Origin of the sequence: Bacteroides rodentium JCM 16496 (assembly GCF_000614125.1) — a bacterium.
Taxonomy (GTDB): Bacteria; Bacteroidota; Bacteroidia; order Bacteroidales; family Bacteroidaceae; genus Bacteroides; species Bacteroides rodentium.
On the sequence record NZ_BAKJ01000002.1, the window covers coordinates 57,672 to 115,342 of the forward strand.

29 protein-coding genes and 11 pseudogenes (2 of these 40 cut by a window edge) are annotated in these 57,671 nt (G+C 51.9%); 11 read left to right on the plus strand and 29 right to left on the minus strand.

Annotated elements, in window-relative coordinates; all coding sequences use genetic code 11:
- Positions 1-676, minus strand: partial view of a hydrogen peroxide-inducible genes activator gene (locus JCM16496_RS01035; protein WP_025831703.1) — the 5' portion only. It extends 251 nt beyond the left edge of the window; only the first 676 of its 927 coding nucleotides appear in the window; its start codon is at positions 674-676; its stop codon lies off the left edge, out of view.
- 140 nt (positions 677-816) lie between these two features.
- Here JCM16496_RS01035 and JCM16496_RS01040 point away from each other — a divergent pair, with 140 nt between their 5' ends.
- A complete protein-coding gene (locus JCM16496_RS01040; RefSeq protein ID WP_025831705.1) occupies positions 817-1,305 on the plus strand; it encodes a Dps family protein in 489 nt (162 codons plus the stop codon).
- 232 nt (positions 1,306-1,537) lie between these two features.
- Here JCM16496_RS01040 and JCM16496_RS01045 read toward each other — a convergent pair whose 3' ends face one another.
- The 3 genes from JCM16496_RS01045 to JCM16496_RS01050 form a co-directional block, all read right to left on the minus strand.
- The gene (locus JCM16496_RS01045; RefSeq protein WP_500778589.1) at positions 1,538-4,156 is read right to left on the minus strand and encodes a glycoside hydrolase family 2 TIM barrel-domain containing protein; all 2,619 of its coding nucleotides are present in this window, start codon (positions 4,154-4,156) and stop codon (positions 1,538-1,540) included.
- Between the two features lie 71 nt (positions 4,157-4,227).
- Entirely contained in the window at positions 4,228-5,124 is an 897-nt protein-coding gene (locus JCM16496_RS25365; RefSeq protein ID WP_500778586.1) for an RICIN domain-containing protein, read from the minus strand.
- A 119-nt stretch (positions 5,125-5,243) separates the two neighbouring features.
- Positions 5,244-6,698: an alpha-L-fucosidase gene (locus JCM16496_RS01050; RefSeq protein WP_025831707.1), complete on the minus strand. Its 1,455-nt coding sequence runs from the start codon at positions 6,696-6,698 to the stop codon at positions 5,244-5,246.
- Positions 6,699-7,356: 658 nt separating this feature from the next.
- On the opposite strand from JCM16496_RS01050, the pseudogene JCM16496_RS01055 reads away from it, so the two are divergent.
- The 4 genes and pseudogenes from JCM16496_RS01055 (at position 7,357) to JCM16496_RS01070 (ending at position 15,030) form a co-directional block, all read left to right on the plus strand.
- Positions 7,357-10,478, plus strand: a pseudogene (locus JCM16496_RS01055) (SusC/RagA family TonB-linked outer membrane protein).
- Positions 10,479-10,503: 25 nt separating this feature from the next.
- Positions 10,504-12,249 (plus strand): RagB/SusD family nutrient uptake outer membrane protein, encoded by a 1,746-nt coding sequence (locus JCM16496_RS01060; RefSeq protein WP_244440177.1) that lies wholly within the window; start codon positions 10,504-10,506, stop codon positions 12,247-12,249.
- A 31-nt stretch (positions 12,250-12,280) separates the two neighbouring features.
- Positions 12,281-13,252 carry a BT_3987 domain-containing protein gene (locus JCM16496_RS01065; RefSeq protein WP_025831710.1) on the plus strand — a complete coding sequence of 324 codons (972 nt, stop codon included), beginning with the start codon at positions 12,281-12,283 and terminating at the stop codon, positions 13,250-13,252.
- Between the two features lie 89 nt (positions 13,253-13,341).
- Entirely contained in the window at positions 13,342-15,030 is a 1,689-nt protein-coding gene (locus JCM16496_RS01070; protein WP_025831711.1) for a GxGYxYP domain-containing protein, read from the plus strand.
- A gap of 60 nt (positions 15,031-15,090) precedes the next feature.
- Here JCM16496_RS01070 and JCM16496_RS21230 read toward each other — a convergent pair whose 3' ends face one another.
- The 6 genes and pseudogenes from JCM16496_RS21230 to JCM16496_RS01100 all read right to left on the minus strand — a co-directional run bounded on the left by JCM16496_RS21230 (position 15,091) and on the right by JCM16496_RS01100 (position 22,674).
- The gene (locus tag JCM16496_RS21230) at positions 15,091-16,131 is read right to left on the minus strand and encodes a hypothetical protein (RefSeq protein ID WP_128809378.1); all 1,041 of its coding nucleotides are present in this window, start codon (positions 16,129-16,131) and stop codon (positions 15,091-15,093) included.
- Between the two features lie 81 nt (positions 16,132-16,212).
- Positions 16,213-17,742 carry a Kelch repeat-containing protein gene (locus JCM16496_RS21235; protein ID WP_128809379.1) on the minus strand — a complete coding sequence of 510 codons (1,530 nt, stop codon included), beginning with the start codon at positions 17,740-17,742 and terminating at the stop codon, positions 16,213-16,215.
- 285 nt (positions 17,743-18,027) lie between these two features.
- Positions 18,028-19,972 (minus strand): annotated as a pseudogene (locus JCM16496_RS01085) (DEAD/DEAH box helicase).
- A 20-nt stretch (positions 19,973-19,992) separates the two neighbouring features.
- Positions 19,993-21,057 carry a tyrosine-protein phosphatase gene (locus JCM16496_RS01090; protein ID WP_025831714.1) on the minus strand — a complete coding sequence of 355 codons (1,065 nt, stop codon included), beginning with the start codon at positions 21,055-21,057 and terminating at the stop codon, positions 19,993-19,995.
- Positions 21,058-21,160: 103 nt separating this feature from the next.
- The gene (locus JCM16496_RS01095; protein WP_025831716.1) at positions 21,161-22,081 is read right to left on the minus strand and encodes a carbohydrate kinase family protein; all 921 of its coding nucleotides are present in this window, start codon (positions 22,079-22,081) and stop codon (positions 21,161-21,163) included.
- Positions 22,069-22,674 (minus strand): SIS domain-containing protein, encoded by a 606-nt coding sequence (locus tag JCM16496_RS01100; protein ID WP_025831718.1) that lies wholly within the window; start codon positions 22,672-22,674, stop codon positions 22,069-22,071. Before JCM16496_RS01100 ends, JCM16496_RS01095 begins: the two co-directional genes overlap by 13 nt.
- A 123-nt stretch (positions 22,675-22,797) precedes the next feature.
- Here JCM16496_RS01100 and JCM16496_RS01105 point away from each other — a divergent pair, with 123 nt between their 5' ends.
- The gene (locus tag JCM16496_RS01105; protein ID WP_025831719.1) at positions 22,798-24,045 is read left to right on the plus strand and encodes a M16 family metallopeptidase; all 1,248 of its coding nucleotides are present in this window, start codon (positions 22,798-22,800) and stop codon (positions 24,043-24,045) included.
- Positions 24,046-24,054: 9 nt separating this feature from the next.
- Here the strand turns inward: JCM16496_RS01105 and JCM16496_RS01110 are convergent.
- The 3 genes and pseudogenes from JCM16496_RS01110 to JCM16496_RS01120 form a co-directional block, all read right to left on the minus strand.
- Positions 24,055-24,959: pseudogene (locus JCM16496_RS01110) on the minus strand (alkaline phosphatase family protein).
- 14 nt (positions 24,960-24,973) lie between these two features.
- Positions 24,974-25,555 (minus strand): epoxyqueuosine reductase QueH, encoded by a 582-nt coding sequence (locus tag JCM16496_RS01115; protein WP_025831721.1) that lies wholly within the window; start codon positions 25,553-25,555, stop codon positions 24,974-24,976.
- A pseudogene (locus JCM16496_RS01120) lies at positions 25,555-26,737 on the minus strand (DUF5009 domain-containing protein). Before JCM16496_RS01120 ends, JCM16496_RS01115 begins: the two are co-directional and overlap by 1 nt.
- A gap of 106 nt (positions 26,738-26,843) precedes the next feature.
- Here JCM16496_RS01120 and susR point away from each other — a divergent pair.
- From susR to JCM16496_RS01140, 4 genes are all read left to right on the plus strand, one after another.
- Positions 26,844-28,436: a SusR family glycan utilization regulator gene (gene susR / locus JCM16496_RS01125; protein ID WP_025831723.1), complete on the plus strand. Its 1,593-nt coding sequence runs from the start codon at positions 26,844-26,846 to the stop codon at positions 28,434-28,436.
- 430 nt (positions 28,437-28,866) lie between these two features.
- Positions 28,867-30,117 carry a glycoside hydrolase family 5 protein gene (locus JCM16496_RS01130; protein ID WP_025831725.1) on the plus strand — a complete coding sequence of 417 codons (1,251 nt, stop codon included), beginning with the start codon at positions 28,867-28,869 and terminating at the stop codon, positions 30,115-30,117.
- A gap of 490 nt (positions 30,118-30,607) precedes the next feature.
- Positions 30,608-32,833, plus strand: coding sequence for a glycoside hydrolase family 3 C-terminal domain-containing protein (locus JCM16496_RS01135; RefSeq protein ID WP_025831727.1), 2,226 nt, complete (start codon positions 30,608-30,610; stop codon positions 32,831-32,833).
- A gap of 266 nt (positions 32,834-33,099) precedes the next feature.
- A complete protein-coding gene (locus JCM16496_RS01140; RefSeq protein WP_025831729.1) occupies positions 33,100-33,786 on the plus strand; it encodes an MIP family channel protein in 687 nt (228 codons plus the stop codon).
- Between the two features lie 241 nt (positions 33,787-34,027).
- On the opposite strand, the gene uxuA is transcribed toward JCM16496_RS01140, so the two are convergent.
- The 16 genes and pseudogenes from uxuA to JCM16496_RS25185 all read right to left on the minus strand — a co-directional run bounded on the left by uxuA (position 34,028) and on the right by JCM16496_RS25185 (position 55,382).
- Positions 34,028-35,200 (minus strand): mannonate dehydratase, encoded by a 1,173-nt coding sequence (uxuA, locus tag JCM16496_RS01145; RefSeq protein ID WP_025831731.1) that lies wholly within the window; start codon positions 35,198-35,200, stop codon positions 34,028-34,030.
- 151 nt (positions 35,201-35,351) lie between these two features.
- A pseudogene (locus tag JCM16496_RS01150) lies at positions 35,352-36,162 on the minus strand (SDR family oxidoreductase).
- 75 nt (positions 36,163-36,237) lie between these two features.
- Positions 36,238-38,683 (minus strand): annotated as a pseudogene (locus JCM16496_RS01155) (glycoside hydrolase family 2 protein).
- A gap of 52 nt (positions 38,684-38,735) precedes the next feature.
- Positions 38,736-41,112: pseudogene (locus tag JCM16496_RS01160) on the minus strand (alginate lyase family protein).
- 14 nt (positions 41,113-41,126) lie between these two features.
- Positions 41,127-43,779 (minus strand): annotated as a pseudogene (locus JCM16496_RS01165) (glycoside hydrolase family 2 TIM barrel-domain containing protein).
- A gap of 165 nt (positions 43,780-43,944) precedes the next feature.
- The gene (locus JCM16496_RS23245; RefSeq protein ID WP_244440178.1) at positions 43,945-45,705 is read right to left on the minus strand and encodes an SMP-30/gluconolactonase/LRE family protein; all 1,761 of its coding nucleotides are present in this window, start codon (positions 45,703-45,705) and stop codon (positions 43,945-43,947) included.
- Positions 45,587-46,930 (minus strand): right-handed parallel beta-helix repeat-containing protein, encoded by a 1,344-nt coding sequence (locus JCM16496_RS23250; protein WP_244440179.1) that lies wholly within the window; start codon positions 46,928-46,930, stop codon positions 45,587-45,589. The genes JCM16496_RS23245 and JCM16496_RS23250 overlap by 119 nt, the downstream gene beginning before the upstream one ends.
- A gap of 116 nt (positions 46,931-47,046) precedes the next feature.
- Positions 47,047-48,096, minus strand: a complete 1,050-nt coding sequence (locus tag JCM16496_RS01175; RefSeq protein WP_025831733.1) for a DUF4466 family protein — start codon at positions 48,094-48,096, stop codon at positions 47,047-47,049.
- 38 nt (positions 48,097-48,134) lie between these two features.
- The gene (locus JCM16496_RS01180; RefSeq protein ID WP_025831735.1) at positions 48,135-48,524 is read right to left on the minus strand and encodes an SGBP N-terminal domain-containing protein; all 390 of its coding nucleotides are present in this window, start codon (positions 48,522-48,524) and stop codon (positions 48,135-48,137) included.
- Positions 48,525-48,558: 34 nt separating this feature from the next.
- Complete coding sequence (locus tag JCM16496_RS25370; RefSeq protein WP_500778590.1) at positions 48,559-48,828, minus strand: RagB/SusD family nutrient uptake outer membrane protein; 270 nt, start codon at positions 48,826-48,828, stop codon at positions 48,559-48,561.
- Positions 48,783-49,391 (minus strand): annotated as a pseudogene (locus JCM16496_RS23255) (RagB/SusD family nutrient uptake outer membrane protein); the annotation flags it as partial. The gene JCM16496_RS25370 and the pseudogene JCM16496_RS23255, both read right to left, overlap by 46 nt.
- Positions 49,274-50,323 (minus strand): RagB/SusD family nutrient uptake outer membrane protein, encoded by a 1,050-nt coding sequence (locus tag JCM16496_RS23260; protein ID WP_244440181.1) that lies wholly within the window; start codon positions 50,321-50,323, stop codon positions 49,274-49,276. The pseudogene JCM16496_RS23255 and the gene JCM16496_RS23260, both read right to left, overlap by 118 nt.
- Positions 50,324-50,350: 27 nt before the next feature.
- Entirely contained in the window at positions 50,351-50,908 is a 558-nt protein-coding gene (locus JCM16496_RS23265) for a hypothetical protein (protein WP_244440182.1), read from the minus strand.
- Positions 50,905-52,062 (minus strand): TonB-dependent receptor domain-containing protein, encoded by a 1,158-nt coding sequence (locus JCM16496_RS23270; RefSeq protein WP_369346647.1) that lies wholly within the window; start codon positions 52,060-52,062, stop codon positions 50,905-50,907. Before JCM16496_RS23270 ends, JCM16496_RS23265 begins: the two co-directional genes overlap by 4 nt.
- Positions 52,017-53,387, minus strand: a pseudogene (locus JCM16496_RS23275) (SusC/RagA family TonB-linked outer membrane protein); the annotation flags it as partial. The pseudogene JCM16496_RS23275 and the gene JCM16496_RS23270, both read right to left, overlap by 46 nt.
- A 181-nt stretch (positions 53,388-53,568) precedes the next feature.
- A pseudogene (locus JCM16496_RS25185) lies at positions 53,569-55,382 on the minus strand (glycoside hydrolase family 2 protein).
- Between the two features lie 303 nt (positions 55,383-55,685).
- Between JCM16496_RS25185 and JCM16496_RS01200 the strand changes: the two are divergent.
- Positions 55,686-57,671, plus strand: partial view of a ligand-binding sensor domain-containing protein gene (locus JCM16496_RS01200; protein ID WP_025831737.1) — the 5' portion only. The gene runs 888 nt beyond the window's last position; the window shows 1,986 of its 2,874 coding nt (coding positions 1-1,986); the start codon lies at positions 55,686-55,688; its stop codon lies beyond the right edge, outside the window.

Consider the following 57,671-nt stretch of genomic DNA (forward strand, 5'->3'; position numbering starts at 1 on the left):
CCATGCTACCCAAGTGATAGGCAAGCTGGCTGGCACGTGCCGACTTCATCTGGCAGAAGCGCACCAGCTGGTCGCGGAAGCAATGGCCCTCGTCGAGCAGCCAAAGCTGTTCGCCGTTCAGGTCGGAGGTACGGATTACCTCATTGTTGAAGAGGGCGTCTTCGCGCGACACGTAGGCAAAGAACTGTTCATAGAACAACGGTGTCTGCTGCAACTCTTCCATACCTGCCAGACTCGCTACGATACCTGCATCTATTTCTCCCGTTTGCAGGGCTTTCTTGATGTCGTTTGTTTTCATTTCGACTACCCGGATGTCGAGGTCGGGGTATTTCTTCATCAGCTGCGGAAAGAAGCGGGGCAGGAGGTAAGGAGCCACGGTGGGAAGTATGCCTAGCTTGAAGGTGCCGGTCAGTGAATGTTTTTCTTCTTCTATAATATTCTTTATACGGTTGGCTTGAACCAATATATTCTGTGCTTGTTCTATGATGTGGATGCCGACGGGAGTGGGGCATACCGGCTGCTGGCTGCGGTCAAAAATCCGGGTGTCCAGTTCCTCTTCCAGTTTCTGAATCATGGCACTGAGGGTGGGCTGTGTCACCCGGCAATATTCGGCTGCTCTGGCAAAGTGGCGGAACTGGTTGACGGCAAGGATGTATTCCAATTGTTGTAAAGTCATGATGGACAAGGCGTTTGAAGGTTATGTATAGAGTTCGTCTATGCAAAGATAGAAATTATCTGTTTGACAAGCCTTGATTTACCCCTTATCTTTGCAATACCCAAAAGAAAAACAGTATAAACATTTAAAACAATAGAATTATGAAAACTTTAGATTACTTGCATTTGAATGAAAAGAAAGTGGCTGGCGTAGCATCAGCATTGCACCAATTATTGGCCGACTTCCAGGTACATTACACCAATCTGCGCGGTATGCACTGGAACATCAAGGGACACGGCTTCTTTGTGCTGCACGAGAAGTTCGAGAGTATGTATGACGATACCGCCGAGAAGATTGACGAAATTGCAGAGCGAATCCTGATGCTGGGTGGCGTGCCCGAGAATAAGTTCAGTGAATACCTGAAGGTTGCCAACGTGAAGGAAGTGTCCGACATCTCTTGCGGCAGTGAGGCTGTGGACCATATCCTTGAGACTTACGGCTACCTGATTGGTGAGGAGAGAAAGATAATTGAACTGGCAAATGAAGCCGGCGATGACGTGACGGCAGATTTGATGACCGGCTACCTGAAAGAGCAGGAGAAAATGGTTTGGATGCTCGTTGCATTCAGTACGAAAAGCTGTACGAAATAAAAGGAATTATTGTTGTCTGATAATGTATTTACTTTTTTATGTAAGCATGTGATATCCTGACTATTGATGATGCCTTAAAAATGGAACTTATGTATTAGCTTTATATTGCCAATCAGAAGTTATAGATATTTACCGGACTTAATAAAACGGAATACTGAAAAGATAATATTGTAAAAAGAAGAGGGTGTGCCATCAACCGTTTTGACACATTCCTCTTCTTAATATAATATACTTACTTAGTCGGCTCTATGCGGAAAGAATATTGATAGATGCTGTCTTTCTTTATTTCGTATTGAGGGCGGGGACCCGGTCCGCAACTCGCATTACCCAATCCGCGTTGTACGCAGTCCAGATTTAGGATTATTTCGCTACGGCGGATATTATCGAGATCGTGGTTGTACTTCACGCGCCATAGGTCGTGGTCGGTGTAGTGCAATGCTGAGAAGTCGATGACGCCTTTGGCGGTAATTTTGATGCCTTGGTTGTTTTTGTCTGTCAGTGTCATCCAGCGGGTGTCGCATCGTCCACCCATGGTTTGTGTACGGGTGTAGTGCTCGCGCATCTCATCCACGTTGGCAGAGTAGAGACCCACTTGGGCAGCATTTTTGCGGTCTTGGTAATTCTCTATCGGTCCGCGACCAAACCAAGTAACTTTGTCTAGTGTAGGATTCAGAGAGGCTTGCAAAGCTAAGCGGGGCAGATCGAACTCCTGGTCGGTTTGGAAGCTTGCCTCCACATCCATGGCACCGTTGCCGTGAATGGTGTAGATAATGGTGTGTGGGATGCTTGTCTTACTCACCGTTGTGTTGATACGGGTGGTTACTTGTACCGATTTCATGTCATCCGCCAGTGTCCAGTCAAACTCTTGTAGTCTGACAGTTTCTGCCGGACGGTTGAACGGATTGTTGTTGATGGAACGGTACCAGTTCAGCTGGAATCCCTGCTGGCAGTGTAATGCTTCCTGTTCGCCGTAGCGCAGGCTTATCAGTTGTCCGTTCAACTTGTCGAAGGCAGCCTTGAACAGTTTGTTTTCGATGCGTAGGTAGCGACGTTCCTCCTCGTACGCTTTCAGCGGCAGATTACTTTCGGGGTCGGTGGTGATTTCGGCAGGCTGGTTCAGTGTAGCGGCGTTGATGGCTCTGTCGTTCAAGGCAAATTGTTCGGAGGCTACCACGTGTCCTGCTTTTGCCCATACACAATCTTTTTTCAGTTTCACCTCATAATTCACGAAGTATTCGGCATCGGGATTGGTCAAGTGGCATTCGAGCGGCGTATGTATGGTGCGACGTTCGCCGGGCTTGCAGTCGGGTAGGCCAAACTCCTCTTCCTTGATTACCTTTCCGTTTTCTTCCAGTGTATAGTGCAGGTTGAAGTGCGTCAGGTTGTGCACATTGTAGCGGTTGTGCAGTTCCACGCTGTTCAGGTCGTTCATCTTGAAGGAGATGTACTGATATACCTTCTTCACTTCGAGCAGTTTGGGAGTGACACGGCGGTCGGCTGTGACGATGCCATTGCAGCAGAAGTCGTTGTCGTTGGGGGTGTCGCCGAAGCTGCCTCCGAAGTAGTGGCGGTCGGCGGATTCGCCCGGCTTGTTGAGGGCTTGGTCCACCCAGTCCCAGATGCAGCCGCCTATCATGCGGTGTGAGTGGTATTCGATGTAATCCCAGTACTCCTCCAGGTTTCCGATGGCGTTGCCCATGGCGTGGGCATATTCGCAGAGGAAGTAGGGCTTGTTGCGGGGCTGGCGGTCTTGCTCTATCATGCTCTCAATGGAGGGGTACATGCGCGAGTCGATGTCGGCCTGGTCGTTCATTCCCTCATAGTGAATGGGACGGGTGGGGTCGATGGCTTTCACGGCGTCGTACTCGGCGATGATGTTGCATCCGCCGCCCGACTCGTTGCCCAGTGACCAGAAGATGACAGACGGATGGTTCTTGTCACGTTGTGCCATGCGCACGCCGCGGTCCACGAAGGCAGCTTCCCATGAGGGGTTGTTGGTCAGCGAGTGGTTGCCGTGGCACTCTTGGTCTGCCTCGTCCATCACATAGAGTCCGTAGTAGTCAAACAACCCATACATCTTGGGGTCGTTGGGATAGTGGCTGGTGCGGATGGTGTTCAGGTTGTGGCGCTTGAAGAGCAAGATGTCCTCCACCATGCTTTCCACGGGAATTGCCTTGCCGTATTGGGGATGCGTGTCGTGGCGGTTGGCTCCTTTGAAGAGGGTCAGCATGCCATTGATATAGACCTTGTTGTCACGAATCTCGATGTTGCGGAAGCCGTATTGCTGGGTAGTTGCCTCCAGTACGTTGCCCTGTTCGTCCAACAACTCCACGTTGACGGTGTAGAGGTAGGGAGTTTCGGCACTCCACAGTTTGGGGTCGCGGATGCTTGTCTTGCTCTCTACGGCAATCTCCTTGCCGGCCGCCAGTGTGCCGGTCGGGGTAGAGAACTGTTTCAGTTGCTTGCCTTCGGCATCGAGCAGGGAGAAGCGCAGGGAGGCGTTCTTCGCAGCCTTTCCGTGGTTCTTGATGCAGCCCTTCACGTTCAGCTCAGCCTTGTCGTAACGGGGGCTGAGGACGGAAGTAAGGTGCAGGTCGCGCAGTTGCACTTTGGGCGTTGCCACCAGATAAACGTCTCGGTGTATGCCGCTCAGGCGGAACATGTCCTGGTCCTCCAGGTAGCTGCCGTCACTCCAGCGATAGACCTCCACGGCGAGGACGTTCTTGCCGGGGCGCACGTAGCGGGTGATGTCGAAACGGGCATCGTTGTTGGCACCTTGGCTGTAGCCCACTTTCCGACCGTTAATCCACAGGTAGAAGGCGCTATACACGCCGTCGAAGTGGATGAACACTTCCTTGTCCTTCCAGCCGTCGGGCAGGGAGAACTCGCGGCGGTAGGAGCCTACGGCATTCGGTTCTTTCTCTACCGTGTAGCCGCGTTGTCCTTGTATGAAGGGGGATTGTTGCGGATGGGGTAGGTGATATTGGTGTAGATGGGTGTGCCGTAGCCGTGCATTTCCCAGTTGGAGGGTACGGGAATCTCGTCCCAAGCGGAAACGTCATAATTGGCCTTGTAGAAATCTTTTGGTCGCTCTTCGGGCTGCTTCACCCAATGGAACTTCCAGTTGCCGTTTAGCAGGATGTAGCGGCTGGAACGGGTGCGTTCCCACGGGCGGCGGTAGGCGGGGTCGACCTTCATCTCTTCCATACTGGCAAAGGGGATGAAGGTGGCGTGTCCCTCTTCTTTGTTGATGCCTATGATGTGTTGGTTTTCCCAGTCGTTGTCGCTGTGGGTTTTCAGGGCTTCTACTTTAATCTTTACGTCCGATTTTACCAGTTTCCACCGGCGGTTGGCTTGTTTGCTGTCGGGAGCGAGTTGATAGACGGGTTCGCCCACGGCACCTGTCGAAAGCATTCCCATCATATAACCGCTAGCCTGGCTGGTGAAGGTGTAGCTGCCGTCTGCCTGCCGTTCGGCTTTCCAGTGCTGGTTGCCGTTTCCGGGGTCGTGGCTCCACTGGATGATGTGGCGTTCCTTGGCGCCGCCTCCACCGTTGTCTATGGCTTGTCCGGTGAGGGGGCTGACGATGTTGTAAACGCCCTCTGCCACTTTATGGAATTGCCACACTTGTGCTTCCTTGCCGGGCACGCGCTTGGCGGCAAACAACTTGGAGTCGCCTGCCACGCTGCCTTGGTTGTCTATCACAAGGCCGTCCGGTGTCTGGATTTCATACACTTGCTTGGTGTCTATCTCCTGTGCCGTGCCGCTCAGGGCGAAGAGGCAGAAGAGAGAGAGAATGTTTCTTCTTAGGTTTTCCATGATGTCTGATAATTGTTGAAAGTGAGTTGTTTTTTAGACACGGATTACACGGATATTCACGGAGTTTCCTTTATCCTTTCCGTGTAAATCCGTGTAATCCGTGCCTAAATTCAATAGTTCTATTTCAGTATTTCTGATTGTTTATACACTCCGAAGGTGTGGATAGCAGGACAGGAGCGACCCTCTTCGATGCGCAGGCGCACATATTTCGCCGTCACCGGGGAGAACCGTACAATCCATTTGTAGCCGATGCATTGCAGGCCCGAGGTCTCGGGTATCACGGTCCAATCCTTGCCATTGTTGGAGTACTCCACGCTCCAGCGCGATGTGCGGTGTCCCAGTTCTATGACCTCTTCCGCCATCAGGCAGTCGAAGGTAGTGGAGCGGGGCAGGGTGAAGGTGATGTCACTCTTTGCGTTTCCGTCCTTGCCGGCGTAGTAGGTCTGCTTGTCGCCGTCTATCAGGTATCTGGCATCAAATTTTCCGCCACGGTTGTTGGTGGCGCTCACCTTGCTTCCTGCCAGGAGGTTCTTGCCGAAGGTCTCGCGGATGCCTTGGTTCAGTTGTGCCACGTGCAGGGAGTCTTTGGAGTGGAGCAATCCGCGGCGGTCGGGCGGTAGGTTGAGGAGCAACACGCTGTTGTGTCCCACGGAGGTGCAGTAGATGTCCCACAGTTCGCTGACGGTCTTCACACGGATGTCCTCTTCGGGATGGTAGAACCAGCTTGGGCGGATGGAGACGTCCGTCTCGGCGGGCACATAGGCATTGCCTTCGTAGATACCCTCGTTCAGTGCCTTGTAATAGGCTGCTTCGTCGCGGATGGCTACGGAGTCGGTGGTTGCCCAGCAGGGGCTTCCGGCATCTCCGGCTTCATTGCCCATCCAGCGCACGTCGGCAAAGGGGTAGGAGTTCTTTGTGCCGAAGATGACACAGTCGGGCTGCTTCTCGCGTACTATCTTATACCAGTGGGTGTAGAGTGGGGTGGTCAGTTCGTCGGCACCGGCACCGTCCCACCAGGTTTCCCATATCTTGCCGTAGTTGCTCATCAGCTCGTCCAGCTGGGCGGCATAATAATGTTTGTACTTTTCGGTGCTGTAGTCCGGGCGCAGGTGCTCGTGGCGGTCGTGCGGACCGAGGTAGATACCGGCTTTGATGCCGTGCTCCTCGCAGGCATCCACGAATTCGCGCACCACGTCACCCTTTCCGCCTTTCCAGGTGGCGTTCTTCACGCAGTAGTCGGTGTATTGGCTGGGCCAGAGGCAGAAACCATCGGCGTGCTTGGCGGTGAGGATGGCAGCCGGGATGCCTGCCGACTTCAAGGTTTCCATCCATTGCCCGCAGTCCAGTGCGGTGGGGCTGAAGATGGCGGTAGGTGCCTTCCCGTCTCCTTCGTTCACAAAGTCTTCGAAGGTGTTGATGCCGAAGTGGAAGAAGGCAATCATTTCGCGGTTGTACCACTCTATCTGGCGTGCACTGGGGGTAAGGCCGCAAGGTTGGGGAGCCTTCTGTGCGATGGTCGGTGAGGCGGCTGTTGCAGTGAATCCGGTTATGAGAATGATTCTTTTTAGTTTCATGGTTGATTTGGTGAATTGAATTTTAATAAATATATGTGTGTTTTAGAACTGTCTGCAAATTTAAGGAATTAAGGATTAGAAAACGGATTAAAAACGGATTAGAAATAGAAAATAATGGGCGGATAAGTCTTTAATCTGCATTATTCATCCCGGGGAAGCTGTCCTGAAACTTATTCTTAGCTAGCCTTATGCGATGATTCTAGGTGCGGATGACACGGAAAATCACGGATAAGACAATAAAAACTGTGAAAATCCGTGTAATCCGTGCTTGAAAGAAAGCAGTCGCAGAGTTTTTGGACAGTCTTTTTCTGTGAATAATGTCGGCTCCAGGGGTGGGTTAACGAGAAAAAATCCGGGTTAAAAAGAAAGGTAACCTTTTTTTAATCAGTATGTTAATAATGCTGGGGTAATTTTGCTGATGTTTTAGAGCTGGTGTAGGCTATGTCTGCAGATGTGGCTGATTGAAACAGAGAAACCTAATATTAACCTATTAAACATTGGATGCCTATGTAAAACAAAATCGAAATTTACGCTTGATGGGACTATGTGTTTCCCTCATTATTTTCTACGTGGTGGAAAACCTTAATTAGAGTACTAATAAGAATCACTTAACAGAATTATGAACAGAATCATTTCACGGTTTGCCTTGCTTTCGTTGATGGGGCTTCTGCCTTGTCAGGTGCGTGCAAACCATTCAGCCTTGCCGGATGAGGTGCAAGTGCAAAACAGTTTTTCAATAGGTAAAAATATAACTGTCAAAGGTACTGTTGTAGACAAAAACAACGAACCGATTATCGGTGCCAATATTATAGTCAGAGGAAATGCGGGCAACGGCGCCATTACTGATTTAAACGGAAACTTCACACTGACCGTTCCTTCGGATGCAGTGCTGACCGTTTCTTTTATAGGCTATGGAAGCAAGGAAGTTCCGGTGGCCGGAAAGAAAACCCTTCATGTAGTGCTGGAAGAGGATTCCGAACTGCTGGATGAAGTGGTGGTGGTGGCATACGGCACGCAGAAGAAAATATCCTCGACTGCTGCCGTTTCGAGCATGAAGACAAAGGATGTGGCACAGAAACCGGTAATCAATATCTCCAACAGCTTGGCCGGGCGTATGGCCGGTGTCATTGCCAAGCAAGGTTCGGGTGAACCGGGAGCCGATGGTGCCGACCTCAGAATTCGTGGTGTTGCCACATTGGGCAATCAGTCACCGCTGGTGATTGTGGACGGTGTGCCCCGTGATTTCTCGCGTATCGACCCCAATATGATAGAAGACATCACTATCTTGAAAGATGCCGCTGCCGTAGCCCCTTACGGTATGGCAGGCGCCAATGGTGTAGTATTGGTGACTACCAAAAAGGGAAAGAACGGTGCACCGGTATTGTCGTACAACGGATATGTCGGCTTCCAGAATCCTACCCGCATCACCGACCAGGTGAACTCGTATGAGTATGCCTTGATGAAGAATGAGGCCGCCATGAATGCCGGTTATCCCAACTATTATGCTTATTCACAACACGATTTGGAAATGTATCGCAAGACCTGCGAAGGTGCAGCCGATGCCGACCGCGACCTTTATCCGAACAGCAACGGCCTACGCGACTTGATACAGGGCAACTCTGTCATCACAAACCATAACCTGCAATTGTCCGGTGGCAGCGAGAAGTTCCAGTATTACGTATCCTTGGGTTATTCCTATCAGGAGGGTATGTGGAGCACTACGGACTACCAGCGTTTTAACCTGCTGACAAACCTCAGTGTGGATGCCACCAAATACACTAAAGTAAGCTTGGGCTTGAGTGGCTGGCATGAGAAGAAGAACTATCCCGGAGCCGAATCGGGCGACATCATGTATCAGGCTTACCGTACACCTCCCGTTTCGGCTATCCAATATTCCAATGGTCTGTGGGGGCAGTATGTGGGCAAGTCACTTTTCGGATTGGCTTATCACAGCGGATACCGCGAAGAGCCTGCCGACCAGCTGAACACGACCCTTTCCATCGAGCAGAAACTGCCTTTCATTGAAGGATTGAGCTTGAAAGGGGTTATCAACTATGACCCTTACCGCAAGAAGAACAAGAAATATTTCACTCCTATACCGGTATATACGCTGGACGCCTCCCAAGATCCCTATCAGTATATGGAAGGATTCCAAGGACCGGAAAAACCCAACCTGGAGCAGTCGTTTGAAGAGAGTGTAAACATGACCTACCAAGGCATCATCAATTATGCGCGTACGTTCGGAAAGCATACGGTGACCGGACTGGGCGTGGTTGAGGCACGCGAGAGGAATGTATGGAATATGAGCGCCAAACGCTTGAACTACGGAATCAACGTCGATGAAATCAATGCAGGAAGCAGTAATCCTGCCGATATGGGTAACGGAGGGACGTCCTGGAAAGAGCGCCAGGTAGCTACGCCTTCCGTTTAGGCTACAACTATGATAACCGTTATATGGCTGAGGTATCCGGACGCTACGATGGACATTACTACTTTGCACCGGGTAAGCGCTTCGGTTTCTTCCCGGCTGTTTCTTTGGGCTGGAACCTTGGCGAGGAGGCATTCATGAAGAATGTAGAGTGGATGGACAAGCTGAAACTTCGTCTTTCTTACGGTGAATCCGGTAACTTGGCAGGTGGTTCCTATCAATACATGAGCGATTATGGATTCGGTACGGCAGGCAACATTGGAGGTGTCCCGGTAATGGGTATGTGGGAGAACCTGCAAGGCAATCCTAACATTACGTGGGAGAAAGCAAAGAAGTTTGATGTCGGTGTGGAATTCTCCATACTGAACGGTATGTTTTCGCTGGAGGCAGACTACTTCTACGAGAAACGTTCCAATATGCTGATGGCACCGAATGCGCTGGTTCCCGCCGAGTATGGTATCACCTTGTCGCAAGTCAATGCAGGCAGCATGCACAATCAGGGTATCGACTTGTCCTTGAACTTCAACAAGAAGATTAATAAGGACTGGTTGGTAGGTGTGAAAGGAACCTTCACCTTTGCACGCAATATTCTGGACGAAGTATTTGAAACGGATGCTACCTACAACAACCCCAACCGTCGCCGTACAGGTCGTCCCGATGGAACAATGTTCGGCTATCATGCCTTAGGATATTTCACTTACGATGATTTCAATCCCGACGGCTCGTTGAAAGCAGGCATCGCCACCCAGCCCTGGGGACAAGTATATCCGGGCGACTTGCGCTATGAAGATCTGAGTGGTCCCGATGGTGTGCCCGACGGCAAGATTGACGAACACGATCAGACCGTTATCGGATTCTCCAACTGGGCACCCGAAATAGTGTTCGGTCTGGCTCCGACCCTGCAATGGAAGAACTTTGACCTGAATGCACTTTTCCAAGGTGCTACACGTACCAGCATCTCGTTGGGTGAAACACTGGTAATGCCTTTCTTTGATTCGGGTTCGGCTACCAAGCTCCAGTTTAAGGACCATTGGACACCTGAAAACCAAGATGCACGCTATCCGCGTCTGACGAGCGAGGTGACTGTGAACAATCACCGGCAAGGTTCTTCGTGGTGGGTGCGTGATGCCACATACATCCGTCTGAAGAGTCTTGAGATAGGATATACACTACCTCGCAAGGCGCTCGACTTCATCGGTCTCAGTTCACTGCGTGTCTATGCTTCCGGCCAGAACCTTTGGACCTGGACTCCTTTCATAAAAGAACTGGTGGACCCCGAAGCCAAGTCGGCTAACGGTAAATACTATATGCAGCAGGCCGTATATGCCTTTGGTTTGAATATTACTTTTTAATTGGTTAACCATATAAAGAAATAGAATGATGAAAATACATGCTATAATAAAGACCGCTTGCCTGGCCACTTCCCTGGTGTTGTTTCCGGCATGCGAAGACTGGCTTGAGATAGAACCGAAAGACCGTTTCAGCGATACCACCGTCTGGGGGTCGGAGGATAACGCCGACATGTTTCTGAACGATATATACAACCAGTTCCCTCATCTGAATAACGAGACGCAGAATCTGGACCAATATTCGGACAACTCGTACGTAGGTGCAGAGTGGATGAACGCCCGTACTACCATTTATACCGCTGCTCTTTCGCCCACCAGCTGGATACCGGGACCTTGGGACATGTGGAAATGGGGCCGTGAGGGCAACAGTGATGCTAAAGGACAATATGAACGCATCCGTTCCTGCAACCTTTTCATCAACAAGGTGACCGAGTCCGGCTTTTCCGACAGTTACAAGAAGGAACGCTTGGCCGAGGCACGTTTCCTGCGTGCCTGGTTTTACCATTACTTGTGGATGGCATACGGCGGTGTACCCATCATCACAGAGGTGCTGGACAACAATGTGGATGATGATATCTTCTATCCGCGTGAAACGGCACAGAAGACATTCGAGTTCATTACGCGCGAGCTGGGCGAGATAAAGGACGACCTGCCGCTGCGTCGCAGTTCTTCGGAACTGGGACGTGCCACGAAGGGAGCTGCACTGACACTGAAAGGCTGGGTGGAACTGTTTCACGCCAGCGAGTTGCGCAACCCGGACAAGGATAAATCGCGTTGGGCAATGGCCGCCGCCACACTGAAGGAAGTGATAGACTTGGGCATCTACCGTCTGCAGCCCACCATACTCGACCTTTGGACGGAAGCCACGAACAACAATGATGAGGTGATTTATGATTTCCAGATGTCCAAGCAGAACGGCGGTCGTCGCGAAGGACTTTTCGGACCGGTGTTCGTGAAAGGCGTACAAGCCAGTTGGGGAAATATGCAGCCCACACAGGAATTGGTGGATGACTACTGCATGGCGAACGGACTTCCGATTACCGACCCCGCTTCGGGCTACAATCCCGACAGGCCATACGAGAACCGTGAGAAGCGTTTCTATCAGAGCATCCTTTATGACGGCTCTATATGGCAGGGCGAAGAAATCATTACGCGTGTCGGCGTAGGCAGTCCCAACGAGATTGACACTTCTTCATCGAGCGACGTTACCAATACCGGTTACTACACGCGCAAGACACTGGACGAGTCGGTGAATGGAGCCGACAACCTCCAGATGAGCAATGGTATGGCTAACTATATATTTTTTCGCTATGCGGATGTGCTGCTGATGTATGCCGAAGCCGTTCTGGAGGCAGGCGACAAGAATACCGCCATTGATTACCTGAATATGGTGAGAACCCGCGGAGACAATATGCCTTCCATTGAAGATACTTATCCGGCAGGCATCACGGAGAACCAGTTGCGCGATGTCATCCGTCGCGATCGTCGCATCGAGCTGGCTTTCGAGGACAAGCGGTTCTGGGATATCATCCGTTGGAAGATATGTGACGGTCCGGATGGAGTGATGAACCGTCCGGTGGGAGGTATGAAGATTGAAGATACCGACGGCGACGGCGTGTGGGAGTACAATTACCATGAAGTGTGCCAGCGCACTTTCCTGCCCCGTATGTACTACCAGCCCATTCCGCAATATGTGTTGGATAAGAATGCCGTTATCCGCAGCCAGAATGGTGGAGAGGACGGATGGGTGAACGGACAGAATCCCGGATATTAAGAGCATGGTGTAACCTTAAAAGAACATTGAAATGAAACTGAATAAATTAATGATGACTATAATGGCACTTGCCGGTTCCTTGTTCCTGCTGAGCGGATGTAGCGATGATGAATCGTGCAAAGTGTATATTCCCGAGGCAAAGAGTTTGCAGATAAGGAATTTCGACTTGGGTGAAGAATTGAAGGAGGTATTCCACGTGAGTGTGACGGGAAGTGACTATGCCACCATATCGGGCAAGGAAGTATCGGCTGACGTGAAAGTGCACCTGCAGGTGGACGGAGCGAAGGTGCAGGAGTACAATGCCGCATGCGGTACGAGTTACTCTCTGTTGCCAGAAGACTGCTACACGATTGAGACGGATGCTGTCATACCTGCCGGAGCCGCCACTTCAGAGGACCTGGTGCTGACGGTGAACGCCCGGGGAAAAATACAGCCTTTCGACTCTTACCTGCTGCCGGTTACCATTACTGCGGTGGAAGGGGCCGATGCCGATGCCATGCAGCAGACCCTTTACTATTTGCTGAGCGGTGCGGAGGATGTGTGGAACATGCCTTTGGCTGACCGTAGCCAGTGGACCGTAGTAGAGGTATCTTCCGAAGAAACCAGTGGCGAAGGTTCGGACAACGGACATGCCATTCATGCTTTCGACGGGAAAAACGGCACCTTCTGGCATACGCAATGGAAAGGGGGAGAACCGCAGCCGCCGCATCACATTGTAGTGGATATGGGGCAAGAGGTTAAAATGCTAGGATTCCAGTATGTATCCAGAGACCATGGGGAGGGCTGGCCGCAGGAGATGACGATGGAGACAAGCCTTGATGGGGAGTCTTGGGAGTCGGCTGGCGTGTATAGCGACCTTCCTGCCGGGGCTAAAGAAGAGTTCCGCTCTTACTTCCCAGGTTTTAAACAGGCACGCTATTTCCGTCTCACCATTACTGCCGTATACAATGGGAAGTGGTCCACGCACGTGGCGGAAATCAATGCGATTTCTCTTGTGAAGTAACAAACGTATGTGCTTGGGGCTGTGTCGGGGGAATAAGCAACGGCATTCCGGGCACAGTCCCGATATTAAGAACATAATCAATTGAAATCATGAAAAAAATAAATACCTGTATTTATCTGCTGTTGACGGCGGTGTTGTTGATGGCTTGCATTAAAGACCCTACCGCCGGAGTGAAAGTGCCGGAATATAATCCTGCTCCGGAACAGCCTTCCAACCCGGGAGATGAAATGGACGAGGATGATTTGATTGGCTCGTCGGAACCTTTGGAGAGAGGACTTGTACATTTGAAAGGACGTAGACTAACCTCCTTGAACGTGATTATGCTGAATGGCCTGAACGACCATGAGAAAGTGCTGCTCTCCACCCTGTCCGGACTGGCCGCACGGGTGACCGGGGAACAGATTTATATGAACGAGGGCGGTCCTTCGTCAGTATGGCTGAAACAGCTGCAGAACAAATACGGCATTCCCGTCCGCAACTATGCCACGCTTTCATCTCTGGTGAAACACTATGTGGAACTGGGAGTCGTGAAGGGATATATCCTATATCGTCCTTACTCTGACGGCAGGTCTCACTCTGTCAATGTAGCTACTTCCCTTTGCGGGCTGTTGCAAGGCGTGGCGGTATCGGAAACGATAGTTGAGCAGGTGAAAGCTATGGGGGTGGATACGGAATTGATGGACGTGACGCAGCGCGACGAGAAATGGCTGTATGAGAACTACAAGGAGCAGCTGGACAAGAGCCTTGCTGCCGATTTGAAGCCGGAGATTTATCATCATCTGCGCGATTATGTGGTTATGACCCATGCATTTGCATTCTATGACTATAATGCCAAGAATGACTGGTCGTGGCGCACTTCCGTCTTGCAGGATTTGGATAAAGGTGCCTACTGTCTTGGCTATTACGATATGGACGAATGGGGGATGGTGAACAATGCTTCCAGACTGGGCGTGTCCATGCTGCCCACAGACCTGGCGGCCAATATGGCCGTATTGAGCAGCATCTACGATACGGAAGGCCTGAAACAGCGCCCTGCAGCAAAAGAGGCGGTCACGGAGGAAGGCGTCCACTATGTCACTTTCCTGGTGAGCGATGGAGACAATATTGCTTTCAACCTGTGGGGATTGCAGGGATATTTCGACCACGACATGCACGGGCAGTTCCCGTTGGGATATACCATTTCGCCTTCTCTCTATGATTTGGCTCCGGCTGCGCTGCGTTGGTACTACGACAACAGCAAGGAAGGAGACTACTTTGTGGCAGGACCCAGTGGCAGCAGCTATGTGTTCCCCAGCAAGATGTCCGATGCGGATTTGGACAGTTATCTGGCGCGGCTGAACGAGTATGTGGACAAATCTGGGCTGAATATCTGCAACATCCTGGACCAGGGAATCATGGACAATCCGCGTGTCTATAACAAGTATCTGGCGCAGCCTAACATTGATGCCGTTTTCTATACAGGCTATGGCGAAAAAGGGGATGGCCGGATTAAGTTTTCGGACAACGGTAAGCCTGTAATCGAACAGCGGAGCGTGCTTTGGGAAGGTATTGACGGCGGTTCGGACAGAGGGGAGGAAAGCACTGTCATAGCTCAAATTAATGGCCGTCCCGCCAGTCCGCACAGTGTCGATGGATACACTTTCGTGTTCGTGCATTGCTGGACCAAAGACCAGTCCTGCATCAAGAGGGTCATTGAGGGGCTGAATGCCAATGTGCGTGTGGTGCCCGTAGACGAGTTTGTACAGTTGGTGAAGCAGAATCTTGCACCGTCAAGATAATTGAAAAATGGGGGGGTATGTCGTGGTGAGTGTTTCTCATTCCGGCATGCCCTCATTTTTTTATACTCTTATATTGTTGACATTCACCTTCTCGAATACGATGGGGTAGTCCTCTTCCATTACTTTGCGGTACTCTTTGCAGAAAGTCATGTAGAACTGTAAAGCCTTGTCCGATTTGTTCTGCCTACGATATGTACATACGGTGTAGGTCATGGCTGTGTCCGAGAGTGAATCGATGGAGAACAGCATCTTGCAGACATAGATGGTAGATTTGTCTTTTCCGCTTTTGTAGAGGTTGACCGTCTGTTCGGACAGGAGTTGGATGATGAATGTCTCGGTTGTCTGTTTCGGATAGTCGAATAAACCGGATTCGATGGTATTCAGGAACTTTCCTCTGGAGAGGATTTTGTACAGTCCGGCCATTCCGTCCTTGGTGGCGGGGGCTTGTCTCATGCCTCCGGTCAGCAGGAAGAACCGCCGGTAGTCGCAATGGCATTCCTCCGTCAGTTCTATCTTGAAATATCCTTTCTGGTAAGCCAGCTCAATGCCGTCCATCTCTTGCAAGGCTTTGCGGAGGTGGCTCATGGTGACGTTCTTCAGGTTCTTTATCTTGTCGTCCGGCTTGTCGGCCCAGAAAAGGCTGTTTAGGTCGGAGGAGAGCACGCCGTCCTTGGTGATGCTGTTTATCAGCAGATAGAGGAAGAGGTGCCTGATTTTGGGGCTGAACATGTAGGTGATGTCGCGCCCGTTGCGGTCGGTGGCGGTGAAGGTGCCGAAGAGCAGCAGGCTGTTTTTTCTTTTGCTTGTCAGCATGTCGGGTAAGGCAAATTCCTCCTCTTCTTCTTGGGTTGCATTTGGCTTTTCCGGCTCTTCTTGGTTCTTCTCTTCTTCGGGTTCTCCGGCATCTTCGTTCGCGGTGGCCGGATGCGCGGATAGGGATGGTTCCGGTGCGGCAGGGACAATCCGCTTCCGGCGTTTCAGCATGATGTACAGACTTCCGGCTGCTACCGTCACCACGATGAGGCGATGCCGGTGACGCGGAATCCCGGATTGCCCTCCTGCGTGTCTGGCAGAGAGCCGTAGCACTGGGTGGCGGTCCACGACACCGGAGGGTTGGCTATCGAGTAGATGCGGGTGGTCGATTCTCCATACTTCTCAAACTCCTGGATGGCACAATAGAATTCATCGTTCGGGGTTGAAGTAGAGGTTGGCGTTAGTGGCTATTTCTTCGGAGGTCATCGGGATGCTGTCGCCCAATGCCTCGTAGCTGCCATTGGCAACGGACATACGATAGAGTTGCAGGTGGGTCTGCGGCTTGTATTCGGGGTAGGCGAGGAGGTAGAGGTGCTTTCCGTCCCTGGAGAGCACCATGTTGCGGGCGGGCACACGGTGGGCTTGCGGGGCTTCATGCTCCCACAACTTTTCGATGCTCAGCGTTTCAAAATCCAGGCGATAGCAGTCGTAGTAGTATTGGATGCCGATGTCCTGCTTCCCGACCGCGTTGCCTTTTCCGCCGTAGATGTAAGCATATCGTCCGTCGGGTGCCGGTGCTATGGAGGCGAAGAAGCGGGGGGCGATGGGATCGCCTTGGAAGTGCAGGGTGTCCCAGCGGTTCTCGGCAAGGTCGTAGGAGAGGAAATCGTTGTAGTAGCGGCGGTTTCCATAGCCCCCGAAGAAGACGAAGCGTTGCTTTCCGGGCAGGAAAATGGCACAGTGGTGATGCAGTTGCACCAGCAGGTCGCTCTCTTCCACCTTTTTCCAACTGGCGGTTTCAGGGTCCATGGTTGCTATGTAGGTTTCTCCCGGCATCAGTTCGTAGGCATAGAGGCGGTCTTGGCTTTCGTCTGTCAGGTTCATGCCGAGGCGCGTATGCAGTGTGCTGCCTTTCGGGACATAGGCTTGCTTGTTGGCGGTTTGCCGGTCGAGGTCGTAGGTGGTGATGGAGTCGCGGTTGTAGATGTGGAATTGCTGTCTCCGGTTGTCGAAAGCCAGTCCGGTAGGGGTGACGGAGTAATACCGGAACACGGGATTCCAGTAATATGACTGGTTGATGAGCCAGTTGGGGGTTGTTATCCGTCCCACGGATTTTCCCTTATGGTCGTGCACCTCTTCTCCTTTGTTTTCGTTCAGCGGGAAGACCCGGCTCTCCTTGCCGTTTCCTACGGTGAGGTTGCGGATGGAGAATGAGGCTGTCTCCAGGATGTGGTCGCACATGCCGAAGAAAGGCTGTGGGGTGAACTCCGTTCCTTTGGCGATGCCGATGTCTTGGAGGGTGGCGTGGGCGTTGCCGATGTGTACTTCAGCGCGGTTGTCGGCAAAGTCCATGTCTATCTTGACGGCAATCCATTTTCCTTGCGGCTGGATGGCGTTCCGGGAAATTTGATAGTAAATCTGTTTCTTGTCTTGTGCGAAGATGAAGGTACCTTCTTCATCCTCTTCGTTGTAGGTGTATGTCAGGTTATATGCCTCCTCTCCCTTGGCGTTTTTCAGGTAGAGGATATATCCGGGGCTTTCTATGTTGTTGATGGTGCATTCAAAGGAGATGCAGAACTTGCCGGTGGGAGCCGGTATACACTCATCGGCGAATACGCGGAAAGAGGAGCGTTCGGCAATCCGCTTCTCGTTGCCATAGAATTGTAGTCCTTGTGAATATCCTTTGCTGCAGATGCTTAGCTGCAAGAGTAACAGTATATATAAAAGGTGTTTCTTCATAACTACTACAGAAAGATGTATTTGGTATGGCTACAAAAATACTAAAAAAACAGGAAGAAAGCACTTTTATATCCTATAAACTCGCCGAATCTGTCTTCGGCATCGCTGTTCTTAACCTTCTTGGGAGGCGTTTTTATTTCGTCCGACTCGGGTTGTCTTTGCGTCCGACCCGGGTTGGACGAAATAAAAACGGATATAATCAAAGGAAAAGCCGCTGATGGTCAATCCCGTCAGCGGCTTTTTTATGGATAGTCTGCTGTTTTGTAGTTGGCAAACTAAATGAAATCACTTCTTCTTCGGCATCCTCCTTGCCCATCCCTCCTCACTGAAGTCCGGTTCGGGGTCTTTGAAGTCGTTGTTGTGCTGGAAGAACTGTTTCCAGTCGTCCTTCTTGCCGCGGGGCTTGGTGTAGCCACGCTCTTCACGGCTGGGCTTGGCTTTCTTCTCCTTCTTTTCCTTTTTCTCCTTGGCCGGGGTTTCAGGTTTTGCTTTGGAAGCTTTTCCGTCAACTTCTTTGCGTTTGCCTTTCGGGGCATTCTTACCTTCGTCTCCGGCAACCTCTACGGATACTTTACGACCGTTCCAACTGGCGCGGTTCAGGGCCTTCACTACATTGGTGGCTTCCTTTTCCTCCACTTCGAAGAAGGAGAACTTCTGCATCAGGTCGATGCGTCCCAGCTCAATACGTCCGCGAGTATTCTTGTTCAGCAAGCTGATTAATTCGTTGGGGAAGAAGTTGTCCATTTTACCCAGGTTGATGAACAAGCGGGTAAAGCCGGGTTCCGCTTTGCGGCTGCTTCTACGGTCGCTGCGGTCGCCCCTCTCGCCGCTTCTTGCACTGCGCTCACTACCGGTTGCTGTCTCTATCTCGTCACGGTCGCGATAGTAATCCAGGAAACGGTTGAATTCATGCGAAACCATGCGTTTAATCAGGTCCTCCTTGCTCAGCCAGTCAAGCTTGCGGTAGATGTCGGTCATAAAGTCGGCGATTTCCTCCTCGTTCACTTTCACCTTTTCAAGGTCGTCTATCACTTTGAGCAGTTGCTTTTCGCATATCTGTTTGCCGGTGGGCATTTCGCCTGCAATGAATTTCTTGCCGATGATGCGCTCAATCTCGCGCATTTTGCCTTTCTCTCGCAGGTTGATGATGGCGATGGAAGTCCCGGTTTTGCCGGCACGTCCCGTACGGCCGCTGCGGTGGGTATAACTCTCGGTGTCATCGGGCAATCCGTAGTTGATGACGTGGGTCAGGTCGTCCACATCGAGGCCGCGTGCGGCAACGTCCGTGGCAACCAGCAGTTGCAGGTTGCGGATGCGGAACTTCTGCATCACGCGTCACGTTGTGCCTGGCTCAGTTCGCCGTGCAGCGAGTCGGCATTATAGCTTCCTGCATCAGCTTGTCAGCTATTTCCTGCGTTTCTTTGCGGGTACGGCAGAAGATGATGCCGTATATCTGCGGATAGTAGTCCACAATACGCTTCAGGGCGGCATACTTGTCTTTGGCATGTACACAGAAGGCTACGTGTTTCACGTTGCTGGTGCTTTCATTTTTACGTCCGATGGTGATTTCCTTGGCATCGCGCAGGTACTTCTTGGAGATGCGTGCGATTTCCGGGCTCATGGTAGCGGAGAACAGCAAGGTGTTGCGCTCCTGCGGCACGTCGGCGAGAATGGCGTTGATGCTGTCCGTGAATCCCATGTTCAGCATTTCGTCCGCTTCGTCCATAACCACGTTCTGTATGGTGGCGAGGGACACGGTTTTGCGTTCCATCAGGTCCAGCAGTCGTCCCGGTGTGGCTACGATGATGTGTACACCCCGTTTCAGGCGCGTATCTGGCTTTCGATGGACGAGCCTCCATATACGGGCAACACTCGCAAGCCATCGGTATATTTGGAATAATCGTTCAGGTCGCCTGCTATCTGCAAACAAAGTTCGCGGGTGGGGCAGAGAATAAGTGATTGGGGAATTCGGTTGTTGACGTTAATCTTCTGTATGAGCGGCAGACCGAACGCTGCGGTCTTTCCTGTTCCTGTTTGTGCCAGTGCTACTACATCATTGTTTTCTCCTAAAAGGTATGGAATTACTTCCTCTTGTACCGGCATGGGCTGCTCGTAACCCATTTCTTCGATGGCGCGGCGTATCTCCGGCGACACACCGAGCTCTTCAAATGTCTTCATTAAATCTTCTGTATATCTTTATATTTCGGGCGCAAAGATAGTGCTTTTCAATGGATAATCGATAAACTATTGTCAATTATCCACTAAAAGAATGTCTTGCAGTTCCCTTATTTCTTCTTTCGTCAGTCCGATGCCTCTTTGCAGGTAGGTGTCGGTATCTCCATACCTTCGTTCCATTTCTTCGATGGCGGCATTCAGGAAATCTTCGCGTGCCGAGAACACAGTGGTAATGGCCTCTTGCGAGCGTGCCGGAAGCTGGTAGGCGTATCGGGAGGCAGCCGGGATATTGAAGTAGTCGTTGCTGAGGCGGTAGTCTTCCATGATGATGTCTTCATCCACTCCAAGGGAGGCAAGCACAAGCGCCGATACGATGCCTGTGCGTCCTTTGCCCGAAGAGCAATGGATTACGACGGGATAATTGTTCTTATCCAGCAGGATATCGAAAATCCGGCGATATTCTTTGGTGTAGTTGCTGATGAGTTCGCGATTCATCCGTTCCACCATCCGGTAGACGGTGTCGCATTTGATTTTCTGTTCCTGGATACCTTTTAGGATATGTTCCATGTCACCGGTGATGATAGGGATATGTATCACTTTGAACTCTCCTTGAAGGGCGGTTTGTCTGCCGGCTTCTGTGGGGGAACGCAGGTCAATGATGGTCTTTATCCCGATGTTCTTGAGTTCTCTGCGCGAGCCGCTTGACAGGCTGTCTATCTCTGCCGAACGGTAGAGCATCCCCCAACGTGTTTTCTTTTTTGTAGAATAGGAAGTATAGCCTCCCAGGTCGCGGAAGTTCTGTATGCCGGGGATGTTGATGTTGCGGGTGGCAATCTTTACCCGGTATTTGTCACCGAATACAAGCATGTAGTAGTATCGCTGTGTAGGGTCGGTAGTGATGACGGTCATCTTCAGGTCGGAGATGTTGGCAATGGCAACGGGAACGTTTTCGGGAATGTGTTCCGGGTTGGGCGAGGCATATACTTTGACATTCCCTGTGATAAGAGGGGCCATTTCCCATTTTACAATGCAGTTGCCCACATTGTTTTCTTCGCATACAACGGAAATGTGAGGGGAAGTGCCGCTGCAGGAAGGGAGCAGCACTGCCAAAACAAGCAAGTTCAATAAATTCCTATACATAATTCGTAACCTCTCTGATGTCGTTAATCACAAATATATGTAATTTATCCACAGAGGGTAACGGCAATGCCAGGCTTTTATATTTCTTTTTTGAACTTTAAAACTATCTGTGCTTCTCTGCAAATTCCTTTGAAACAGAGTTGTTGAAACTCTTACAGACCTCGGCGGCAAACTCAATGCCGCATTGGATGACTTGGTCCCAAGTAGCCTCGTCCATGGTATCGAGGTCCTCGTAGCGTACATTATGTTTCAGCAGTCCGAAGATGATGCCTGCATTGAAGTTGTCGCCCGCACCGATGGTGCTGACCGCTTCCAGCGGAGGAATGGAATATTCCTTGGAAATCGTGCCGGTGCGCAATGACACCTGCTCTGCACCGGCGGTACAGAGGAAGTTGCGGCAGTAGAATTTCACCTTGTCTTTGTATATCTTGTCAGCCTCCTGCAGTCCCCACATATAGAAGAAATCCTCTTGCGAGCCGCGTACAATGTTGGCGTATTCCAGATTCTCGATGATGGTGGGAGCCAGCTTGATGGCCTCCTCTTTATGGGACGAACGGAAATTGGGGTCGTAGTAGATGATGGCATGCATGTCGTGTGCGCGTTCCAGCAGTTCCGATACCTTGTCGCGCAATACGGGGTTCAGGGCATAATAAGACCCTATTATAACGATGTCGTCCTCTTGAATTTGCGGATACTCTACATCCAAGCGTTGTTTGGGATAATCTTTATAGAAGATGTATTCCGCATCGCTCCGGTCGTTGAGGAACGCGAGTGATACGGGTGATTTCCCGTCAGGGAAGACATTGACATGGTCTGTGGGGATATTGTTCTCGCGCATGAAGTCGAGGATAATATTGCCTACGTGGTCATTGCCCGTTTCACTGATAAAGCAGATGGGAACGCCGATACGTCCCAGTGAAACGATGCCGTTGAATACTGAACCGCCTGGAACGGCTGCTGTGGGCTGTTCGCCACGGAATATGATGTCCAGTATGGTTTCTCCGATACCTATTACTTTACGCATAGTGATCTTGATTTTTCTCCGAGGTAACCGCCGTGGTGGCGCTTGGAGTAGTCTTCAATAGTGAATCCGGTCTGTTTCATGGTCTGTACCACCAGGATGTCGCCGATGACGGTCATGGCAGTGGTCGAAGTCGTAGGCGTCATGCCCAATACGCATACTTCTTGGGGTTTCCCGGTGCTGAGGCATACATTGGATTCGTGTGCCAGGGGGCTATCGGGGTTTCCGGTGATGACGATAAACTTCAGTTCAGGATTTAGGTTATGTGCCAGCTGTGTCAGCTCCACGATTTCACGAGTTTTGCCCGAATTGGAGATGAGCAGCAGCAAGTCGTTCTCCTGAAGGATGCCGAGGTCACCATGCTGTGCTTCGCTGGGGTGCAGGAAGACGGACGGAATACCGGTAGAGCAGAAGGTGGTAGCGATGTTCATGGCTATCTGTCCGGCCTTGCCCATACCCGAAGTCACCAGTTTCCCTTTTTTGCGGTGCACTTGTTCTACGATGAGTTCTACAGCTCTTTCATAAGCGTCCGTCACCGGGATGTTCAGTACGGCTTGTGCCTCTTTCTGCAAAAGCTCTTGAATGGATGCAATCATACTTAATGTGCTAATTTGATTAATGTGCTTAAAATTATAGCAATTGCAAATATCTGCAATTTTCTATAAACGGCAATAAGTTTTATTGTATTTTTGTCGCCTCAAATAGTTTGAAACGTCAGAATGAAGAACTTAAAAGAAAATTTACTGCCAACTTTCAATCAATATACCCTGCCTAATGGCATGCGCATCATTCACGAACCCTCAGCCTCCAAAGTGGCTTATTGTGGTTTTGCCGTAGATGCGGGTACGCGCGACGAGCTTGAAAACGAGCAGGGTATGGCGCATTTTGTGGAGCACCTTATATTTAAAGGTACCGCCAAGCGCAAGGCATGGCACATTCTGAACCGCATGGAGAATGTGGGCGGCGACCTCAACGCTTACACCAACAAGGAAGAGACGGTGATTTACTCTGCTTTCCTGACCGAGCATTTCGGTCGTGCCTTCGAACTTCTGGTGGATATTGTATTCCACTCCACTTTTCCGCAACGCGAGATAGAGAAGGAGACGGAGGTGATTATCGATGAGATACAATCCTACGAAGACAACCCTTCCGAGCTAATCTTTGATGATTTTGAGGACTTGATATTCAGGGGGCATCCCCTGGGACGCAACATTCTGGGCAATCCCGAGCAGTTGAAGCAGTTTCGCAGTGAGGATGCTGCCGCATTCACAGCCCGTTTCTACCATCCTGGCAATATGATCTTTTTTGTTCTGGGCAATCTGGACTTCAGGCAGGTGGTGCGCTGGGCGGGAAAGCTTCTCGCGGATATACCTGCCGTGGCAGTGGACAACCGCCGTACTCCACCGCCCCTCTATGTGCCCAAGCATCTTGTAGTGCATAAGGATACTCACCAGGCACACGTCATGATTGGCAGCCGGGGATATAATGCGTACGATGACAAGCGCACCGCACTTTACCTGCTGAACAATGTCTTGGGTGGCCCGGGCATGAACAGCCGTCTGAACGTCTCTCTCCGTGAACGTCGTGGGCTGGTCTATAACGTAGAATCCAACTTGACTTCCTATACCGATACGGGAACTTTCTGCATCTACTTCGGTTGCGACCCTGCAGATTTGGACTACTGCACCCGCCTGGTATATAAGGAATTGAAACGCTTGCGTGATGTCCGGATGACTTCCTCGCAGCTTGCGGCTGCCAAGAAGCAGCTTATCGGGCAAATCGGCGTGGCTTCGGATAATAATGAGAACAATGCGCTGGGTATGGGAAAGACTTTCCTGCATTATAATAAATGCGAAACTTCCGAAGCCGTGTTCCATCGCATTGAACAGCTCACTTCGGAAGCTCTGTTGGAGGTGGCGAACGAGATGTTTGCCGAGGACTATCTTTCGACGCTCATTTATCGCTGACCGCTTTTTTTATTTGAAAACCTGCAACATAGGACGTCCTATCCATACTTGTGGCTGTTTCAGCCCGAAGATGTGGGCAATGGTCGAGGCAACGTCATACTGCATCATGCTTTCGTGGAATTCGCCTCCTTTCTTTATGTTCTTTCCGGAGATGATGAAGGGAGTCTGCATTTCCTGCATGGTCTTGCCGCCATGTCCTTTTTCAATGCCGCCGTGGTCGGCAGTAACGATGAAGATGGTTTCTTTCAGCATGCCTGCCTCTGTAACGGCCTGGATGATGCGGCCCACATAACCGTCGAGTTCTTTCAGTTTGGCATAATATTCAGGAGTATCGTGTCCGGCTTGATGGCTACGTGGTCGGGGTTGTCAAAGCAAATGGCAAGAAGGGTCGGTCGTTTCTCCTTGATATACTTTTCTGCCATACCGCATAAGGCTTCGGGATGTTTGTTGTAGTCGGGCGCTTGCGCATAGTGGCTTAAGGCAAGAGTGTCTACAAGGTATTTGATGCCGTCCCACTCATACAGACAGCCTATTTCCGCTTCCGGCCGGGCGTCGCGCAGCAGTTGGAAGATGGTGGGAAATATGCCGTGTCGGTTCAATACGCGTGACGGAAGTTCGGGAGTCTTGGAGCCCCATTGCGTATATCCGTGCAATTCGGGACCGGCCCCCATAAACATGCTTGCCCAATTGACGGCGCTGGAGGAGGGGAGTACAGTCCGTTTTTCTAATGTATAAGAACCGTCTGCCATCAGTTGCTTGATGTGGGGAATCTCTGCTTTGGGGAGGCTATAGGCACCCCAGCCGTCAAGACCGATGAAAACTACGTGTTTGGCTTTTCCCTTGGCATTGCAGGGAACTGAAAAGAGGCATACCGCTGCCACGGCGATGAGTAATGTAAAAGTCAGTTTCTTCATGTTTTCTTTAGTTTTTATCTGTTCTTTTCCAGTCGTTGCATGCTGAATTCACAGCCACAATACTGTTGGTTGTAGAAATCATACTCTTTCAGCAGTTGGTTGCGCCGGTCCTGGAGCCCGCCCTTCCGCCAATTCTGTTCCCAGAAGAGGGTACCCGGATAGAGCGCGGCGGCACGGCGTCCTGCTTCATTGATTTGTTCCAGGCTTTTCCAGCGCGAAGAGGCAAGGGTGGTGGTGAATACGGAGAAACCGTGCTCGGAGGCGTAGCGGGCTGTCTCTGTCAGGCGCAGAGTGAAGCACTTCAGGCAGCGGCTGCCGCGTTCCGGTTCATGCTCCAGGCCCTGCATGGTATGTAACCAGTGTGCATAATCATAGTCTGCATCGATGAAATCGATGTTTTTGGAGGTTACGAAACGGATAGCCTCGTTTTTCCTTATCTCATATTCTGCCTGCGGATAGATGTTGGGATTGCAGTAGAATACGGTCGGGCGTATGCCGTTGGCCAGCATGCACTCGATGATGGCGGAAGAACAAGGTGCGCAGCACGAATGCAGCAGCACCTTGTTGTCACCGTTGGGTGTCTCAACTTTCAACATTATACTTTTAGTTTAATCTTTCCTTTCACCAGCAGACCGGTCAGCCATACAATGACAAGCGAGAACACGAGGGACTTGAGCAGCCCCGGTACACCGCTTCCCAATGTCTCGGGATAGTGCAGATGCAGCAGTTGCTGGACAGCATACCAGATGTAAGGAATAATATAGCAGGTCAGCGTTGCCGTACCTGCAGGTTTGATGATATCGAACCAGTTGGTCTTGCCTTTCACGTCCGTCAGCCAGTAGAAGAAACCGAACAGCGGGAAGAACATGGCGAGGCAGTAGAACAACCATGTCGGCGTGGCTTGTATTTTGGATATAATCCAGAACGGGTGTGAGACGAGGGCAAGGACAAGCATTCCTACGCCGAGGGCACAAAGCATGCCGATGAATCGTCCCGGCTGTTCCCGGTCGGCATAACGCTGCATGAGCAGGGAGGTCAGTACGCCGGACATACCGAATGCATGCAGTGTCCAGTCACTCGGGATAAAGGGAAGCAGGATAATCCGGCTGCCGTACTCTCCCGGTATCAGGTCTGAATGGCTGACTACGGCAAGCAATACGACCACGAACCAGGCAATGGCATTCTTCCGCAGGTTCTCCCGGGTGAACAGATAGATGCCTGCACATACCGCATACGTCCAGCCGATAAGTCCGAGGATGCCCCACCAGCTTATCTGGAACGGTTTCCCGTTCATGTCCTTGTAGATGACGAGGAAAGCAAGCAGAAGCACGCCTGCTGTTTTCATTGCGGTGAAAAGGACCATTTTCGTTCCTTCCGCTTTGGGATATACCCCCCAGGTGAGGAAGAAGCCGATGACCATCAGGATGGAAAACCATTGATGTGAGAGGCCGCCTTCGATGCCTCCGCTGTTCAGTGAAAACAGTCCCATGCAATCAGTGCCACTGTCCGCCAGAAGATATGGGCCACGACTTGCAGGGTGTTGTCTCCCTTTTTATACCGGTTTTGTATGGCAAAGGATACGGACATGCCCATGCAGAAAAGGAAAGCAGGGAAGATGGTGTCGGAGAATCCCATCATGTCTTCGTCTATCCTGCATGCATCAGCCAGTGGGGGACGTTTTTCAGTCCGGGAATGTCGTTGACAAAGAGCATGAGGAACATGGTGAGTGCGCGGAATACGTCTACCGCGGCAATCCGTTGGGGTGTTAAGCTTTTCATAATAGGTAATTTGTTTGGGGGTTCAGGACGCAAATATAGGAAACTATTCTTTCCGATGCTACTGCTTTGCAGGATTTCTTGCTATATTTGCATTATCTTTATTGTCATGGAAAGGAGATTATTCACTGTTTGTTTTCTCGCCATCGTGGCATGGCAAGGTATGGCCTTTGCTGCCGGCACATCGTCTTTTGCCGCACTGACGGCTTCTTTGGATGAGGCCATCGAGGCGCACCAGCATTATGTTGTCGTGCGCGAAGGACGCATTGCCCGGCTGAAACGCCAATTGCTGGATGCCGATACCGCCAATATCTCTTTTTTCCGATGGAATGGGGAAATTTATAAGGAGTACAAGGCATACGTCTGCGACTCGGCCATCCATTATCTCCATGTCAATCTGGATTGGGCAGAGCACCGTGGCCAACGGAATGCAGCACTCGAAACAAGGCTGGAGCTTGCCCACCTGATGGCTTCGGCAGGCATGTACGAGGAAGCCACCGAACTCTTGAGGCAGACGGACAAATCTTCCCTTCCCGCCCATCTGCTGCCGGATTATTACAATTGCTATCATAAACTTTACACGGAACTGGGCTTCTATACGCTGGACACCCCTTTCAAGGTGCGCTACCAAGCATTGGCTACCAGCTATGACGACTCTCTGATGCAGGTACTTCCCCCTTCGTCCCCCCTCTACCTGGAACGTATGGAAACGCGGGAGGCTGCTGCCGGCCACCTGGACGAAGCCTTGAGCATCAATGACACGCGTCTGGCACATGCCGGACCCAATACTCCCGAGTACGCACTGGTGACCTATCAGCGCTCATTGCTCTACCGCCAGCTTGGGAACCGGGAGGAAGAGAAGCGCTACCTCGCTTTGTCCGCACTTACTGATATCCGCTTGAGCATCACGGATCATGCCTCACTCTGGAATCTGGCGGAACTTCTCTATGAAGAAGGAGATATGGAGCATGCCTATCGCTACATCCGTTTCTCGTGGGACGAGACCAACCGGTACAATGCTCGTAGCCGCAGCCTCCAGACTGCGGGTATCCTTTCGCTGATAGACCTTACCTACCAAGCCATGCGCGAGCAGCAGAACGACCGGCTCCGATTGTATCTCTGGCTCATCAGTGCTCTGATTGTGCTGCTGGTCGTGGCAGTGGTCTTTATCTACCGGCAGATGCGTCGCCTCTCTGCCGCGCGGAATAATTTGGAGCAGGCCAACGAGCAGCTGCAACTGTCAAACAATATCAAGGAGGAGTATGTGGGCCGTTTCATGAACCTCTGCTCCATCTACATCAACCGTCTGGATACTTACCGGCGGATGGTCAACAAGAAAATCTCTGCCGGGCAGATGGATGAGTTGCTGAAAATGGTACGTTCCCGTGAAGTGCTGGACACCGGATTGAAGGAGCTCTATGAAAACTTTGATACCGCCTTCCTGCATCTTTTTCCCGATTTTGTCGATAAATTCAATGACCTGCTGCAACCGGAAGAACGCATCGTGCTCCGTAAAGGTGAATTGCTCAATACGGAACTTCGTATTTTTGCCTTGATTCGTCTGGGTATCGACGACAGTTCGCAGATTGCAGAATTCCTCCGTTATTCCGTAAACACCATCTATAATTACCGCGCCAAAGTGAAGAACAAGGCACGTATTTCGCGCGAAGACTTCGAAATGAGGTTGATGCAGATACGTTGACAATACGTCAAACAGACTTTCTGAATCCACTTTTTAGCTTTCTCTGCTTGTTCTTATATTGTTGGTTTTTAGCTTTTTATATTCTTGTTTTTCTTTCTATTCTCCACCTATTCCCAATTCGCCGGTGCGGGGTATTCTTATCTTTCCTAACTTTGGGGAAGTAAAAACGAATATCGCAACTAATAAGTAAATGATGAAATTTAGTTTATATCCATAGTAGTATCTGAATTCTCCTCCTCCGGGGAGGAGGAGTACCCGTAGGGGGAGGTGGTAGCGATACACACAAGAAAGATTGCCATATATTTATAGCCTTATGCTCTCTACCACCCCGCCCTACGGGCACCCCTCCTCCCCGGAGGAGGGGAATTTGAGATACTACTATGATATAAACTAAATTTCAACATCTACTTACTATAATCCAATAATTACCATGAAACATTTATTAGCGACAAGCATTTCCATTGCCTTGCTGTCTTTGGGCTTTACGGGATGCAGTGAGAAACAAGCGGCAGAAGAAGTAACTTCGGATGCCTTCGTAACCATTCAGGGCCAGGACTTGATAAAGCCCGACGGAACCAAACTCTTTATTATGGGTACCAATCTGGGTAATTGGCTGAATCCGGAAGGATACATGTTCAAGTTTAACAAGACCAATTCCGGCCGTTTCATCAATGAGATGTTCTGCCAGCTGGTGGGACCGGACTTTACGGCCGACTTCTGGAAGGCATTCAAGGACAATTATGTAACGCGCGAGGACATCCGGTTCATCAAGAGCACCGGTGCCAACACCATCCGTCTGCCCTTCCATTACAAATTGTTTACAGACGAGGACTATATGGGGCTGACTGCTGCCCAGGACGGCTTTGCCCGCGTGGATAGCCTTGTGGACTGGTGCCGCGAGTCGGACTTGTATCTCATCCTCGACATGCACGACGCTCCCGGCGGACAGACTGGCGACAACATCGACGACAGTTACGGCTATCCCTGGCTGTTCGACAGTGAAGCCAGCCAGCAACTCTACTGTGACATCTGGCGCCGGATAGCCGACCGCTACAAGAACGAACCGGTCATTCTCGGTTACGAACTCTTCAATGAACCCATTGCCCCTTATTTCGAGAACATGGAGGAACTCAATGGAAAGCTGGAAGATGTATATAAGAAAGGTGTAGCCGCCATCCGTGAGGTGGACAACAACCACATCATCCTGCTGGGCGGCTCGCAATGGAACGGTAATTTCAAGCCTTTCAAGGATTCTAAGTTCGACGACAAGATTATGTATACCTGCCACCGTTACGGAGGCGAACCCACCAAAGCTGCCATCCAGGAAATCATCAACTTCCGCGACAGTGTGAACCTGCCTATGTACATGGGCGAGATTGGCCATAATACGGACGAATGGCAGGCCGCCTTCTGCCAGACGATGCGCGAGAACAATATCGGCTATACCTTCTGGCCCTACAAGAAGATGGACGGCTCTTCCTTCGTCGGCATCACTCCGCCGGAGAACTGGGCAAATGTCGTCTACTTCTCCGAAGCGCCGCGTGCCACCTATAAGGAAATCCGTGATGCCCGTCCCGAGCAGGCTATGTCCCGCAAGGCGATGACGGACTTCATTGAAGCATGCAAACTGAAGAATTGCGTGGTGCAGGAAGGCTACATCCGGTCGTTGGGGATGAAATAAGGAGCCTTTTTTTAGTGAGAATGATGCGTATGCATGAGGATGTGTCATAATGAATATTTGAACACAAATTACACGAATTACACAAATTTGCAGAATGATAATATGCGGATAATAAACACTCTATAGAAATCTTATTTGTGTAATTCGTGTAATTTGCGTTCCTTTTTCTTCTTTTGGCACAGCTTCCTTAGCATAGTAAGTATATATACTTGGCATAACAAGGATATATACTTAGCTATACACATCATAGGACTGAGTACCCAAAACACCCGGATGTTTTATACCAAAACATGGGGATGTATTGGGGTAAAACATCCGGGTGTTTTAGGGTAAAACATGGGGATGTTTTCAGAAACAACATCCCCATGTTGTGACCTCTCACTATACGACCGTGAGATACTCAGTCCCTATACGTGCCGGGCTAAGTCCTATTCCCTTGTATGCCGGATGTTATCATCTTGAAACATATTAATTTATTAATCATAGAACAATGAAAAAAGTATTATTCGGTTTGGCTCTCGCCGCTGTCGTGCTACCTCTTTCGGCACAGCAGAAGCCCGTCTATCTGGACGCGAGCAAACCTATTGAAGAAAGAGTGGAAGACGCCTTGAGTCGTCTCACTCTGGAGGAGAAAGTAAAGCTGACCCATGCGCAAAGCAAGTTCAGCAGTGCAGGTGTACCCCGTCTGGGTATTCCTGATGTATGGACGGATGACGGTCCCCACGGCGTACGCCCCGATGTGTTGTGGGACGAGTGGGAACAAGCCGGATGCACCAACGACTCCTGCGTGGCTTTCCCTGCACTGACCTGCCTGGCAGCGACCTGGAATCCCGAAATCTCCCTGCTCTACGGACAGAGCCTGGGTGAAGAGGCGCGCTACCGCAACAAGTCTGTCATCCTGGGTCCAGGTATCAACATTTACCGTACACCCCTCAACGGACGTAACTTCGAGTATATGGGCGAAGACCCTTACCTGGCCGGAAAGATGGTGGTGCCTTATATCCAGGGCGTACAGCAGAACGGCGTAGCCGCCTGCGTGAAACACTTTGCCTTGAACAATCACGAGGTGAACCGCCATACCACCAACGTGATTGTGGACGACCGTGCCCTTTATGAAATCTATCTGCCTGCATTCAAGATGGCCGTGCAGGAAGGTGGAGCGTGGAGCATCATGGGTGCCTACAACCTTTACAAAGGCCAGCATCTTTGTCACAACCAATACACACTGAACGATATATTGAAAGGCGAATGGGGATTCGACGGCGTAGTCATCTCAGACTGGGGAGGCACGCACGACACTCCGCAAGCCATCACCAACGGACTCGATATGGAGTTCGGCAGCTGGACCAACGGACTCTCGCAAGGCACCAGCAATGCATACGATAATTATTATCTGGCCACTCCTTATCTGAAGCTTATCCGCGAGGGCAAGGTAGGCACCAAGGAGCTGGACGACAAGGTACGCCGCATCCTGCGCCTTATCTTCCGTACAGTAATGAATCCCGACCGTCCGTGGGGAAGCATGCTCTCTCCGGAGCATTACGAGGCTGCCCGCCGCATCGGTGAGGAGGGCATCGTACTGTTGCAGAACAAGGGCAATGTGCTCCCGATAGACCTGGACCAGACTAAAAAGATTCTGGTAGTGGGCGAAAATGCCATCAAGATGATGACCGTAGGTGGCGGTAGTTCTTCACTGAAGGTGCAGCGCGAGCTCTCTCCGCTGGATGGCATCAAGCAGCGCGTGGCTGGCAAGGCCGAGGTGGTGTATGCCCGTGGCTATGTGGGCGATGCAAGCGGTGAGTACAACGGTGTGGTGACCGGACAGAACCTGAAGGATGACCGCACTCCCGAAGAACTGATAGCCGAAGCCGTGAAAGAGGCCCGGGATGCCGATTATGTAATCTTCATCGGCGGTTTGAACAAGAGTAATGGCCAGGACTGCGAGGATTCCGACCGCGAAGGTCTGGGCTTGTCCTACGGTCAGGATGCCGTTATCTCTGCACTGGCAAAGGCAAACAAGAATCTGATTGTTGTCAACATCTCCGGCAATGCCATTGCCATGCCTTGGGTGAACGAAGTGCCTGCCATTGTTCAGGACTGGTATTTGGGTTCCGAAGCCGGCAGTGCTCTCGCCGCTATTCTTATGGGGGATGTGAATCCCAGCGGAAAGCTTCCGTTTACCTTCCCCGTGAAGTTGGAGGATTGCCCGGCCCACAGCCTGGGTGAATATACCGGCAAGCGGAGCAAGGACATCATCGACATCAAATACAATGAAAGTATCTTTGTAGGTTACCGCTGGGCCGACAAGCAGAAGAAGGTGAAACCGTTGTTCCCCTTCGGCCACGGTTTGAGCTATACCACTTTTGAATATGGCAAACCGACAGCCGACAGCAAGACCATGCAGGCCGATGGTACGCTGACTGTGAAGGTTTCTGTAAAGAATACCGGAGTACGCGAAGGGCAGGAGGTTGTCCAACTGTACATCAGCGACAAGAAGTCCTCTCTGCCTCGTCCCATCAAGGAGTTGAAAGGTTTCCAAAAGGTGAAGCTGGCTCCGGGCGAAACCAAGGAAGTTACATTCACTATTGATAAGGAAGCTCTTAGCTTCTTCGACGACGCCCGGCACGCCTGGGTGGCCGAGCCGGGCAAGTTCGAGGCCATCGTTGCCGCTTCGGCAACCGATATCAAGGGAACGGTTCCTTTTGAATTGAAATAATGTCGGGAAATAAAGTTTCCTCTTAGGTTATTATCAAAGATTGTGTAGATGGAGGGTGTGGCCGTGAGGTTGCACCCTTTTTTTGTAAACCTCCATATTCTATGTCCGTTGCCTCTTGGCTTTTGTGACTATATGATGAAAGCAACCGGATGATGAGTTAAACCGGCGATGTTTTGCGGTAAACGATAAGTTTTCATGGCCGGGCTTGGGGGTATTTCATCTTTTATACTTATTTTTGCAGAAATCAATGTTTAATAAAAATTATCATGAAGAAGTATTTAGCAGAAATGGTCGGGACAATGGTTCTTGTCCTGATGGGATGTGGTAGTGCTGTCTTTGCCGGAAGCGCGGCGGGGGCGGTAAGTGCAGGTGTCGGAACGTTGGGAGTGGCTTTTGCTTTCGGCTTGTCTGTTGTGGCAATGGCCTATGCTATCGGAGGAATCTCCGGCTGCCATATTAATCCTGCCATTACGCTGGGCGTTCTGTTGTCCGGCAGGATGAGTGGGAAAGATGCAGCCATGTATATGGTGTTCCAGGTTATCGGGGCGGTTATCGGCTCTGCCATTCTTTATGCATTGGTGTCTACGGGTGCTCATGGAGGCCCCACGGCTACCGGTTCCAATGGGTTCGCTGACGGAATGATGTTGCAGGCATTCATTGCAGAGGCTGTGTTCACGTTTATCTTTGTGCTGGTTGTCTTAGGCTCTACGGACTCCGAGAAGGGGGCGGGCAATCTTGCCGGGCTGGCCATTGGCCTTACTCTGGTATTGGTGCACATTGTATGTATTCCTATCACGGGAACTTCCGTCAATCCTGCCCGTAGCATCGGCCCGGCACTGTTTCAGGGTGGCGAGGCGCTCTCCCAGTTGTGGCTGTTCATTGTGGCCCCGTTTGTGGGTGCCGCGCTGAGTGCTGTTGTGTGGAAAGTGCTTGCTGCAAAAGAGGGTAAATAAATGCCGGAAGACAGTACCTTGAGAAAGGCCGGCTGATGACAGAAACTTATAAAAGAGGGTGTGTGCCAAAACCCTCTTAACTCTTTCTTTTAGGCGCGAATTACGCGGATTTCACGGACTTGTTTTACTGAGCCCGTGCTATTCCGCGTAATCCGCGCCTTCTAATATTGTAACATCATGAAAGCGTTCATGTGCTTTGGGCACATCCTATTTCTTTCCTTATGCTTGATATACTTGTGTCTTATTCGTACAGCGATTTCGCAATCCCCATTTCCAGTCCACGAAGCTCTGCCAGTCCACGCAGGCGGCCGATGCAGGAGTAGCCGGGGTTGGTCTTCTTCTTCAAGTCGTCCACCATCTGGTGCCCGTGGTCGGGACGCATCGGGATGGAGACACCGCGGCGTTGCTGTAGCTCAAGGAAGGCTTTCATCACACCGTACATATCCACATCCCCTTCCAGATGGTTGGCTTCATAGAAATTGCCTTCGGCATCGCGTTGGGTGCTGCGCAGGTGGACGAAGTTGATGCGGTCGCCGAATTGCTGCATCAAGGCGGCACAGTCGTTGGCACTGCTCACGCCCAGCGAACCGGTGCAGAGGCAGAGGCCGTTGCTCTTGTTGGGCACAGCATCAATCAAGGCCTGAAAGTCGGCACCGCAACTCATGATGCGCGGCAGGCCGAGGATGGACATGGGTGGGTCATCGGGATGAATCACCAGCTCTACCCCGGCTTCGTCGGCCACGGGACAGATTTCGCGGAGGAAGTAAATGAGGTTACTGCGCAAGCGCTCGGGAGTGATGCCTTTGTAGCGGTCCAGCTCCTGCTGGAACTGTTCCAGGGTGAAGCTTTCTTCCGAGCCGGGCAGTCCGGCAATCATGTTGCGGATGAGCAGTTGTTTGTCTGCCTCCGTCATCTGTTCGAAGCGGGTGCGGGCGCGTGCTTTCTCTTCGTCGGTGTATTCGGCTTCCGCACCGGGACGACGCAGCAGGAAGAGGTCGAAGGCGATGAAGGCGGCACGCTCGAAGCGCAGGGCGCGGCTGCCATCGGGTAGTTCGTAAGCAAGGTCGGTACGCGTCCAGTCCAGCACAGGCATGAAGTTGTAGGTGACGATGTTGATGCCGCACTTGCCGAGGTTGCGGAGGCTTTCCTTGTAGTTGTCGATATACTTCTGGAAGTCTCCGGTTTGGGTTTTGATATGTTCGTGTACGGGTACACTTTCTACTACAGACCAGCGCAGGCCGACGGATTCGATCATTTCTTTCCGTTTCTTGATTTCCTCTACTGTCCATATTTCTCCGTTGGGGATATGGTGCAAGGCATTTACAATGCCGGTGGCTCCGGCTTGTTTGATGTCCCAAAGGCTTACCGGGTCGTTGGGACCGTACCAGCGCCAGGTTTGTTCACAAAGAATCATAGGTTTGAGTTTTTAAGTAGTTTCGGAAGTTCTTCAATTGTTTAATAGAGCAACTTAATTCTCCTCCCCGGAGGAGGGGAATCGAATAGCCTTGCTTTATTGTGCAGGACTTCTGAAACTTAATTGTTGAGTATTCAGTTTTTGCAAGTAATTACATCGCGAATGCGTTGAATCCTCCGTCCACTACAGCCACTGTACCTGTCACGAAGCTGGAAGCATCGCTGATGAGGTATTGGATGGTTCCGCAAAGCTCTTCTGCACGGCCCATACGTCCGAAGGGAGTCTGGCGGATGACGTCTTGTCCGCGTTCCGTGTAGCTGCCGTCGGGGTTCGTCAGCAGGGTACGGTTCTGCTCCGTGAGGAAAAATCCGGGTGCGATGGCATTTACACGGATGCCTTCACCAAACTTCTTGGCAACTTCCGTAGCATGAAAGCTGTGAAATTGGAGATGCCGGCTTTGGCGGCGGCATATCCGGCTACACGTGTCATGGGACGGAAAGCAGCATGCTGGAGAAGTTGACAATAGTGCCTGCCTTCTGCTCCACCATTGGTTTGAGGAAGACTTGTGTAGGCAGTACGGTTCCGGTCAAGTTTAATTCAAGCACCCGCTGGAACTCTTCTATCTTCAAATCGAAGAATGTACCCGTAGGCGCGATGGTGGCACCCGGCATATTTCCACCGGCTGCGTTCAGCAGGGCATCCACACGGCCATAGGCTTTCAGAATATCGGCCAGGTTCTGTTCCAGCAGTTCGCGGTTCATCACGTCGGTTGTCAGGAACATGGCTTCGCCGCCGTTCTTCTTGATTTCTTCTACAAGGGCGTTGCCCACTTCGGCTTTGCGGCCCAGGATGACTACTTTGGCACCCTCCTCTGCGAGGTGCAGGGCGATGGATTTGCCCAATACGCCCGTTCCGCCGGTGATGACCACCACGCGGTCTTTGATGTCGAATAGGTTTTTCATACGTTTTTTATCTACTGATTTTGTATCTTTTCGGTTCGATATTGCAAAATTATGGAATTCTCTTTATAGTTCTCCTTATTTTCCGACTGAAATGAAGGCAGTGCCGCATATTTCTTCCTTGCAGCGGGCGCTTACCACTACCGGGACGTGGCTCTTGACGTAGATGCCTGCCCGTCCGTTGGCGGCTTGCAGGAGTTGCGAGCCGTGGGCGGTTCCCTGGTTTCGGAGCAATGCTTCGCTGTCCGTGCAGCCGAATTCGATGAAGTGGCAGGCGTCGAGGCAGGGGATGCCGTCCTTATCCAACAGTTCGGCTTGTACCAGTACGGTTTCTTCATCCACCTTGGCCTGTGTCAGGCGTATTTGGGCGGGGGCACCCCAAGGCTGTGTCTGGTAGGTTTGGTGTATCTTGTCGCGCAGGCAGGGCTTGTTGTCGCGGTAGGCGATGGCTTCAATTTCATTCTCTCCCTCCTTCAGCACGGCGTTCCAGTGGAATCCGGCGGCGGGATAGTCTTGGCTGTCGCGCTTTTTCAGTCCTAAGGAGATGCCGTTGACGAAGAGTTCCACTTCGGGGCAGTTGGAGTAAACGAGGATTTCCTTCGCCTCGCCCGCCTTGCCCCACCGCACAGGCCAGGAGTGTCCGTAGATGTGTAGCATCGGTTCCTGGCTCCAGTAGCTTTGGAAGACGTAGTAGCTCTCTTTGGGTGTGCCGTCGCGCTGCACTACGCCCTTTTGGTTGACGTAGGGGATAGGGTTCAGCGGGCGTAGCGGGGTGGAGAAGTCCTTGAAGGTCCAGAAGGCGCTTCCGGTGAGCCAGGGCATCTGCTCCTGCTCTTTCAGGTGCCAGTCGAAGAGGCGGACGATGTACGATTCGCTCCAGTCGCCGTTGCGGTCGCCCGCTTCGATGTCGAAGGAGGAGCCGTGTTTTGTCATTTGTTCCTCGGCGTGGCGTCCGGCGTGGCTGTCGCCGCCCCATTCGGCATGGATGAAGCGGGGCACGTTCTCGAAGCCCGCTTGTTCCATCTCGCGGTAGTTGCGGAAGCGCCGCCCGTACCAGCCTGCCAGATGCTGGGGGAATACACGTCCACGATGTCGCGGCAGAAGTCGCAACGGCGGATGACGGTGGGACGGGTGGGGTCCAGACGGTGCGAGAGGTCGTGCAGTTCGCTCATAAAGGCGCGGATGCTGTCTTTGTCGAACTCCTCGAAGTCGCCCGGCCAGTCGTTTTCGTTGCCCATGCCCCAAAGGATGACGGAGGGGTGGTTGCGGTGCTGGTCAATCATATTGGTGAGCATGCGGCGTGCCTGTTCGCGGTACTTCTCGCCGCCCAGTCCGCCACGGCACCAAGGAATCTCTTCCCACACCAGAAGCCCCAGTTCGTCGCAGAGGCGGAGGATGATTTCCGACTGCTGGTAGTGCCCCAGGCGGATGAAGTTGGCGCCCATTGCTTGATTTGCTTCATTTCGGCAATCATCATCTCTTCGGTGAGGGCGGCACCTACCCCGGCGTGGTCTTCGTGGCGATGGGTGCCGCGTAGCAACAGCCGTTGCCCGTTGAGGTAGAAAGGTCCTTTCTCCTCGAAGCGGATGTGGCGGAAGCCGAAATGCTCCGTGTGGGTCAGCAAGGTGTCGGTGCCTCCCGCAATGAGTTGGGCTTGGAGGGTGTAGAGGGCGGGGCTGTCGGGACTCCAGAGCGTGGGGCTTTTCAGGGCGAACCAGGCGCGGCAGGTGTCTTGCAGCGGGTAGGTGTCTTGGTAAATCTTCCTTCCTTCGGGCGAGAGGACGGTAATCCTCAGTTCAGGCACCCCTTCGGACGGGGAGGCGGAGAGGGGACGTTCGGTAGTGACCTGCCACTCCACCTTGCCCAGCTTGTCGCCGGGAGTTGTCCGGGCATTTATCTGCACTTGCCCGATGGAATGTGCAGGGGTATAAACCAAGTTGACATAGCGGTAGAGACCTCCGTAGAGGTTGAAGTCGGACATGTCGGAGGGAATCGTTTCCGTGTCGCGGCTGTTGTCGCAACGGATGGCGACGGGTATCTTCCCACCGAAGCGTTCACGGCAGGCGGGGTTGGAGCGGAACTGTTCCACAGCCTCCGTGATGTCGGCTTTCCATTCGTCGTATCCACCAGTGTGCGAGGCCACAAGGGTGGTGTAGACGTAGACTTCGGTATTCTGTCCCGCGCCTTCAAACTCCAGGTAGATGCGCCCGTCTTGATAAGGGCTGTTTATGTGGAGGGTGGTGCGATACCATCCGGCACCTTGGTAGTAGTTCGTGTAGGGATCCACCGCATCTTCGGCGTTGAAGCAATGGGGCAGGGTGACTTTCTGCCAGAGGGGGACGGCTTCGGGCTTTCCGGCTCCGGGCACGGGGCGCATCACTTCCCAGATGCTGCCCATGTCCTGACGGATGAACTCCCAATCCGTCGTAAGGCGTTGTTTGCGGTCGGTGGGGATGAGGGCGGAAATGCTGTTTGCCCATAGGCAGGCAAGCAATAGGCAGAGTATGTTTTTGAGTGTCTTCATATAGGGTATATTGTCTGACAAATGATGTTAAGCGATTGATAATCAGAGGTGATTATTCCGCATCCAGTGCCCTTTTCCGTGCCAATGCTTCCAGATAGTAGTAATCGGCATAGTTCAGCGGCACATCAATCTCGCTACCTCCGGGGTGGTGTCCGGTGGAGTGGAGAAGGAGGAAGCCGTAGTGCGTGCCCGGTTCGGCCTGGTAGTGGCTGTTGAGGCTGGCAACAATCTTGTCGGCTGTGGCACGGTAGTGCTTGCCCTTTTCGGGAGCCACGTAAGTGCAGAGTTCGTACAGACCGGAGGCAATGAGTGCGGCAGCCGAAGCATCGCGCGGCACGTCGGGGTTCACGTTGTCGGGCGTGAGGTTGTTGATGGATTCCATCTTCATGTCCCAGTAAGGCACACCGTCGGCAGGCATGTGGGGCAGGGAGAGGAAGAAGTCGGCGATGCTTTCGGCCTGTTTCAGGTAGGCAGGGTCCTTGGTGAAGCGGTAGCACATGGTGTAGCCATACAATCCCCATGCCTGTCCGCGGCTCCAGAAGGAATCGTCCGAATTGCCCTGGTGGGTGCATTTCAGGCGGACATCACCCGTTTCGGGGTCATAGTCCACTACGTGATAAGAAGAGTAGTCCGGGCGGAAATGGTTCTTCATCGTGGTGTTGGCGTGGTTCACGGCAACTTTCCAGAAGATGGAGTCGCCCGTAATCTGTGTGGCGCGGAACAGCATCTCCAGGTTCATCATGTTGTCGATGATGACGGGGTATTTCCACTTGTCACGGTTGTGGTCCCAAGAACGGATGCTTCTCACCTTGGGGCTGTAGCGGGTAATCAGCGTGCGGGCACTCTGGATGACTACATCCTTATAAGACTGCTCACCCGTCAGTTCGTATGCCTTGCCGAAGCTGTCGTACATCATGAAGCCCAGGTCGTGCGTGCCTTTGTGCCATTTTGCCTCTTCGATGGGCCAGGTCCAGGAGATGGCGCTCTGGCGCCAGAAGCTGTCGTTGGTATAGGCATACATCTGCCAGAGCGAGCCGGGGAAGAAGCCCGAACACCAGTCATGGGGATGTATCATTGCCAGTGAGCCGTCTTTGGCAATGGTGCGCGCACTACGCGGCGGCGTGCGGCGTTCTTCTCCTCCTTGCGTGCCTTGTCGGCGCACTGCATGGCGAGTTTCAACTGTCCGGCGGCGTAGGCGTAGGCATGGTCCACTTCGGTGGCTTGCACGTAGAGCAGGTTGAAGCGGTCGCCCAAGTCCAGCGTGCGGCAGGCGTTGTACAGGCGCAGGTAATCCTTGCGTGTGGGGTTCAGCCAAGTGGCGGTGCGGTAGAGGTCGCGGCAGAAGTTCTGTTGTGCTTCTTCCCATCCGCTTATCTGCCGGTAGGGCCATGCGCTCAAATCCTTGCCCATGTATTGTGCCAGAAAGTCCATCGCCTTGTAGAAGCTATGCCCGTCGTGTGAGGCAAGGGCCTCGGCGTCCATGTTCAGGTTGCGTGCCATGGTGAGGAGGTCGAGGATGTGGGTCAGGTTGTACTGTGAGTAGTGGAAAGCCAGTGTGCGGGCCAACTCGTGGGGCTGCTTGCCGTCCGTGTCAATCTGCTTGGCGATACGGCGTGCGGGCAGGGCGTTGATGATGTCGATGGCTTGCTGCTGTTTGCCTCCGTAGAGCGAGAAGGCGGCTATCTGCACGTCGTAGGCGATGCTGTGGTTGTTCTTGCATTCCGCCTCTTCCTTGCCTTGCGGACTGGAGAGCATCCAGTCGGTCAGTTGGGCGAACCATTTCTTCAGTTGCTTGCTGTCTTTGGCGGTGAATGCTTTCGATGGTTCCAAGAGGGCAACGGCATCCAGCATCTCTACAAACGAGTAGGTGTCTATCAGGCCGTAGGAGCGTCCTTTGTCGTTGTTGTGTCCCGGTGTCACTTGGCATATTCCAGATTGGGGTTCATGCGGGTCTCTTTGTTGAGGAACCACACGCGGATAAGTTCCGTAGCCTTTTGTGCGTAGCGCTCTTCCCCGCTGAAGTACCAGGCGAGGGCAAGGGTGGTGACACGGTTGGCGGTGGCTCCCAGGCGGTTGCGGTCCAGCTTGTTCAGTTCGGGGTTCGATACACCGTCGCGGTTGATATAGGGCAGTCCGTCGGGCTTGGTGGGGTCGGGCCAGTAGTAGCGGGCCTGGCTCATGTAGTCGTGCTTGTCACCGCTGGCAGGAGTCTTCTCCTTCATCATCACGGAGAGGGGTTCGGCATTCAGCAGTCTGTCGGCTTCGGCTTTCAGTGCCTGGTAGGAGTGGGCATAGAAAGGCTTGTCGATGGATTGCTTCACGCTTTGCAGGTGGTCGGTGTTCCAGATGGACTGGGCTTGTGCGCCCGGCATCCAGAGGAGGAGGGCAAGTGCCCACTTGGTTGCTTTGGTTTTCAATGTCAGTTTCATGTTATTGTTTATTGCTAATAGATTCTTTTCAATTTGATTCCATTCAGGAAGCATGAGCCGCTGACGGCCTGGAAGCGTACCTCCAGGCTGTCTCCCTCGTTGCGGACGATGTACTTCTTGCGCAAGGCTTGGAAGTGCTTGCCGTCCTTGCCGGGGGCGAAGTTCTCTTCTACAAGGTTTCCGTTGATGGAAACGTTGAAGGTATTGTCGCCGTTGTCCTCTCCTCCGTCACGTCCCAGCAGGTAGGCGGCTTGGGCGCTCCGGCGGAAGATGTCGGTGAAGAGCAGTTCCACTTCGTACATGCCTTGGGGAAGGTCGAAGCGATAACCCTCGATGTCATTCCGCAAGGTTTGGAACAGGGGGCCGTCTGCGGTGTTCCGTATCTCGGTCTGCGTGCCCTGCTCCTTGCCGCCGATGTAGCCCCAGCTGCCCGGTGTATAAGGTTGGTCGGGAACCCATGTCAACGAGCTTTCATCGGAAGTGAAGAAACAGTGGCTGCCCACGTTGACAGCCAGTTCCAATCCGTTCAGATTGGTTTTGTCCAGCCGGTCGGGGATGGGGGTGAAACCTACCCGCAATCCGTCCGTCACCTCCTTGCCTTGGCACCTCCCGCGGGCATGGAGGAATGGTTCTTTCCGGAGGAACGGCACCTCGAAGAGGGCGGTGAAGTTCTCCGTCTTCTTCTTGCCTACGGATGTCCCGTCAATGAACAGCTCCACTTCGGGCAGGTTGGAGTAGACCTTTACAGGCAGCATCACCGGCTTGCCTTCCTGTTGCACACCGCTACGGCGTGTCCAGTCGCGGCTGGCAATGTGCAGCACGGGGATGTCGTTGCGCCATGCCGCTTTATAATAATAGTAAACGTCCTTCGGCGTGCGGTTCGAGCCTACCAGCCCTTGTTGTTGATGCGTGGCATGGATTCGTCCCTCAGTGCGGATGAGAAGTCGATAAAGTTCCAGTGCGTGCCGCCGCAGACGTAAGTCAGCTTTTCCATCACAGGCAGGTAGTGTTCCAGATACTTCTGCTGATACTCCATGCTGAAGTCGAAAGCACGGGGAGAGAGTGTGTGCAGCCGTCTGTCCGACCCGGCACCGTATTCGCTGACAATCATCGGATGGGTGGGATGCTTGCGGTGCTGCTCTTCGAGGAAGCGGTCGAACCCTTTCAAGTCGCCGCCATACCAGCCTGGTAGAGATTCCAGCCTACGATGTCGGTGATGTCGCCTAGTCCCACCTTGTTGTAGTCGTCGCTGCCGTGGAAGGCCATGGTGCTGATGCGTGTGGGGTCTTCCTGCTTCAAGGCATTCTCCAGTCGGCGTGCCAGTTCCAGTGTGCGTTCCAGTACCGGTTTCAGTGCATCGCCTTTGTGCTTGCGCTGTGCTACGAGGAGGATTTCGTTCATATATCCCCACGTGATGATGCTGGGGTGGTTGTAGTGCTGTCGAATCATCTCGCGCAGGTTCTGTTCGCAGTTTTCCGCATACCCCGGTGTGTCGGGCACGATGTCGATAACGGGAATCTCCTCCCATGCCAGCATACCCATCTTGTCGCACATCTCCAGCAACGCTTCGTCCTGCGGATAGTGTGAGATGCGGATGAAGTTGGCGCCCATCTCTTTCATCAGCCGGAAGTCGCGGCGGTGCATTTCGTCGGTCAGGGCCACGCCGATGGGCTTCTGGTCCTGGTGTCGGCAGATGCCGCGCAGCTTGTAGGGCTTTCCGTTGAGGAAGAAACCTTCGGCACCATCGAAGCGATACCAACGGAAAGCGGTGGGATGCTCCGTGTGGTCCAGAACCTGTTTGCTCTTGGCATCGAGGAGCGTAGTTTCCACCTTATATATATGGGGTGTTTCGGGCGTCCATAACATGGGGCGCGAAACCGGCAGAAGTTCTTGCTCGAAGGCAATCGTCTCTTCCGCTTTCAGTTGTATCTTTTTCTTTCGTGTCTGTAGCAACGTGCCGTCCGGTGCATAGAGGCGGGTCATCACTTCCAGGCTTGTCTTCTTCCGGTCATCGTTTCTCACCTCTCCGCGGACGGACATCGTGCCTTGCTCTTCGCTGACTTGGGGTGTGGAGATAAAGATGCCGTCCGAACCCAAGTTGGTCAGATGGAAGTGTTGTTTGGGCACCGCCGTGAGCCACACATCCCGGTAGATGCCTCCGAAGAAGGTGAAGTCGGTCGAGATGGGGGCGATGTCCTGCCGTGCATTGTCCACACGGACGGCAAGTGTGTTGGGGGCATCGGTGTGCAGATATTCCGTAAGGTCGAAAGTACATGCCGTGTAGCCTCCGGCGTGGCTTCCCACTTCCCGTCCGTTGACGTAGAGGGTGGCGGCTTTGCTGGCGGCTTCCAGTTTCAAGAACAGCTGCTTGCCTTGCCACTCTTGGGGCAGGCGCAGGGTGCGGCGGTACCATCCGGTGCCACGGTAGTAATCTTTTTCGGTGTAGGCGTCTGTGTTCCAGGTGTGCGGCAGGTGTATGTCTGCCCAGCTGTGGTCGTCGAAGGCACTGTCTGCTGCGGCGGGGCACTCTTCGCGGAGGAACTTCCAACTGTCGTTGATGGTTTGGGACTGGCGTTGGGCGTATGCCGGGAATAGGGTAAACAGGGATAAGACCGTTGTGGCTATCCAATGGCAACTCCTTTGTCGGCATATTGTCTCTTTTTTCATGATAGATGTGTTAAGTTATAAATAAATATCACTTCCAAATGTAATGAAAAGAGGCGGATATGAAAAAAAACGAGAAATATCCGCCTCATTGTTTAACCTGAATTTACAATCTTCCTCGATTTGGAAGATAAACCTATTAAAAACTACTCTCTTCTGATTGGCATATTATAACTTCATTTGATAGAGTGAAGATATAGCTGTGATGTAGAGTCTACCTCCGGCAATGAGCAGAGAAGTGGGGCGTTCGGGAACTTCTATGGTCCTGATAAGCCTGCCTGCAGGGTCGAAGACGGAAATATCACCATTGGCTACATATACATTACCTTCTGAGTCGGTTGTCACGCTCCGGTCGCCTCCGTCGGCAAATAGACGGCAGTTCTGCAAGAAGCCTTGGGCATCGGTATCTGCCTGGATAACTCGTTGGTGGTATTCGTCCAGCAGGTAAATCGGATGTCCCGGAATCGTTTTTACCAAAGAAGAGCAACGGAACAAGTCTTCGTAATAAGGGATGATGGTCGCACCATCGGGAGCTATGAAGCATTGTTCCGGCTGTTTCCCGTTGTAATATTCGTTTTGGGTGATTGTCCTGTTGCCCAAGTAGTAGACCAGTTGGGGTGTGGAGACCTTCTTCATTTCTGCCAAAGGTAATACCCGGAAACTGTCATCCGGATTGTCGGGACGTATGGCATAGACCTTGGGTACATACGTGAATCCCCACAATCCGCCGGCTCCTTTCCAGCCGAACAGGGGGTGGTTGCCGTTGCGGGTATCATCGTTATGGTAGCCCGGCTGGGAGATGTACTTGGTGACTACCAGCAGATTGTCCTGCGTATCGCACGCCAGTGCCACTGCATTCCATGGGAAATCGGCGATGGATGTCACTTTCCCGCTTTGTGCCTCCAGCTTGTAGATGCGCCGCATGCGGTGTTCGCAGAAGTAGATATTTCCCCGGCTGTCCTGCGTCAACCCGTCGATGAACTCAAAGCCGGTGACGATAGGTTCTGCTTTTCCGGTTTCTTCATTCAGCGGATACTTCCGGTTCTCCTTGCCGGTCAGGCAGAGCCGTGCAAACTCCCAACGGCGTGCTTCCCGGCGGGTATTGACATCGTAAAGGCTGGCATTGGAAGTGAATTTCACGCGGGCATGTGCATAGTTGTGAAGGTTGAGGAACTCTATGTCCTCACAGTTCCATGTGCGTATGGCAGACGGATAGGACTTCAGCATGCGCGATACGCGGTAGGAGTAGAAGTTGGCGAAAGTCAGGTCCTTGCAGTCTATCAGGTCCAGCGGCTGTGTGTCGATGCCTTCCGCTTCCACTTCAAATTGGAAATCGTAGATTTTCCAGTTGGATACATTGCGGAAGATGGCTTCGTTACGCAAATGGTGTTCCAGAGACATGCCGTAGATGCGTCCCGGTGTTGCGGTGTGGCTGATGTACAATCCTGCCGAGCTGTATTCGTTGGCAGTCCAAATGTCTCTGAATGTGCCTCCTCCACCGTTGGTAATCCACAGGCTCCAGTGCTGGTTGTCCCAGGCGCGGGTAATGAGTTCGTGGGTTTCGGGAGTGACGGGCATAGGCTTTTCCATAGGATTGGCGGCACTTTGCCCGTTGTGGAAGAAGCGGGACTTGTCGTGTCCGCTGAATTTCACATCGTACATGTACGACCCCTCGCCTGCCATCCATTTGCAGTTGACGGCGCGGTAGTTGTAGGCATCGGCATTCAGGAAGATGCCGCACACGATGTTTTTGCCGCCTTGCGGAGTGGTGAGTTGTGCCTGCGGGGCACCGAAACCGCTGAATGCGGGGTTACCGCCTAGTGTCAGCAGGAGGGTGGTGCCGGGGTGCAAGCCTATCAGATTGGTGTTCTGCTTCAGAACGAGCGGCTCTTTCACCACATACCAGCTGTGGGATGTAGATGTGGGCATACTTTTCCACCGCCTCCAGGAAGATTTGCGTGTCATCGCTGAAACCGTCTCCTTTGGCACCTAAATCACGTATATTCACCCATTGTTCCGTGGGTGGAAGTAGTGGCGTATCGCCGGCATCCAGCGGAGTAATCCGTTGGATGGGGGCTATTTCGGCAAGCCGCACTATCCGGGGAGTATCTTCCAAGTTGTCGGCATTGAATCCGAATGTAAAGCGGGTTACCCGGTAGGTCTTTCCTTTGCCCGGTATCTGTTTGTCTATGGAACGTTCTTGGGCAAACAGGGGAACGTTCTTGCATTGAATATCTTTAAGATTGATTTGTGTTGCTGCATTTCCTGCATCTGTCAGTATGACTCCTGCTTGTTTCACATTCTCGAAGATGCAATCTTCCATGAATAGCCGGTCGGGGGCTTTGTCTTTGATTTCTATGGCTACGGGTACATTCTTTACCTGCATGCGGACAATGGTCAGTCCGCCTTCGTTGGTGAGGATGGCGCTGCTTCGTTGCTTCTCGAAGTATGAGTTCAGCAGCATGATGGGCCATCCGGGAGCGGACTTATTGGTGTCAATTCCATATTCGCCTCCGTAGATGGCGATATTCTCCAAGTGGTTTCCTGCATCGGCAATGCCGGCACGTCCGTTGCCTACACGGATGGCTACGCTGGAAATGGAGCAATGTTGTGCGAAGTGCGCACGGATGGCGGTTGCGTTGGGATTGCCGTCTTCAATCCGGATATCGATGTTCATCATCGAGCTGTAGAAGGTTCCGGCATTGGCATCTCCCACACGTCTTTCGGGGTGGTAGCTTCCACCGATGAACCAGAAGAGGTATTTCCCTTTGGCTGTTTCGCGGGTCACTTCCTGGAAACCGGGCGACTGCTTGGCAAGCACGAAAACCGGGCGTTTGCTGCCATAGCCGATAAGGCGTACTCCGGAGGGAACGTAAATCGTCTTGCTGAGTTTGTAGGTGCCTTCGGGGACGAAGAGGATGCCGCATCCGTTTTCTTTTTGCTTTGCCCGGTTCAGCGCTTCTTGCAGGGCATCGGATACGTCAGTACTCCCATCGGAGGTGATGGGGAAGTCTTGGGAAGTGAAGTAAATGGCTTCGGCATCGTGCGGACGGGCAGTCAGTATGGATGCCGGTGTATATGCCCGACACATCTCCCGTGCCGAAAGGAGGAACAGAAGGGAGAGACATATAAGGAATGATTCGAGTCTTTTCATGGCAAGGATAATGATTCTTAATGAAAATAAGGAGGGTACATCAAAATACGTTTGCAACTGTCCGGCGGACGTATTCTGACGTACCTTCCTTATTCAGCAAAAACGTGGTCCGTTGGTTATTTCAGGGGATAACGTTTGAGGCTGATGGTTACTTTGCCGCTGTCGTCTATGCGGTTCACATACACAAAGGCAGCATACTTGCCATCGGCGCTCTTCATGAAGACACCGTCGTCGTTCTTCAGGTTGAGCACGTAGTTGGAGGCACGGCTCAGGTCGAGTGTCTCGAAGTCGACGTCATCCACATAGACAGCCGGGTTAGCACCCTTCAGCTGTGCATCGTGTACTTGTGCGCGTTGTTCCATCGGTGTATCGTTGGATGCGCCCGAAGGGATGATGCCGCTGAGAGCGATGAATTTCGGGTCGGTTGCCGGAGAGACGAAAGAGTGTCCGTAGTCGAACCCGTCATCGGTCTTTTTCTGGTAGTTGTAGATGAAGTCGATTTTATTCCCCATGCTTGCCGCTTCGGCGGTGGTATAGGCAGCCATGTCTTCGAGTGAGAAGCAGCATGCCGCTCCGTTCTCCAGTTCGATGAGGCGCTTCATATCCATCTTTGAAACGGGGTAGGAAGGAGTCTCATAAGTGACCTTGCTTCCGGTTGTGGAAGTTGCCGTGAAGGTGATGTGGAAGCTTTTTCCTTTGGCTTCGGCAGGCACCACGTAATTGTAGCGCAGTGTGGCAGCGATCAGTTCCGACTGGCTGGTGCCCACGGCGACACTCGGGTTGAAGTAGTGGGTATCTACGGTCTCCATCATGTTGGCAACGGAGGTAACACCGCTGGTCGAGGCATCCTTTACGGTCTGCAAGGGCACTTCATCACCACCTCGGTAGTTCACACCGTTTACGGAGATGTCACCCCGTGCTGTGAACCAGGAGTACAGTTCGAAATCGGTACCGGTAGCTCCGGCAAAGGAGGCAGTGGCTTCTGCCTTTGCCAACCGCCCTTCCGTAGTACCCATGGCATACGCGAATTCAATCTTCTCGCCGACGATGGCGGGAGCGGTTGTTTTCTTTATCATGTCGTTCTTGAGGCCCGACTCATCGTCGCTGCTGCATGCGAAGCATGCGAGGGCGATGGTGGAAAACATGGCATATTTCAATAGTTTCATAACTTGTTTCTGTTTTTTTGATGTTTAAAATGTTTCTATCACTCACCTTGCACGGTAACGGTAATGGTATAGGTCTTCTTTACTTTACGGTTACCGGAGATTACGGTGTATTGGCGCGGTTGGCTGAAGTCGGTCCATTCGCCCATGTTGGGAGTCACGATACAGTCTTTTGCCACACCGCACTGGGGCTTCACATTCTTGAGGTTGGTACCGAATTTTGCCACACCGGTGATGGTGTTTGCCTCGTCGTCGATGTTGTAGCTGGCAAGCACGTCGCGGTTGTCCGGACCTCTGAGGATGAAGGAGGAGATGTAGCATTCTTCGCTGTCGGTAATCAGCAGGTCGTTGTCATCTACCGGATAGTCGTTGCAACCCTGTGACAGGAGGCAGACGGCAAGGAACATCACTATTCTATAGATACTTTTCATATTGTTTGTCTTTTTTCGGTTCATACTGTTTTGGTTATCTCCACGGGGTGTTCTGTGTCAGGTTCGGATTGCGGTTGCGCTCGCCTTCGGGGATTTGGTAGATGTAATACTTCTGGAAGTCGAGTTCGGAGGCATTCTTGAACTGGTCGCGTACACGTGCGCCGTTGGTGTCATAGAGGGTAAGACCATCGCTCTGGCAGGGCCGAATACATCGTGTGCCTTTCTCCAGCGGCGGATATCGAACGGGCGGTGTCCTTCGGTAGCAAGCTCTACGATGCGTTCCTGCTCGATGGTCTTGAAGAATTCTTCTTTGTCGGCATACTTGTCGGCAGCCAGTGCGGGCAGATTGCCACGGCTACGGATTTTGTTGAGCAGTGCCACACATTCGTCCGTGGGACCGTTGGTCTCGTTGACAGCTTCGGCATACATCAGATAGACATCGGCAAGGCGCATGAGGTAGAAGTCTTGCGGTCCGTCCGTGCGGTCCCATCCTGCCTCTTGGCGTATCCATTTGCGGTAGATATAGCCGGTGCGGCCGCTGGCATCGTTGTTGATGAATCCGGCTCCTTGGTTATAGGTTCCATACATCCAGGTGTAGGCAGGATATTGGCTGCGCAGTTCCATACCGCCGTTCTCGATGCCGACGTATGTTTCGCCGTCCCACATGATGGTGGACTTCATACGCCAGTCGCGGTTCTCATAGCTGGCGCGGTTGCGGGCACCGTTCTCCAGGTTGGCATCTCTGTTCATTACCAGTTGGGGCAGGAAGTCGCCGGTGATGGTGGACTGGTAGCGGTCGGCAAGGAACGAAGTGGGCATAATCCAGCATTGTGCGTTTGCCGTGGTTCGTGTACCGAAGTCGCGCAGCAGGCTTTCGCCTTGTCCCAGGTTAGGACCTCCGTAGGATATGGCGTAGATGATTTCGGAGCAGTTCTCGTTGTAATATTGGAAGAGGCTTCCGTACGTGGGGGATTCGTAAGTACCGGGGTCACCGTCGCCAGAATCGTCAGTCCGTAATTGTTGATTACAGCCTTGAAGTCGGTAGCGGCAGCCTTGTAGTAAGTGTCTGCTGTAGCGGCGCTGGCTGTAAAGCCATCCAGTTCGGGCCATCCGAACTTATTCCAGCAAGCGTAGTACAGTTCAATCTTTCCCTTGAAGGCGAGGGCGGCTACCTGTGTGGCACGTCCATAGTCTGTACCGTATTTCACGGGCAACTTCTCGGCGGCATACTGCAGGTCGTCGAGCAGGTCTTTTACGATGTCCGCAATGGGAGTACGCACGAGCGAGCAAGCTTCGGCATCGCCGTTCAGCACGTGGCGGTAGTAAGGCACGTCGCCCCAGTTCTCTATCAGGCGGAAGTAGGCGAGGGCACGCAGGAAGTAGTTCTCGGCATTGATGGCTTCCAGCGATGACTTGATGGTGGCGTTCTGTTCGTTTTCAATCATGCGCTCCACATAGGATATGGTGTAGTTGGCACGGTTGATGACGCGGTAGGCGTTGTTCCACATGGACGAGAAGCCGCTGGTAATCCAGCCTGCCGGTTGCCAGGCGCTGATGCTTCCCAAGCTCTTGCCGCGTGTGTTTTGGAATTCGCCGTGTCCGTCGTAGTAGTGTTCGGTCGCGAACAGGGTACGTGTGGCGTTATAGACACCGTAAGTGGAGGTCAGCGCATCGTCTGTACTCTTCCAGAAGAGGTCGGAAGATACTTCGGTAGTTGCGGGACGGTTCAGCAAGTCGTCCACGCAAGAGGTAGAGAGGCTTGCCAGCCCGGCTAATGCTATATATTTGATATATTTCATATATTTCTTGTTTTAAAGTTCAGATTATCAAAATTCGATGTTCAATCCCACGGAGTAAGTCTTTACCAGCGGGTAGAAGTCGTTTCCGTGCGGCTTTTCCGGGTCGATACCCTTCCAGGGAGTCAACGTGAAGATATTTTCGCCGGAGAGGTAGAAGCGTGCGCGGTTGAAACCAATCTTCTGCATGTAGCGTTCGGGGATGGTGTAACCGATTTGCAGGTTCTTCAGGCGGAAATAGTTAGTGTTGTAGGCATAGAACGTGCTTTCTGCGCGGTTGTGTGAACCTTGGTTCCCGGTGATGATGCGGGGGAGGGAGGCATGGCGGTTGTCCAATGACCAAGTGTCGGTCCAGTGGAATTGCTGGAAGGCAAAGCGGTCTTGCGGAATCGTGTTGGTGTTCAAGTCGTCCAACCACACGTCGGTACGTCCGTAGTTTCCTTGGAAGAGTGCTTGGATGTCGAATCCCTTATAAGCACCGGTCAGGGTAATACCGAACTGTCCCATCGGGGTGTCGCGGTATTTGTTGGTATAGGCTTTCTTGTCCAGGTCGCTGATTACTCCGTCGCCGTTGATATCCTTAATCATGATGTCGCCCGGGGCAATGTGGTCGTTGCCTGATAAGGCGCGTTGGCGATGTCTCCCCAGCTCTGTACAAGTCCCGGATAGGCTTCGTAGATATAGAGGAAGTGATAGGGCATGTCGAGCATGGTCCAGCCGCGGTCCAGGTGGTCACCCCATTTCTCCAGCTTGTTCACGTTGTAGGAAGCGTTCACGTTGATGCTGTAGTCGAACTTGCGGATTTTGGAATGCCAAGTGATGTTGGCTTCCACACCACGGTTGCGGAGGTCGGCAACGTTGATGCGCGGAGCTGAGTAGCCTGTCAGCAGGGATGAGATGCTGGAACCGCGAATCATGCCGGTAGTGAAACGGTCGTACCAGTCGAGTTCGGCAGTCAGTTGGTTGTTGAAGAATCCCAGGTCGAATCCCACGTTGAATACGCGTGTCTCTTCCCAAGAGAGGTCTTTGTTCACCATCTTGTTGGCGCTGAAGCCGGTTACCAGTGTGTTGTTGCCTACCACGTAGTTGGTGGTGCTCATGGTCTCCTTCTGTTCGTAGCGGCCCACACCGGAGTTGTTACCCAGCGTACCGTAAGAGGCGCGGAACTTCGCGTTGCTGACGGTTCTCTTCAACGGCTCGAAGAACTTCTCTTCGGAGATACGCCATCCGATGGCAGCCGAGGGGAAGAAGCCCCACTGGTGTCCTTTGGCAAAACGGGATGAACCGTCGGAGCGGAACGTAAATTCAAACAAGTATCTGTCGAACAGGGTATAGTTGAGTCGTCCGATGAATGAACGAAGACCTTCGGAGTTGGAAGAACCGGAGTTGGTTTGCTCGGAGGGAGAGGCTGCATCGATTTCTTCCAAAGAGTTGTGCAGGCGGTTCTTGCGTTGTGCCCACAAGCTGCGGTTATACCAATACTCTTCGGCAGCATTGAACATGGCGGCGATGTGGTGTCCTTTGGCAATCTCCTTTTCATACGAGATGCGGCCTTGGAACAGGGTCTTGTGCCTTCGTAGTTGCCGTTGTTTATCAGGTCGCCGGTGTCGGGCATGGTACGCGACACTTCGCCGGTCTGGAAGTTCATCTGCTTGACAACGTTCTGCACGGTCTTGCTGAATTCGTTGTAGTATCTCAGTGCGTAGCTGACGTTTACTTTCAGGTCTTTCAGCGGTTCCCATTCCATGTAGGCGTTTCCGTTGAACTCCTTGCGGCTGGTGTTGGTGCGATAAGCTTCGTATTCGGCAATGGCGTTACCGGCAGAGGTGTTTTCACCGTAGGCCATGCTACCGCCGTATTCGCCTGTCTCGGGATGACGGTTGAGTACACCCGAGATGACATACTTCAGACCGGCGGTCTCCAATCCGCTGCCGCGCGGTGTCTGTCTTTCCGACCATGTGCCATCGGTCTTTACGCCAATCTTCACGTTGTCGCGAATTTTATAATCCAAGTTGAGGCGCATGTTGTAGCGGCTGTAGTCGTTGTGAATCTGCAAACCTTCCTGGTTCATGACGCCGATAGAGGTATAGAAGTTCATCTTGTCCGAACCTCCGGATGCCGATACCGTGTGGTTCTGGATGGAACCGGTGCGGAACATTTCATCAAACTGGTCGGTATTGGGGAAGAGGATGGGGTCTACCATGCTCATGGCAAGCCATTGTTCGGCAGAAGCCGGGCGGAAGTTGGTAGAGTTGTTGCCGGAAGCCGCTGCACGCATGTGCATGGTCAGCGCACGGCTGTAGTCGGCCATGTAGTCGTAGAATTCCACGGGACTGGACCATGCGTAGGAGCCGTTGTAGTTCACTTTCGCCTTGCTCTCTTTCAGTCCGCTCTTGGTAGTGATAAGGATAACGCCATTGGCAGCACGCGAACCGTATACGGCAGACGAAGCCGCATCTTTCAGCACGGAGATGCTTTCGATGTCGTTCATGTTGATGCGGTTGATGTCTACGTCGGGCATGCCGTCCACCACAATCAGCGGGTCTGAGTTGTTGATGGACCCCAGACCGCGCACCTTCAATGAGGCACCGTCGCCTCCGGCAAAACCGGTGCTTTGGCTTACCACCAGGCCCGGAACCAGACCGGAGAGGCTGGAAGATACGTTGGTAATGGAACGGCTGGCGATGTTCTCGTCGATTTTCACGGCAGACACCGAACCGGTCAGGTTGACTTTCTTTTGCGTACCGTAACCGATGACTACGACTTCATCCAAGGCTTGTGAGTCTTCGGAGAGGGTGACTACGATATGGTTTTTTCCTTTCAGTTCGATTTCCTGAGTGGTGTAACCGATGAAAGAAACCACCAGCGTGGCGTTGGGCGGGGCTTGCAGGGAGAATTTTCCATCCAAATCGGTGATGGCACCGTTGGTAGTCCCCTTTACGGTCACATTGGCACCGATGACAGTTTCTCCCAGTTTGTCTTTCACCGTACCGGTAATCTGGACATTCTGTGCCGTAGCGGCTCCAATGCCGATAAATAGCAATAGGAATACAAATAAATGCTTCATACGAATTTTTTTTTAATGAATAAATGTTGGTTTCATGGTTTTGAAGAGGTGTTGTTCTCTTCGGGGAGATGCAGCGAGCCGATGCGTGTGCCGACTCGTCGGGTGATTTTTCTGCGAGTGTTATTTCATAGGCGGTTCTGTTTTTTAGGGGTTATTGGTATAGTCTGTTTGCTTAATGATTTTATTTGTAGGCTTCTTTCAGCTCCTCATACCATTTCTGTAGGACGAAGAATGCCTTCTTCTTTTGTCCTTTGTCTGATACCAGTCCCTTGCGGTTGAAGTCATCTTGTATTTCGGGTACGTGACGACGGGGAGAGCGGAAATCTTTCAAAATCCATGGTGTGGTGCCTGCCAGTCCTGGAATGCGTTTCAGCATTTGGATGTGGCGTATATACATGTCTTCTTGATATTCTTCGGTGAAGCGTTCTTGAGGTGACCCGTGTCGGCCGTATAAGGCACCGCCTCCAAGTTCGCTGATGAATACTGGTTTAGGGGTTTCGAACGTCCAGTTGACGCGATCGCATTTCTCGGAGTCACCATCGTACCAGCCTACGTATTCGTTAAAACTTATGATGTCCAACACTTTGTCCAACGGGTCGTTTACTGTCATCAGGCCGGGACTGACTTCTTCTTTTTCCATAGCTGCACCTATCAGGCGCACATTGTCGAGACTTCTTGCTTTGTTGGCCAAGTTGGTCAGAAAGGTCAGACGCGGTTTGCTGATGGGAGTTTCGTTGGCAATGGACCAAATGATGATGTTGCAACGGTTTTTGTCGCGTGCAATCATGTCGCATAACTGTTGTTCGGCATTCCGATAGGTCTCTTTGTTTTCCCAATGAATGGTCCAATAAACAGGAATCTCTGACCATACAAGGAAGCCCATCCGTTCGGCTTCGCGCACCATTTCTTCATTGTGAGGATAGTGGGCCAGGCGCACGAAGTTGCATCCAAGTTCCTTGGCCCAGCTCAGCAGGTGTGTGCGTGGTCTTTAGAGTAGGCACGACCGCTGTAGTAGGCTGTTTCTTCGTGGATGCTGATGCCTCGGCAAAATATTTCCCGATTGTTCAGCATTATCTTGGTGCCTTCGGTACGGATGGTTCGGAAACCTATTTCGTCAGTTACTTTATCAGCCCCGGAAGTAATGGTTATGGCATATAGCTTGGGGTTTTCCGGAGTCCACAAAAGGGGGGCGGCTTTTACCTGGAAGGCGGCATAGCCGTCTGCATTGGTGGTAACCTCTTTCTTGATCTTCAATTCAGGAATGTCTAGCGTTACTTTTTGGGATTGGGTGTTGCCGTCCAGTTGTACCCAACCCTCGATGGTGCGTGTGTCGTCCTTTTTCAGCTGTACATAATAGTCGCGGATGTAGGTCGAAGGCGTTTCTACCAGACTGACCGGGCGGGTGATACCTCCAAAATTCCACCAATCAGCATTTATGGTGGGCACTGCTTCGGGAATCCGTTTGTTGTCTGCTTTCACTACCAGGCTATTTGTACCTTCTTTCAGCAAGTGGGTTATTTCAAAATTGAAGGGGGTGAATCCTCCTATGTGCCTGCCCAGTTGCTTGCCATTCAGCCACACGATGGCTTCGTAGTTGACTGCTCCGAAGTTCAAGAAAAGCCGTTTGCCGGGTTCTAATGAGTATTCGAAGTGTTTCCGATACCACACGGTTCCTTCGTAATAGTATAATTGGGGGCGTTGTGTGTTCCAGTCGCCGGGGACAAATAGCAGTTTGTCTGTTTCGAAATCATACTCTTGTAGTTTGGTCTTGTCCGAATAGGTTTTATCTTGGGCATATCCTCCGTCGTAGGGTTTCAGTCGATAATCGTAGTATCCGTTTTCAAACGGGTCGACGATGGTTTTCCATTGTCCGTCGAGCGAGGTGGTCTGGCGTGAACCGATATTCATGATGGAAGGAGCCTGTTGGGCAAATGTCTCTGCTGCTAGGAGGGATGCCAATAGGAAAGCAAAAACTGTTTCTTGTAGGTGTTTCATGTCATTAAATTTTTAGGGTTATACCGGTCGGTTTTTATTACCGGCAGATTGTACTTCTTTGCACAAATCGATGGCAAATGTATCATCATATTATATGTTTTCTCCGAAAGAAACTACATCTTGGCTACTACAAATCCTTATTTCGACTACATCAATGCTTTCTCATGCTTGTGACAAATACTTGGTTTATATGTGATTATATATTTTTATTGGTATCTCATCTATTCTGTTAAAGAGGCTGATGGGAAATGTAGTTTGAAAGAAAGAGATTATCTTTGCTATGCGAAATAAATATGGACTACTATGAAACGCAGACTCTGTTTTATTCTTTTCTTTTTAATAGGGGTTGCTTTTTCGTTGAAGGCGGAGTGGCAACGGCCAGTGACCAACTATACAAGACATGCCTATAGGGCCGGAAACCAAAACTGGATGCTGCAGCAGCATGAGAACGGTTGGTTGTATGTGGCCAATAACAAGGGGTTGCTGGAGTTTGACGGCACTTCCTGGGAGCTATATCCCATACCGGATGCCAGGGTGCGGGCCATGAAGATTGGGGCAGACAATCGTATTTACATCGGTGGGATTGGCCGTTTCGGCTATTTCACTCCAAACAGGTTGGGGGGATTGGACTATACCTGCCTTTCGGATAATCTGCCCGGCAATTCGGTGGTTGGTGTTATTTGGAATATTTTGCAGGATAAGGGCAAAATGTATTTCCAGTCAGACCGTGGCCTGTTTTGTTGGGCAGATGGACGGGTGGACTATATAGAATCGGCCGATGAGATAAATGTTTCAGCAATACTCTATAATAAATTTTATATTGGTACACCCGAAGGAATGTCGGTGATGGAGGATAATCATTTCCGGCTGATTCCGGAAACAGAAAAGCTGGGAAGGATTTCAAGCTTGCTGCCCTATAACGGCCAGGTGCTGATAGTGACTCGTTACAATGGCTTGTTTGTTTATGACGGAGAAGCCATCCGCAAGTATGCGTGTGCGGCTGACGACTTCATGCGTCGCAATCGCATTTTTTGCGCGGCACTCCACCAGTCGTTGCTGGCACTTGGCTCTGTGCAAGAAGGGGTTTGCCTTTTGGACTTGGAGAAAGGCGATACAGATATAATCTCCATCCACAATGGTTTGCAGAATAAGACGGTTCTCTGCATGAACTTCGATAGGAAGAATAATCTTTGGCTGGGGCTGGATAATGGCATCGATTGTATTCGGTTGAGTTCTCCGGTCTATTCTTTATATGGCAGCAAGCCTGTCATCGGGTCGGGATACTCCTCTTGTCGGTATGGAGATAAACTGTATCTGGGCACCAATCAAGGACTTTACCGTACTGTTCTGCCCGAGGGACGGAGCAAGGAAGCGGCGATGGAATTTTTGCCTGAGACGGGCGGCCAGGTTTGGTCGTTCTTGCGTTACGACAACAAGTTGTTTTGTGCTTCGGACAATGGGGTTTATGTAATCGAGGGAGATAGGGTAGAACACCTGGACGGGCTCAGGGGAGTGAGGCAGCTGGTGGCACTGCCTGGTAGGCCGGATGTATTGATAGCCGGTGCGTATGGCAAATATAGCGGACTGTATCTGTTGGAGAGGACTGCCGGTAGTTGGCAGGTGGTGTGCAGGCTCAAGAATTTTACTTATGCCGCCAAGAGCCTCATGGCCGAGGGGATGGGAAACATAGTGTGGATTACTAATAAGGATAGGGGAGTTTGCAGGGTGAGCCTTTCGGACAACCTGCGCGAGGTGGTTCATCTGAAGAAATACAACCATGTTTCTTTTCCTACCGGTGATGAGGCCTTGCTAGCGCGGGTGAGCAACGAGCTTGTGGTGGTCTCCTGTCATGGATTGTGGCGTTACAATCCGTTGACGGATGCGTTGGAAGAACACTCGGAGCTGGAGAATATGCTGGATGGCAAGGCGGCTTATACATATCTGACGATGGATGTGTCCCATAACATCTGGTATGTGTCGGGTGGTTCCTTGAAGTTGTTGCGCTATGATGCGGTGAAGAATGTTTATACAAAGAATTCTCGTGACTTTTTTCTGAAGGGTTCCTTAATCGAGAATTATGAGCATGTAGGGGTTTATGGCGACGGGGCTATTGTTGGCACGGAAGAAGGGTTCTCGTTGGTGAAACCTTCGATGGTGGAAACTGGCAAGGAGCGGCTGGCCTTGCAGATACGTCATGTGTATCTGACCGGTCGTAAAGATTCGCTGATATACGGTCGAAGTTATCGCTACGAAGATGTGCCGGTAGTGGTCCCTTATAAGTACAACTCT

Coding starts and splice junctions, on each gene's coding strand:
- uxuA (WP_025831731.1), bottom strand. CDS start 35,200: ATGATTCTTTGTGAACAAACCTGGCGCTGGTACGGTCCCAACGACCCG.
- JCM16496_RS01105 (WP_025831719.1), top strand. CDS start 22,798: ATGAAGAACTTAAAAGAAAATTTACTGCCAACTTTCAATCAATATACC.
- JCM16496_RS01070 (WP_025831711.1), top strand. CDS start 13,342: ATGAAAAAAATAAATACCTGTATTTATCTGCTGTTGACGGCGGTGTTG.
- JCM16496_RS21235 (WP_128809379.1), bottom strand. CDS start 17,742: ATGAAGAAACACCTTTTATATATACTGTTACTCTTGCAGCTAAGCATC.
- JCM16496_RS01050 (WP_025831707.1), bottom strand. CDS start 6,698: ATGAAACTAAAAAGAATCATTCTCATAACCGGATTCACTGCAACAGCC.
- JCM16496_RS01180 (WP_025831735.1), bottom strand. CDS start 48,524: ATGAAAAGTATCTATAGAATAGTGATGTTCCTTGCCGTCTGCCTCCTG.
- JCM16496_RS01130 (WP_025831725.1), top strand. CDS start 28,867: ATGAAACATTTATTAGCGACAAGCATTTCCATTGCCTTGCTGTCTTTG.
- JCM16496_RS01090 (WP_025831714.1), bottom strand. CDS start 21,057: ATGTATAGGAATTTATTGAACTTGCTTGTTTTGGCAGTGCTGCTCCCT.
- JCM16496_RS23270 (WP_369346647.1), bottom strand. CDS start 52,062: ATGGGAACCGCTGAAAGACCTGAAAGTAAACGTCAGCTACGCACTGAG.
- JCM16496_RS01175 (WP_025831733.1), bottom strand. CDS start 48,096: ATGAAACTATTGAAATATGCCATGTTTTCCACCATCGCCCTCGCATGC.
- JCM16496_RS25365 (WP_500778586.1), bottom strand. CDS start 5,124: ATGGAAAACCTAAGAAGAAACATTCTCTCTCTCTTCTGCCTCTTCGCC.
- JCM16496_RS01095 (WP_025831716.1), bottom strand. CDS start 22,081: ATGCGTAAAGTAATAGGTATCGGAGAAACCATACTGGACATCATATTC.
- susR (WP_025831723.1), top strand. CDS start 26,844: ATGGAAAGGAGATTATTCACTGTTTGTTTTCTCGCCATCGTGGCATGG.
- JCM16496_RS23250 (WP_244440179.1), bottom strand. CDS start 46,930: ATGAAAAGACTCGAATCATTCCTTATATGTCTCTCCCTTCTGTTCCTC.
- JCM16496_RS01040 (WP_025831705.1), top strand. CDS start 817: ATGAAAACTTTAGATTACTTGCATTTGAATGAAAAGAAAGTGGCTGGC.
- JCM16496_RS01060 (WP_244440177.1), top strand. CDS start 10,504: ATGATGAAAATACATGCTATAATAAAGACCGCTTGCCTGGCCACTTCC.
- JCM16496_RS01140 (WP_025831729.1), top strand. CDS start 33,100: ATGAAGAAGTATTTAGCAGAAATGGTCGGGACAATGGTTCTTGTCCTG.
- JCM16496_RS23245 (WP_244440178.1), bottom strand. CDS start 45,705: ATGCCCACATCTACATCCCACAGCTGGTATGTGGTGAAAGAGCCGCTC.
- JCM16496_RS01100 (WP_025831718.1), bottom strand. CDS start 22,674: ATGATTGCATCCATTCAAGAGCTTTTGCAGAAAGAGGCACAAGCCGTA.
- JCM16496_RS23265 (WP_244440182.1), bottom strand. CDS start 50,908: ATGATTAAGGATATCAACGGCGACGGAGTAATCAGCGACCTGGACAAG.
- JCM16496_RS23260 (WP_244440181.1), bottom strand. CDS start 50,323: ATGAAATATATCAAATATATAGCATTAGCCGGGCTGGCAAGCCTCTCT.
- JCM16496_RS01115 (WP_025831721.1), bottom strand. CDS start 25,555: ATGTTGAAAGTTGAGACACCCAACGGTGACAACAAGGTGCTGCTGCAT.
- JCM16496_RS01065 (WP_025831710.1), top strand. CDS start 12,281: ATGAAACTGAATAAATTAATGATGACTATAATGGCACTTGCCGGTTCC.
- JCM16496_RS01135 (WP_025831727.1), top strand. CDS start 30,608: ATGAAAAAAGTATTATTCGGTTTGGCTCTCGCCGCTGTCGTGCTACCT.